This window comes from Subtercola vilae, from assembly GCF_004923255.1.
In the GTDB taxonomy this organism is placed as follows: Bacteria; Actinomycetota; Actinomycetes; order Actinomycetales; family Microbacteriaceae; genus Subtercola; species Subtercola vilae.
The window spans coordinates 1-57,671 of sequence record NZ_QYRT01000003.1 but is presented as its reverse complement, the minus strand read 5'-3'; the positions used below and the strand labels follow the sequence as shown (position 1 = coordinate 57,671).

At 67.3% G+C, this 57,671-nt stretch carries 45 protein-coding genes (1 of these 45 running past the window's edge); 17 read left to right on the top strand and 28 right to left on the bottom strand.

Annotation, left to right across the window (positions count from 1 at the left end):
• Window positions 1-240: the 5' end (the start) of a galactokinase gene (galK, locus tag D4765_RS02075; RefSeq protein ID WP_136640569.1), read on the bottom strand. The gene continues 996 nt to the left of window position 1, outside the view; the window shows 240 of its 1,236 coding nt (coding positions 1-240); its start codon is at window positions 238-240; its stop codon lies beyond the left edge, outside the window.
• Window positions 237-1,400, bottom strand: coding sequence for a galactose-1-phosphate uridylyltransferase (galT, locus tag D4765_RS02070; RefSeq protein ID WP_136640568.1), 1,164 nt, complete (start codon window positions 1,398-1,400; stop codon window positions 237-239). The genes galK and galT overlap by 4 nt, the downstream gene beginning before the upstream one ends.
• Window positions 1,401-1,546: 146 nt before the next feature.
• Between galT and D4765_RS02065 the strand changes: the two genes are divergently transcribed.
• Both D4765_RS02065 and D4765_RS02060 read left to right on the top strand, forming a co-directional pair.
• Entirely contained in the window at window positions 1,547-2,386 is an 840-nt protein-coding gene (locus D4765_RS02065; protein ID WP_136640567.1) for a DeoR/GlpR family DNA-binding transcription regulator, read from the top strand.
• A 53-nt stretch (window positions 2,387-2,439) separates the two neighbouring features.
• Entirely contained in the window at window positions 2,440-3,687 is a 1,248-nt protein-coding gene (locus D4765_RS02060; RefSeq protein WP_136640566.1) for an LCP family protein, read from the top strand.
• Between the two features lie 37 nt (window positions 3,688-3,724).
• On the opposite strand, the gene D4765_RS02055 is transcribed toward D4765_RS02060, so the two are convergent.
• From D4765_RS02055 to D4765_RS02035, 5 genes are read right to left on the bottom strand one after another with little or no spacing between them, the layout of a single operon-like run.
• Window positions 3,725-5,950, bottom strand: a complete 2,226-nt coding sequence (locus D4765_RS02055; RefSeq protein WP_161580319.1) for a putative bifunctional diguanylate cyclase/phosphodiesterase — start codon at window positions 5,948-5,950, stop codon at window positions 3,725-3,727.
• A 34-nt stretch (window positions 5,951-5,984) separates the two neighbouring features.
• A complete protein-coding gene (locus D4765_RS02050) occupies window positions 5,985-7,328 on the bottom strand; it encodes an aminotransferase class III-fold pyridoxal phosphate-dependent enzyme (protein WP_136640564.1) in 1,344 nt (447 codons plus the stop codon).
• Window positions 7,329-7,342: 14 nt separating this feature from the next.
• Window positions 7,343-7,990 (bottom strand): DedA family protein, encoded by a 648-nt coding sequence (locus tag D4765_RS02045; protein WP_136640669.1) that lies wholly within the window; start codon window positions 7,988-7,990, stop codon window positions 7,343-7,345.
• Entirely contained in the window at window positions 7,990-9,420 is a 1,431-nt protein-coding gene (locus D4765_RS02040; RefSeq protein ID WP_136640563.1) for a sensor histidine kinase, read from the bottom strand. The genes D4765_RS02045 and D4765_RS02040 overlap by 1 nt, the downstream gene beginning before the upstream one ends.
• Window positions 9,417-10,091: a response regulator transcription factor gene (locus tag D4765_RS02035; protein ID WP_136640562.1), complete on the bottom strand. Its 675-nt coding sequence runs from the start codon at window positions 10,089-10,091 to the stop codon at window positions 9,417-9,419. Before D4765_RS02035 ends, D4765_RS02040 begins: the two co-directional genes overlap by 4 nt.
• A gap of 616 nt (window positions 10,092-10,707) precedes the next feature.
• Here D4765_RS02035 and D4765_RS02030 point away from each other — a divergent pair.
• Window positions 10,708-12,516, top strand: coding sequence for a heavy metal translocating P-type ATPase (locus tag D4765_RS02030; RefSeq protein WP_420824520.1), 1,809 nt, complete (start codon window positions 10,708-10,710; stop codon window positions 12,514-12,516).
• 110 nt (window positions 12,517-12,626) lie between these two features.
• Here D4765_RS02030 and D4765_RS02025 read toward each other — a convergent pair whose 3' ends face one another.
• Together D4765_RS02025 and D4765_RS02020 are read right to left on the bottom strand one after the other, a co-directional pair.
• A complete protein-coding gene (locus D4765_RS02025) occupies window positions 12,627-13,187 on the bottom strand; it encodes a hypothetical protein (protein ID WP_136640561.1) in 561 nt (186 codons plus the stop codon).
• A gap of 40 nt (window positions 13,188-13,227) precedes the next feature.
• Window positions 13,228-13,458: a hypothetical protein gene (locus D4765_RS02020; RefSeq protein WP_136640560.1), complete on the bottom strand. Its 231-nt coding sequence runs from the start codon at window positions 13,456-13,458 to the stop codon at window positions 13,228-13,230.
• A 72-nt stretch (window positions 13,459-13,530) separates the two neighbouring features.
• Here D4765_RS02020 and D4765_RS02015 point away from each other — a divergent pair, with 72 nt between their 5' ends.
• A complete protein-coding gene (locus D4765_RS02015) occupies window positions 13,531-14,553 on the top strand; it encodes an EamA family transporter (RefSeq protein WP_136640559.1) in 1,023 nt (340 codons plus the stop codon).
• 70 nt (window positions 14,554-14,623) lie between these two features.
• Here the strand turns inward: D4765_RS02015 and D4765_RS02010 are convergent, their stop codons facing one another.
• Window positions 14,624-16,513, bottom strand: a complete 1,890-nt coding sequence (locus D4765_RS02010; protein WP_136640558.1) for an alpha-keto acid decarboxylase family protein — start codon at window positions 16,511-16,513, stop codon at window positions 14,624-14,626.
• Between the two features lie 124 nt (window positions 16,514-16,637).
• Here D4765_RS02010 and D4765_RS02005 point away from each other — a divergent pair, with 124 nt between their 5' ends.
• From D4765_RS02005 to D4765_RS01980, 6 genes are all read left to right on the top strand, one after another.
• Window positions 16,638-17,792: an ROK family transcriptional regulator gene (locus tag D4765_RS02005; protein ID WP_136640557.1), complete on the top strand. Its 1,155-nt coding sequence runs from the start codon at window positions 16,638-16,640 to the stop codon at window positions 17,790-17,792.
• A gap of 49 nt (window positions 17,793-17,841) precedes the next feature.
• Window positions 17,842-19,116, top strand: a complete 1,275-nt coding sequence (locus D4765_RS02000; RefSeq protein WP_136640556.1) for an extracellular solute-binding protein — start codon at window positions 17,842-17,844, stop codon at window positions 19,114-19,116.
• A gap of 112 nt (window positions 19,117-19,228) precedes the next feature.
• Window positions 19,229-20,164 (top strand): carbohydrate ABC transporter permease, encoded by a 936-nt coding sequence (locus D4765_RS01995; protein ID WP_237280213.1) that lies wholly within the window; start codon window positions 19,229-19,231, stop codon window positions 20,162-20,164.
• Window positions 20,161-21,126: a carbohydrate ABC transporter permease gene (locus D4765_RS01990; protein ID WP_237280212.1), complete on the top strand. Its 966-nt coding sequence runs from the start codon at window positions 20,161-20,163 to the stop codon at window positions 21,124-21,126. Before D4765_RS01995 ends, D4765_RS01990 begins: the two co-directional genes overlap by 4 nt.
• Window positions 21,123-22,754 (top strand): glycoside hydrolase family 3 protein, encoded by a 1,632-nt coding sequence (locus tag D4765_RS01985; RefSeq protein WP_237280211.1) that lies wholly within the window; start codon window positions 21,123-21,125, stop codon window positions 22,752-22,754. The genes D4765_RS01990 and D4765_RS01985 overlap by 4 nt, the downstream gene beginning before the upstream one ends.
• On the top strand, window positions 22,751-23,779 hold the full coding sequence (locus D4765_RS01980) for an ROK family protein (protein WP_136640554.1): 1,029 nt from the start codon (window positions 22,751-22,753) through the stop codon (window positions 23,777-23,779). Before D4765_RS01985 ends, D4765_RS01980 begins: the two co-directional genes overlap by 4 nt.
• 25 nt (window positions 23,780-23,804) lie before the next feature.
• On the opposite strand, the gene D4765_RS01975 is transcribed toward D4765_RS01980, so the two are convergent.
• On the bottom strand, window positions 23,805-24,404 hold the full coding sequence (locus tag D4765_RS01975) for a TetR/AcrR family transcriptional regulator (protein ID WP_136640553.1): 600 nt from the start codon (window positions 24,402-24,404) through the stop codon (window positions 23,805-23,807).
• Window positions 24,405-24,507: 103 nt separating this feature from the next.
• Between D4765_RS01975 and D4765_RS01970 the strand changes: the two genes are divergently transcribed.
• Window positions 24,508-26,031, top strand: coding sequence for an MFS transporter (locus D4765_RS01970; RefSeq protein ID WP_136640552.1), 1,524 nt, complete (start codon window positions 24,508-24,510; stop codon window positions 26,029-26,031).
• On the opposite strand, the gene pip is transcribed toward D4765_RS01970, so the two are convergent.
• Complete coding sequence (gene pip / locus D4765_RS01965; protein ID WP_136640551.1) at window positions 26,006-26,980, bottom strand: prolyl aminopeptidase; 975 nt, start codon at window positions 26,978-26,980, stop codon at window positions 26,006-26,008. The genes D4765_RS01970 and pip overlap by 26 nt on opposite strands.
• 108 nt (window positions 26,981-27,088) lie before the next feature.
• Between pip and D4765_RS19060 the strand changes: the two genes are divergently transcribed.
• A complete protein-coding gene (locus D4765_RS19060) occupies window positions 27,089-27,244 on the top strand; it encodes a hypothetical protein (protein ID WP_161580318.1) in 156 nt (51 codons plus the stop codon).
• 124 nt (window positions 27,245-27,368) lie between these two features.
• Window positions 27,369-28,613, top strand: coding sequence for a D-alanyl-D-alanine carboxypeptidase family protein (locus D4765_RS01960; protein ID WP_136640550.1), 1,245 nt, complete (start codon window positions 27,369-27,371; stop codon window positions 28,611-28,613).
• Here the strand turns inward: D4765_RS01960 and D4765_RS20010 are convergent.
• On the bottom strand, window positions 28,589-30,910 hold the full coding sequence (locus D4765_RS20010; RefSeq protein WP_338054613.1) for an alcohol dehydrogenase catalytic domain-containing protein: 2,322 nt from the start codon (window positions 30,908-30,910) through the stop codon (window positions 28,589-28,591). The two genes, D4765_RS01960 and D4765_RS20010, sit on opposite strands and share 25 nt — an antisense overlap.
• Window positions 30,911-31,027: 117 nt before the next feature.
• Here D4765_RS20010 and D4765_RS01945 point away from each other — a divergent pair, with 117 nt between their 5' ends.
• On the top strand, window positions 31,028-31,609 hold the full coding sequence (locus D4765_RS01945) for a TetR/AcrR family transcriptional regulator (protein WP_136640549.1): 582 nt from the start codon (window positions 31,028-31,030) through the stop codon (window positions 31,607-31,609).
• 43 nt (window positions 31,610-31,652) lie between these two features.
• On the opposite strand, the gene D4765_RS01940 is transcribed toward D4765_RS01945, so the two are convergent.
• The 9 genes from D4765_RS01940 to recQ form a co-directional block, all read right to left on the bottom strand.
• Window positions 31,653-31,994 (bottom strand): hypothetical protein, encoded by a 342-nt coding sequence (locus D4765_RS01940; RefSeq protein ID WP_136640548.1) that lies wholly within the window; start codon window positions 31,992-31,994, stop codon window positions 31,653-31,655.
• Window positions 31,995-32,075: 81 nt separating this feature from the next.
• Window positions 32,076-33,029 (bottom strand): bacteriorhodopsin, encoded by a 954-nt coding sequence (locus tag D4765_RS01935; protein WP_136640547.1) that lies wholly within the window; start codon window positions 33,027-33,029, stop codon window positions 32,076-32,078.
• Window positions 33,030-33,032: 3 nt separating this feature from the next.
• Window positions 33,033-33,344 (bottom strand): DUF7882 family protein, encoded by a 312-nt coding sequence (locus D4765_RS01930; protein WP_136640546.1) that lies wholly within the window; start codon window positions 33,342-33,344, stop codon window positions 33,033-33,035.
• 26 nt (window positions 33,345-33,370) lie between these two features.
• Entirely contained in the window at window positions 33,371-34,090 is a 720-nt protein-coding gene (locus tag D4765_RS01925; protein ID WP_136640545.1) for a response regulator, read from the bottom strand.
• Window positions 34,087-35,451 (bottom strand): sensor histidine kinase, encoded by a 1,365-nt coding sequence (locus D4765_RS01920; protein ID WP_161580317.1) that lies wholly within the window; start codon window positions 35,449-35,451, stop codon window positions 34,087-34,089. The genes D4765_RS01925 and D4765_RS01920 overlap by 4 nt, the downstream gene beginning before the upstream one ends.
• A 2-nt stretch (window positions 35,452-35,453) precedes the next feature.
• Entirely contained in the window at window positions 35,454-36,281 is an 828-nt protein-coding gene (locus tag D4765_RS01915) for an ABC transporter permease (protein ID WP_136640543.1), read from the bottom strand.
• The gene (locus tag D4765_RS01910; protein WP_136640542.1) at window positions 36,278-37,261 is read right to left on the bottom strand and encodes an ABC transporter ATP-binding protein; all 984 of its coding nucleotides are present in this window, start codon (window positions 37,259-37,261) and stop codon (window positions 36,278-36,280) included. The genes D4765_RS01915 and D4765_RS01910 overlap by 4 nt, the downstream gene beginning before the upstream one ends.
• A gap of 160 nt (window positions 37,262-37,421) precedes the next feature.
• Window positions 37,422-39,554: an acyl-CoA dehydrogenase family protein gene (locus D4765_RS01905; RefSeq protein ID WP_136640541.1), complete on the bottom strand. Its 2,133-nt coding sequence runs from the start codon at window positions 39,552-39,554 to the stop codon at window positions 37,422-37,424.
• 178 nt (window positions 39,555-39,732) lie between these two features.
• Window positions 39,733-41,601, bottom strand: coding sequence for a DNA helicase RecQ (gene recQ, locus D4765_RS01900; RefSeq protein WP_136640540.1), 1,869 nt, complete (start codon window positions 41,599-41,601; stop codon window positions 39,733-39,735).
• A 121-nt stretch (window positions 41,602-41,722) separates the two neighbouring features.
• On the opposite strand from recQ, the gene D4765_RS01895 reads away from it, so the two are divergent.
• Window positions 41,723-42,388 (top strand): TMEM175 family protein, encoded by a 666-nt coding sequence (locus D4765_RS01895; protein ID WP_136640539.1) that lies wholly within the window; start codon window positions 41,723-41,725, stop codon window positions 42,386-42,388.
• 112 nt (window positions 42,389-42,500) lie between these two features.
• On the opposite strand, the gene D4765_RS19565 is transcribed toward D4765_RS01895, so the two are convergent.
• The 6 genes from D4765_RS19565 to D4765_RS01865 all read right to left on the bottom strand — a co-directional run bounded on the left by D4765_RS19565 (window position 42,501) and on the right by D4765_RS01865 (window position 55,501).
• Complete coding sequence (locus D4765_RS19565; protein ID WP_162849195.1) at window positions 42,501-45,047, bottom strand: DEAD/DEAH box helicase; 2,547 nt, start codon at window positions 45,045-45,047, stop codon at window positions 42,501-42,503.
• Between the two features lie 320 nt (window positions 45,048-45,367).
• Window positions 45,368-46,393: a hypothetical protein gene (locus D4765_RS01885; RefSeq protein ID WP_136640538.1), complete on the bottom strand. Its 1,026-nt coding sequence runs from the start codon at window positions 46,391-46,393 to the stop codon at window positions 45,368-45,370.
• 72 nt (window positions 46,394-46,465) lie between these two features.
• The gene (locus tag D4765_RS01880) at window positions 46,466-48,472 is read right to left on the bottom strand and encodes a YhgE/Pip domain-containing protein (RefSeq protein WP_136640537.1); all 2,007 of its coding nucleotides are present in this window, start codon (window positions 48,470-48,472) and stop codon (window positions 46,466-46,468) included.
• The gene (locus tag D4765_RS01875; protein WP_136640536.1) at window positions 48,469-51,516 is read right to left on the bottom strand and encodes an MMPL family transporter; all 3,048 of its coding nucleotides are present in this window, start codon (window positions 51,514-51,516) and stop codon (window positions 48,469-48,471) included. The genes D4765_RS01880 and D4765_RS01875 overlap by 4 nt, the downstream gene beginning before the upstream one ends.
• A gap of 11 nt (window positions 51,517-51,527) precedes the next feature.
• The gene (locus tag D4765_RS01870) at window positions 51,528-52,172 is read right to left on the bottom strand and encodes a TetR/AcrR family transcriptional regulator (RefSeq protein WP_136640535.1); all 645 of its coding nucleotides are present in this window, start codon (window positions 52,170-52,172) and stop codon (window positions 51,528-51,530) included.
• A gap of 68 nt (window positions 52,173-52,240) precedes the next feature.
• On the bottom strand, window positions 52,241-55,501 hold the full coding sequence (locus D4765_RS01865; protein WP_136640534.1) for an efflux RND transporter permease subunit: 3,261 nt from the start codon (window positions 55,499-55,501) through the stop codon (window positions 52,241-52,243).
• Between the two features lie 122 nt (window positions 55,502-55,623).
• Here D4765_RS01865 and D4765_RS01860 point away from each other — a divergent pair, with 122 nt between their 5' ends.
• Together D4765_RS01860 and D4765_RS01855 are read left to right on the top strand one after the other, a co-directional pair.
• Window positions 55,624-56,568 (top strand): aldo/keto reductase, encoded by a 945-nt coding sequence (locus D4765_RS01860; protein ID WP_136640533.1) that lies wholly within the window; start codon window positions 55,624-55,626, stop codon window positions 56,566-56,568.
• 71 nt (window positions 56,569-56,639) lie between these two features.
• Window positions 56,640-57,584, top strand: coding sequence for an alpha/beta hydrolase (locus D4765_RS01855; protein ID WP_161580316.1), 945 nt, complete (start codon window positions 56,640-56,642; stop codon window positions 57,582-57,584).
• The last annotated feature ends 87 nt before the right edge of the window (window positions 57,585-57,671 follow it).

Genomic DNA, 57,671 nt, shown 5'->3' with positions numbered 1-57,671 from the left:
TGCGAGCTGGTCGTCGCGGCCCGCCAACGCCACCCACGCGCGCCGGTCGATGGCGAAGGGCAGCACGAAACCGGCGTTGTAGTCGGTGTGCTCGCCGATCAGGTTGACCCGGCCCGGCGCCGACCAGAGCCCGTCGGGCGCCTGACCGTGGCGCTTCTCGAACTCGGTAGCGAGCGCCGTGCGCACGTCGCTCTGGCCCGCAGCCGCGTCGAACGTGGTGTCAGTGTGTTTCGCGCTCATCGTTCGCGCCCTTCGGCCTCGGCGTAGCTGGTTCTGAGTGCTTCGGCCGTGCGTTCGGGCGGTACGTCGCCGATGAAGGCGCCCATGGCCGACTCCGAGCCGGCCAGAAACTTCAACCGGTCGGCCGCGCGGCGGGGCGACGTGATCTGCAGCATCAGCCTGATCTCGTCGCGGTGCGAATTGACCGGCGCCTGGTGCCAGCCCGCGATATACGGCGTCGGCGTGGGGTACAACCCATCGATGGCGCGCAGAACCCGGGGGTAGAGCACGGCGAGCTCGTCACGCTCGGCCGACGACGTAGCCGCCAGATCGGGCAGCTGACGGTGCGGCAGAATGTGCACTTCGATGGGCCAGCGCCCGGCGAACGGAACGAACGCGCTCCAGTGCTCGCCCTGAACAATGAGACGCTCGCCCTGCTGCTCGCTCGCCAGAATGTCGGCGAACAGCGTGGGTCCATAAGCATCGATCGACGCGATCAGGCGCTCAGTGCGCGGTGAAACGAACGGGTATGAGTAGATCTGCCCGTGCGGGTGGTGCAGCGTCACACCCACCTGCTCACCACGGTTCTCGAACGGAAACACCTGCTCGATACCGGGCATCGCCGAGAGCACCTTCGTGCGGTCGGCCCACGCTTCGATCACCGTACGCGCACGCGAGGTGGGCAGCGTGCCGAACGAGCCTTCGCGCTCGGGGCTGAAGCACACCACTTCGCACCGGCCGATGGATGCCCGCACCCGCCCGAGCCCCACCGAGTGGTCACCGGCGACAGACGCCACCCCCGGTGTCGCGAGCTCAGGCCCGAACGACGGCGAGCGGTTCTCGAACACGGCCACGTCGTACAGGCTCGGAACCTCGGAGGGGTTGTCGGGGGCCTGCGGCGCGAGCGGGTCGAGGTTCGCCGGCGGCAGGAAGACGCGGTTGTTGCGCGCGGCCGCGATGGAGATCCATTCGCCGGTGAGTGCGTCTTGGCGCATCTCCGCGGTGGGCGGCCTCGGGTCAAGCTCTCGCTCGTCGGCGGCGCGAAAGGCCGGCAGCGTGGTGTCGGCGTCGTCGTAGTAGATGAGTTCGCGGCCATCGGCGAGAACGTAAGGGCGTTTGACGATGGGCCTGCCCCCGACGAGCGACAGCGCTTCAGCGGGTTCAGAGGGCAGGGAACTCATATCAGTACTTTCGCTTTCACAACACAGGCGACCGAGACGGCTTTCACAATCCAAAGTATCGTACGTCGACCACGGGCGCACCCGCGGTGATGACTTTCTTTTCTTTGTCAATTGACAATAAACCGCAAGCCAGCGACCATGAAGACATGACCGATCCCGGCCCTGACGACCAGCTGCCCCCCGCCGTTCGCCGCGAACGCATGCTGGCCGTCATCGACGAGCGCGGTTTTGCGCGCGTGGGCGAACTCGGCGACACCTTCGGCGTCTCTGGCGTCACCATTCGGGCCGACCTCGATCTGCTCGACCGCCAACACCTCATTCGCCGGGTGCACGGCGGCGCGGTCATCCGGAGCCCACGCCTCGAACACGAACCCACGTTCGAGCAGTCGCTCGAAGCGTCGACCGCCGAGAAGCGCCTCATCGGGCAGCTCGCGGCGAGCCTGGTACGCCCCGGCCAGAGCGTTCTGCTCGACGTGGGCTCGACCGCGTTGGCGGTAGCTGAGGCGCTCGTGGCCCGCGACGACCTGAGCGACGTCGTGGTGGTGACGAACGGCCTCAGCATTGCACTGGCGCTCGAGCCGGGCATCCCGAGGCTGAGCGTGATCGTCACAGGCGGCACCCTGCGCCCGCTGCAGCACTCGCTGGTCGAGCCGCTCGCGTCGTCGATGCTGCAGGGCCTGCACGCCGACATCGCCTTCATCGGCTGCAACGGAGTCGACCTCGCCCACGGCGTGACCAACCTGAACCTGCCAGAGGCCGACATCAAGCGCCTCATGCTCGCGTCGGCCAGCCGGGCGGTCGTGATCGCCGACACCGGCAAACTGGGCCAGGTGCACCTCGGAACCATCGGCCAGCTCAGCGACTTCGACGCCCTCATCACGGGCACGCCCGAGACGGCCGACCCGGCTCTGGATGACCTCACCGCGTCACTCGAATCGGCCGGTCTGCTCGTCATCACCTCACCGGCCACCGCCGCCACCTTCTGACAGACCCCTGATCGTTCTCGCCGGCCTTCGCAGCCGATGAGTAAACTCGTCGGATGGATTCGATGAGACAGGTGGATTCGATGAGACACGCCAAGCGCCCGCCAGCCCCCGGGGCCTCGCGAGTGCTGAAGGTCGTCGCCATCGCGTTGGCCGTGGTGCTCGTCAGCGGCGTCTCGGTCGCCGCCATCGCCGTGACCAGCATCGCGTCGAAGATCAGCGCGAACGCCGTCGACATCTCGGGCGGCACCGGCGAAGGCGGCAGCCAGCCGCACGTGGGCGCGTTCGTGGGCGGGTTCAACGTGCTCATCGTGGGCACCGACAACGACGCGAAACAGGGCGACTCGTTCGGCAAGCGCGACGCGACACTCAACGACGTGAACATCATGCTGCACGTGTCAGCAGACCAGAAGAGCGGCGTGGTCGTGAGCTTTCCGCGCGACCTGATCGTCAATCATCCGGCCTGCACCGACCCGACGACGAAGGTCGCGTACGACGCCACCCGCAATGAGCCGCTGAACACCGGGTACGAACGGGGCGGGCTGGCCTGCATCAAGACCACGATCGAGAAACTGACCGGGCTGACGATTCCGTACGCCGGGCTCATCTCGTTCAACGGTGTGATCGAGATGACGAACGCCGTCGGCGGCGTGCCGGTGTGCGTGAACAACGCCATCTTCGACAAGGACTCGGGGCTCGACCTGCCCAAGGGCACCACCGTCGTGTCGGGCGCCGACGCCCTCGCGTTTCTCCGCACCCGCGAGAGCGTGGGCGACGGCAGCGACCTTTCGCGCATCTCGTCCCAGCAGCAGTACCTGTCGTCACTGGTGCGCACACTGAAGAGCGCCAACACCCTCACCGACGTGACAAAGCTCTACGGCCTGGCGAGCGCGGCGGCGAACAACATCAGCCTGTCGACGTCGCTCGCGAGCCCGGATGCGATGGTGTCGCTCGCCCTCGCGCTGAAAGACATCGACCTCACGAAACTGGTCTTCGTGCAGTACCCGGGCACCACCGGCAACGCGAACTACCCCGGCAAGGTGATTCCCACTGTCGATGTGGCCGACGAGCTCTTCGCGAAGATCTCGAGCGACCAGCCCTTCACTCTCGACAGCGACTCGACGGGCATCGGGTCGGCGGTGGTCACTCCCACGCCTTCACCCAGCTCCAGCTCCACCCCCAGCTCCACCGACGCGGCCACGCCGGCCGCGACACCCGCTCCCTCCCCCTCCTCCACCTCAGCAGTCATCGCCGGTGTCACCGGCCAGACTGCCGACGAGCAGACCTGCGCCGTGGCCAACTAGCCAGCCAGCTTTTCGCTAAACGAAGACCGTGGGTGGGTCAGGTGAGCTGGGGGAAGAAGGTGGCGAGGGGGGCCGGGCGCCCGATGTGGTAGCCCTGAGCACCGTCGACGCCGAGCTCACGCAGGAGGTCGAGTGAGGCCTCGTCTTCGACGAACTCGGCAATGGTGAACTTGCCGAGACCTTTGCCGATCGACACCAGCGACGACATCACCAGGCGATCGAGCGGGTCGCGGTCGCTGCCGGAGACGAATTCGCCGTCGAGCTTCATGATGCCGAAAGGCAGGTGTTTGAGGTAGTAGAACGAACCGTATCCGACACCGAAGTCGTCGAGTGCGAAGACGCAGCCGAGGGCGGTCAGGCGCGACATGAACGCCTGCGCGCTGTCGAGGCTCGAGACGGCAGCGGTTTCAGTGAGCTCGAGCACCAGGCCCGTGGCATCCACCCCCGTCTCGTCGATACGCCGTTCGATGAACGCCGCGAATTCGAGGTCTCCCACCGAACGGCCCGAAAGGTTGACGTGCACCTTGATGGCGGGAGCGATCTGCTGCAGTTGCGTGAGACTCTCAAGTGCGTGGCTCACGACCCATTCGTCGAGCATCACGGCGAGGCCGGTCTGCTCGGCGACCGCGATGAACTCGCCGGGGGCGATGAGCCCGCCGTCGGCGTCGATCATGCGAACGAGCAGCTCGAGCGAAGAGATGGTGTCGGTGTTGAGGTCGAGAATGGGCTGGGCGTGCAGCACCAGGTTGTCGTTCTCGATGGCCGCGAGAATCTTCTCTTTCCAGTTGAACTGGTTCGACACCCTGGCGGCGAGCACCTGCGAGCTGTCGAAGAAGCTGTAGCCGTTGCGACCCGACGTCTTCGCGTCGTACATCGCGAGGTCGGCGTCAGAGAGCAACTCAGCCGAGCTGGTGCCCTCGCTGGTCACCGCGACGGCACCCACGCTTGCCGTCACGCGACGGGTGAGGCTCGCCTCTTCGTACGCCGGGAAGTTCTGAAATCCGTCTCGCACCAGCGTGACCAGCATTCGTACGGCGGTCTCAATGTGCTCCCGGTCGCCCGCTGTGAGCAGCACCGCGAATTCGTCGCCGCCGATGCGCGCCACGACATCGGTCGAGCGGATCCAGCGGGACAGCAACGCCGCCATGGCCACGATGAAGTCGTCACCGGCCCCGTGGCCCAGACTGTCGTTGATCTCCCTGAAGTTGTCGAGGTCGAGAACCAGAACCGCACCCGCGTCGGAGCCCCAGCGGCAGTTGTCGAGGTGTTCGTCGAGCAGCCGTTCGAATTCGGTGCGGTTGGGCAGCCCGGTGAGCGCGTCGTGCGCGGCGAGGTAGGCGAGATGCTCCTGGTAGCGGTGCTGCTCCGAGGTGTCGTACGCATTGATGAGAACGGAGGTGGGCTCACCCGACACGTCGCGGAGCACCACTGCCGTGACGTCGGCGCGCTTCTCGACGAGCCCCGCCGTCAGCAGGATCTGGCGATTCACCCGCTCGGCGCCAGAGTCGATCAGGGCGGCAACCCAGTTGGCGTCGTGGAGGCCAGAGTCGTGGGGGCCAGCCCCGCCGGCGGGCTCTGGGTGCATCATCGGCAGCAGCTCGGCAGCCGAGGTGTCGACGAGCTCGCGGCTCGGGCGGCCGAACAGCACACAGAACGCGTCGTTCACCAGCGCGATGCGGCCCTCGGTATCGGCCAGCGCGATGCCGGTGGGCGACTCCTGAACCAGCTGCTCGAACTGCTGGGTGACCAGGCGCAGTGCCATTTCGCGCCCGCGCGTGTCGGTGGCATCGCGAACCACGATCAGAGCCTGGCGCTTGCCCCCGACAACAAAGGGAACGCTCGTGACCTCTGACTCGCGACCCGACAATGTGGCAGTGACACTCACCGTCGACCGCGTGCCTGCCAAGGCATCGCGAAAGGCCTTCTCGAGAATGGCCACATTCTCGGAATTCGACACCTCGAACAGGGTTTTGCCCTGCCAACTGCGTTCGCGCGCGAAGACGTCACCGGCACCACTGATGCGCTGGTACCGCAACTCGTCGTCGACCACCAACATCAGTACGTCTGGCAGCTGCTCGAGCAGCAGGCGCAGACGCAGTTCGCTCTCGAGAACGCTCTGAAAACGAGCCTCGGCAACCGCTTCGGCTGACGCCGACAGTGCAGCTGCTCGAGCGCTGCCCTGCCGCTTCGCCCGCTCACTACCCTGGCGCAGGTTCTTCGCCCTCAACCGCGGCCGAGGGCGACCACCGTGCTCGTTCGGCATCGCTGCCTCTCTTTCAAACTGGCGCTCTCGTCTCTCAGACCGAGAGCTTCGCCAGCGCCTCTTCGATGACTGTCGCCGCATCGTCGATGAGCTCGTCACTGATGACGACGCTCGGCAAGAACCGCAACACGCTGTCCCAGCTGCCGGCATCGAGCACGATGACACCGTTGATGGTGGCGTGCGTGATCACGGCGGTGAGGGCCTCGGGGTTGGGCTTCCTGGTTCCCGGATGCACGAGCTCGACCCCGAACATCGCGCCCTTGCCGCGCACCTCACCGACCACCGAGAACTTCTCGGCCCAGTCGCCGATGCGGGCGAAGAACGCCTTCTCGACGCGCTGCGCCTCACCGATCAGGTTCTCGTCTTCGATCAGCTTGAACACGGCAAGCGCCGCGGCCGTCGACACCGGGTTGCCGCCGAAGGTGCCGCCGATGCCGCCGGGCTGAACCGAATCCATGACGTCGGCGCGACCGGTCACGGCAGCGAGCGGAAAACCGCCGGCGATGCCCTTGGCGCTCGTGATCATGTCGGGCACGACGCCCGAGTGCTCGATGGAGTACCACGCACCCGAGCGGGCAATACCGGCCTGGATCTCGTCTGCCACGAACATGATGCCGTTCGCCGTGCAGAACGCGCTGAGCGTCTCGAAGAAGCCCTCGGCCGGAATCACGATGCCACCGTCGCCCTGGATGGGCTCGACGAACAACGCCGCGAGCTCAGTGGCCCCGATGTGCGTGTTGATGTAGTCGATGGTGCGCTCGGCCGCCTCGACGCCGGTCATGCCCTCGGGGTCGCGGAAGGGGTAGCTCGTGGGCACGCTGTAGATCTCGCCCGGGAACGGCCCCATGCCGGCGCGTTCGGGGAACGGGCGGTAGGTCATGGCCATGGTGAGGTTGGTGCGACCGTGGAAGGCGTGGTCGAGTGCGGCGATGGCGCGACGGCCGGTGAATTTGCGGGCGATCTTCACCGCGTTCTCCACCGCCTCGGCTCCTGAGTTCACCAGGATGGAGTGCTTCTCGAAGTCGCCGGGGGTGTGCTCGGCGAGCTTCTCGGCCACTCGCAGGTAGTTCTCGTACGGGGTCACCGTGAACAATGTGTGGGTGAGCTTCGACGCCTGCGCGCTGGCCGCGGCGGCGACGGCGGGATGCGCGTGACCGATGGTGGTCACACCGATACCGCAGCCGAGGTCGATGATCTGGTTGCCGTCGACGTCAACCAGAATGGCGCCTGAACCGTGATCCATGTAGATGTCGACGAGGGTGCCGGCGCCGCGCGAGACGGTCTTCAACCGACGGGCATGCAGCTCTTTCGACTTCGGGCCGGGCAGCTCGGTGACGATCTTGCGTTCTTGGGAGACAGTGAAGGGTGAAGAAGCCATAGGTCGAGCTTAGATTAGTCGCCCGCTTTGGCGGCCTTCCGACGCGTGCGCAGGTACTGCACAAGGGCCGACACAATGGTGATCAGCACGATGCCGCCGATCACCACGTCGATGTAACGGGTCACCACATCGGCCACGCCCGGAATATGGCCGAGAAAGTAGCCCAGCAGCACCACCAGCAAGGTCCAGAGCACTCCGCCGATGGCGTTGTAGAGCAGGAACTTCGCGTAGTGCATCTTGCCGACGCCCGCCGCGACAGGGGCGAAGGTGCGCACCACCGCGATGAAGCGAGCCACGATCACGGCCGCTCCACCGAACCGGGTGAAAAAGCCCTGAGTACGTTCGACGTTCTTCGTGCTGAAGAAACCCGAGTCTTTGCGCTCGAAGATGCGCGGCCCTGCCCGGTACCCGATCAGATATCCCAGTTGGTCGCCGAGTACCGCCGCGAACGCGATCGACAGCAGCACCAGCCAGAGCGGAGCCTGGATCACCCCGGTGAACGTCAGCAACCCGGTGAAGAAGAGCAGGGTGTCACCGGGCAGAATGAACCCGATCAGCAGCCCCGTCTCGGCGAAGACGATGGCGCACACCACCACCAGCGCCCACGGCCCGGTGGCCGAGATGACCTGCTCGGGGCTGATGGGATTCAGGGCTTCGAACATCACGGGGCGGCCCTCTCTGTTCGGGCGACACTGACAATGGTGGGAATGCTGGCCGCCACCCTGAGGCCGCCCGATGACCTGTTCGCGAGGGTCACCGTGCCTCCGGCCGACGATACCAGCGCCCAGACGATCGAGAGCCCGAGACCGGCATTTCCTTTGACGCCCCGGGTGCCGACGACGGCGTTCGCAGGGCCGGCCGAACCGGTGCGCGACTGGTCTTCACGAGAGAAGCGGTCGAACGCGAGCGGAATGAAGGCGGCAGACATACCCGGGCCCGAGTCGGTGATGTCAAGGCACAGGCGGGAGTCGAGCATCCGGAGCTCGGCGCGAACAGTGCCAGAACTGCCGATCGCCGCAATGGCATTGCCCAGCAGGTTGTCGACGATGCGCCCGAAGTTGTGTCTCGACAGGGCGACAGACGCGCCAGAGAGCTCGGCGACCTCGTAGTCGACGAGAACGGCTGAGCCGGTGCTGAGCATGCGCGCCCGGTCGATGGCGTCGACCAACTCGTCGGCCATCTGCGATACCGGCGACGACTCGTTGGGCTGCATGCCCTCGATGCGGGTGAGTTCGAGCAGGCTGGCCGCCAGAACCGTGAGCCGCTTCACGTGCCTCTCAGCCGACTCGATCTCGGCGAGCAGTGCCGTCGAGTCTCCCGCGCTCAGGTGCGCCAGCTCGAGCTGGGTCTGCAGAATCGCCAGCGGTGTGCGCAACTCGTGGCTCGCGTCGGAGACCAGCTGTTTCTCGCGGTCGGCCGAGGCCCTCAGATCGATGATGAGCTCGTTCAGCGTGACCGCGAGCGCTGAGAGTTCGTCGCGGGCCGGGCCCACCGGCAGCAACTCGGTCGTTGTTCGCTCGCGCAGCATCACGGCCGTGCGGCGCATCGACGACACCGGGGCGATTGCCGCGGAGGCAAGCAGCCAGGCTCCGCCGGCGAACAGAAGGGTGAGGATGACCAACCCCACCACCAGCGCGGTGGTGAGGTTCGCCAGCGACAGCTCCGCCGCCTGCTCGTTGCGTGCGGTGACCACGTGCCAGACACCGTCGTTCGCCTTCACGGCCCGCGATACGACCAGGTACTCGGCGTTCGGGGTCGTGATGCTCTGGGTGGCAGCGCCGGCCGTGACGATGTCAGGCAGCTGCGGCGTCAACTCTGGGGGCAACGACGACTTGACCGCGACACCGGCGGGGTTCAGCACAGTGAGCAGCTGGCCCTGCGCCGGCGCCTCGAGCGAGGCCCCCTTGTTGTCTGCGATGGCCTGCACGTACGGGTCGGCGTCACTCTGCAGCAGCATCACCGTGGAGTTCGCGAGAATATGCTCGACCTGCAGGCGCACGACGAAGGCGGTTCCGGCGAAGAACACTCCGGCAATCACGAGAGCGCCAAGCGTCAGCCGAAGGCGAATCGAGAGCTGCCGGAACGGCCTCACGCAGTGACCTCGAGCCCGTACCCGATTCCCCGCCGAGTGGCGATCGACACGTCAGACCCGAGAGGGTCGATTTTACGGCGCAGGTAGCTCACGTACTGGTCGACGACGTTCGCGTCGATGTGCTCGGTGCGACCCCATACATCGTCGAGAATCTCGGTACGGCTGAGCACCGAGCCCGATTTGTCGGCCAGCAGTCGCAGCAGGTCGAACTCTTTCGGGCTGAGGCTGAGCGGCTGGCCGCCGACCGACGCCTTGCGGTTGTGGCTGTCTATGGTGAGCGAGCCGATCGAGAGCGCGATGTGGGGCCCGACCGTCTCACGACGAAGCAGGGCCCGGATGCGCGCGGTCAGCTCAGCGAAAGCGAACGGCTTGGTGAGGTAGTCGTCGGCGCCGGCGTCGAGACCCTTCACACGGTCGTCGACAGCATCGCGGGCGGTGAGCAGCAGAATGGGCACAGCCGCGTTCTGGGCTCGCATGCGGCGGCAGAACTCGAAACCGCTCATGCCCGGCAGCATCACGTCGACGATCGCCGCCGAGTAGTGCGTGTTGCCAGCCGAAATGAGCCCGTCGATGCCATTCGCCACCCGGTCGACCTCGTACCCTTCGGCGATGAGGCCCTTGGCGAGAAGGGCCCCCATTTCATCCTCATCTTCAACGACCAGCAGTTTCACACGAATCCTTCCCGCTTTGATTATGGGCGCACGAGAGCGCACCGCACAGCCTGTGGAAGGCGGATGTCTGTGAAAACTCACAGCGACGGGGTTGAGAGATACCCCCCTGGGGTATATATTCGGCGGTGGGAGGCATTATGACGACGCCGAATGCAGAGCACGACGATCACGGCCACGCAGGGCATGGGCACGGGCACGGGCACGGGCACGACCACACTGGTCAGGGGCATGGCGGGCACGGCGGGCACGGCGACCATGCGGCGCAGTTTCGGCGCAAATTCTGGCTGACGCTGGTGCTGGCGGTGCCGACGGTGTTCTTCAGTTCCATGTTCGCGAGCATCATCGGGTACAGCGTGCCCGACTTTCCGGGCGCCGGCCTCATCTCCCCCGTACTCGGCACGATCATCTTCGTCTACGGCGGCTGGCCCTTCCTGACGGGCGGGCTCTCCGAGATCCGCTCGCGCCAGCCCGGAATGATGCTGCTCATCGCCATGGCGATCAGCGTGGCCTTCATCGCCTCCTGGGTCACCACGCTGCGCATCGGCACGTTCGACCTCGACTTCTGGTGGGAGCTCGCTCTGCTCGTGGCGATCATGCTGCTGGGCACTGGGTGGAGATGCGGGCGCTCGGCGCGGCATCCGGAGCCCTCGACGCCCTCGCGGCCCTGCTGCCCGACACCGCCGAGCGCGTCACTGACACCGACAACGGCAATGGCACCGACACCGGCGTCGAAGAGGTTGCGGTCGGCGAGCTGACGGTCGGCGACGTGGTGCTGGTGCGGTCGGGGGCACGCATACCGGCCGACGGCACGATTGTGGAGGGTGCGGCGGCGGTCGATGAATCCATGGTGACGGGCGAATCGGTGGCGGTACGACGCGAACCGGGCGACCGGGTCGTGGCCGGAACCGCGGCCACCGACAACGCGTTGCGCGTTCGCGTCACAGCCATCGGAGACGACACCGCGCTGGCGGGCATCCGGCGCCTGGTCGCCGACGCACAGAACTCGAGTTCGCGCGCGCAGGCCCTGGCCGACCGGGCTGCGGCGTGGCTGTTCTACTACGCGGCCGGCGCCGGTGTGCTCACGTTCGTGGTGTGGATGCTCGTCGGCACTCCCGACGACGCCGTGACCCGCACGGTGACGGTGTTGGTCATTGCGTGCCCCCATGCGTTGGGGCTGGCGATTCCGCTGGTGATCGCCATCTCGACCGAGCGGGCGGCCCGGGCGGGGGTGCTGGTGAAGAGCCGGCTCGCGCTCGAACGCATGCGGAGCATCGACGTGGTGCTGTTCGACAAGACCGGCACGCTCACGCGGGGTGAGCCGGCCGTGACGGATGCCCGGTCGGGCGACGCGCGGTACGACACCGCGGCTCTGCTCGCGTTGGCGGCGGCGGTCGAAGCCGACAGCGAGCACCCTGTGGCGCGGGCCCTGGTGCGGGCGGCGGCGGTTTCTGTTGCGGCTGCTGTTTCTGCGGCCCCGGCGGCTCGCATCGGCGTCGAGTCGGCGGAGTTTGCGGGTGTCGGCGCTGTCGACCCGCAAACTTCGCCGACTGGAATGGTTGGCGGGGTGGTTGGCGGGGGGAACGGCGGAATGCGGGCACGTGAGTTCCGGTCGCTGACGGGGCGGGGGGTGCAGGCAGTGGTCGATGGAGTGCTGGTGAGCGTGGGTGGGCCGGCGCTGCTGCGGGCGAGCGGGGCGGCAGTGCCCGGCGATCTGGCTGAGGCCGCGGCCGAGTGGGCTGGGCGCGGGGCATCCGTGCTGTACGTGATCAGTGGCGGTGCGGCGGACGACGGTGGCGCGGCGGTTCCTGCGACTGTGCTCGGCGCGTTTGCGCTCGAAGATGGTGTGCGGCCCGAGTCGCGCGAGGCGGTCGACGCGCTGCATGCGCGGGGAATCCGGGTCGCGATGATCACGGGCGATTCGCACACGGTGGCGAACGCCGTGGCCGCCCAGCTCGGAATCGACGAAGTCTTCTCCGAGGTGCTGCCCGAAGACAAAGACTCGAAGGTCGCGGAGCTACAGGCGCGGGGGCAGAAGGTCGCGATGGTGGGTGACGGGGTGAATGATGCTCCGGCGCTGGCTCGGGCCGATGTGGGCATCGCGATCGGCGGCGGAACAGATGTCGCCATCGAGTCGGCCGGGGTGGTGCTAGTGGGCAATGACCCGCGGGCAGTGCTGTCGGTCATCCAGCTTTCGAAGGCCAGCTACCGCACGATGGTGCAGAACCTGGTGTGGGGTGCCGGGTACAACGCACTGTCGGTGCCGTTGGCCGCCGGCGTGTTGGCGCCGGTGGGTTTCGTGCTGTCACCCGCGGTCGGGGCCATTCTCATGTCGGCGTCGACCATCATCGTGGCGGCCAACGCGCAACTGCTGCGCCGGGTCGACCTCGACCCTGCTCGCTTGGCGGCTGGCGCGCGACGCGGCTGAACGGTGCAGTCGAGCTTCCCCAGACTGTCGGTTCAGCCGGGCCAGAACGACGGACTGGGGAAACTCGACGGCCCGCGGAGGTGGGAGGCGGGCATCCGGAGGCCCGCCGGTCAGCCGAGGAGCACTCGGTAGGGGTTGGCGCGCGAGCCGTCGCCGAGCACGGTGGCCGAGACGATGACCTGGCAGGCATCGAGGGCATACGGCCGGATGCGTGCGGCCCAGCCGGCGGTGAAGGCAGGGGGCACGTATCCGGCTTTGTGCGATCCGTAGAACAGCAGCAGATCGACGCGCACGGCGTTCGGGTCGAACGGGTTGTTCGGTTCGAGCTCGAGGGCCGCGAACAGCGGCTCAGCGGGGTCGGAGAGTGCCTGGCGAGCCTCGATGACGGCCGAGATTCCTTCTTGGTGCTGGGCGGTGGCGGTGGCCTCGAATGGATGCTCGACCTCGAGTTCGATCGTCGTCACCGGGTCGTTCAGCGGCACGGCCAGTAGTTCGGCCCGCAACAGCGAGTCGCTCGCTGCGACCGCCGCGCTCGTGCGGAACGAGATCAACGCCGCGCCGCCCAACACAAGGGCGGTGAGAATTCCGACGTGGGGCACGAACAGTGCGCAGAACGCTGCGGCCAGCAGTGCACCCCTGACCCAGCCCGGCCAGGTCGACGGGGTCAGCATGACGGGCGCCCCGTGGCCATGACTGTGCTGGGCGCCGGGGTCAGACGCGTGGAGCTGCGGTGATCTCGTGGGCGTGCCGGGTGATCGCGACGTCGTCGATCTCCACCTCAGCCTGCTCGAACCGTTCACGAAGGTGTTCGAGAACCTCGGCGTGGGGCTTACCCGAGTGGTCTTGGCGAGCCTGCGCGAGAATACCCGCCACCTTCTCTTCGGCGGAAGCATCGGTGCTCCCCGCCATCACGGGTTCGTTCTGTGCGCCATTTTCAGCCATAGTCAATCTTCGCACTGATCGCGTAAACGGTTTGGTCGGGGACGAGCGCGGCGATGTGCCAGAATCGGCGGCATGGCCGGGGAGACGGGAAACGGGCGCGCGGGTGCGGGCTGGGCGCCGACGTTCTTCGTGGTGGCTGCCGCCGTCTGCTTCGGAACAACCGGGACCGCCCAGGCCCTCGGCGCCGACAGCGCGTCGGCACTGTCGCTCGGAGCCGCGCGCATCGTGTTCGGCGGGGCACTGCTTGCGATCATGGCGGCGGCCGGGCTGGTGTGGGGCCATCGCAGAGGCGCGGTGGCTCGCGCGTACGCCCCCGCCAGCGCGGGCTGGGCCTCGCTCGGGCTCGTCGCCGTGGGCGCGGTCGGAGCGGCGGCGTACCAACCCACATTCTTCACGGGCACAAGCCAGAACGGGGTCGCCGTCGGAACCCTGGTGGCGCTCGGATCGGCGCCGGTGCTGACGGGGCTGCTCGACTGGGGCGTGCGGCGGAGGGCGCCGGGGTGGCGGTGGGCGGTGTCCACTGCGGTAGCTGCACTGGGTGTTGCGGCACTGACCGGGGTGTTCGGCGGCGGCGCAGGTTCTGCCGGGGCTGGGGCGGCGCTCGCGGGGGGCGGGGGTGGGGCATCCATCACTCCAGTGGGGCTTCTGGCCTCACTCGGCGCCGGCCTGTCGTACGCGGTGTACGCGCTCAGCAGCAAGGCGCTGCTCGAGCGCGGATGGAGCCCGACCGCGACGATGGGCGCCACGTTCGGGGCGGCGGCGGTGATCATGCTTCCGGTGCTGCTCGGCTCGAATCTCGCGTGGCTCGGCACGGCACGCGGCATTTCCACGGCGGTGTGGCTGGCCGTCATCACGACGGGGCTCGCGTACACGCTGTTCGCCCGGGGTCTCAGCCAGCTGCCCGCGTCGCGCGCGGCCACGCTGACCCTCGTCGAGCCGCTCACCGCGACGGTGCTGGGCGTACTGGTGCTGCACGAGCAGTTCACGGCGGCGATCGTGGCGGGGCTGGTGCTGTTGGTGATCGGGTTGGCCGTGCTGACTTCTGGATGGCGTCGCCCGCGCGGCACGGGGGCTCCCCCGCTCTCCCCACGGTAGCCGCGCTCGCCCCGGATGTGCGCTGCCCACGGGTGCGCGCTGCCCCGGGTGTGCCCTGCCCGCGGGTGCGTCAGGGGGCAGGCGGGGCGGGAGCGTTCGCGCGGGCGGCAGCCGCCGCGATGGCAGCGAGCAGGGGCGGCACGTCGAGGCGCGGCACGACCGCCTCGACGAGCGAGAGCGCGGAGTCGGCGGCACGGGCATCCTCGAGCGCCGCCCGCAGTTCGCCCACCGTCGAAGCGCGGGTGGTGAAGAGGTCGCCGGCGTCACGGGCGAGGGCTGCGGGCAGGGCGGTCCAGTTCCAGGGCGCGATGTCGTTGTACCGCGCGGTCGGGCCGTGGATCGCACGCTCGACGGTGTACCCGTCGTTGTTCACGATCACCACGATGGGGGCGAGGCCGAGGCGCATCATGGTGCCGAGTTCGACCGCCGTCAGCTGGGCAGCCCCGTCGCCGATGAGCAGAATGGGGCGGCGTTCGGGCGCGGCGAGCGCGGCACCGATGAGGGCCGGCAGCGTGTAGCCGATGGATGCCCAGAGCGGCTGCCCCACGAACACCACCCCGTGTGGCAGCCGCTCGGCGCCCATTCCGTAAAACGAGGTGCCCTGATCGGCCAGCACCAGATCGCCCGGACGAAGCGCCGCCGCCACCTCGCTCCACAGCGCGGCCTGGCTGAGTGGGGTGCCGCTGGCCACGGTGGTCGACGCGACCTCTGCGCCGGCCACAGCAGACGCGGCCATCGCAGCCACCTCGTTCGCCGCGTTCGCAGCGTTCGCCGCGTTGGCCGCATTCGCAGCGAGCGAGCGCAGGATGCCCGACAGCACCCCCAGCGCATCGGGCAGGTCGACGGGGCCGAACTCGATGCCGGCCACCGACGCCCGGTGCGGGTCGAGCCTGATGACGCGGCTGTCGTCGAAGTGCTGGCTGAAGAACCCGCTGGTGAGGTCGGTGAACTGTACGCCCGCGAGGATGAGGGCATCGGCATCCTCGATTCCGTGGCGAACTGCCGGGGCGCTGGCCGAGCCCTCGTAGGCTCCGAGGTAGCCCGGCGCGCTCTCATCGACCACACGGCGACCCCAGAGCAGGGTTGCATGGGCGAGCGGCCGCCCGTCGGGCTGCGCCGTGGCGAGCAGCTCGTGCAGCTCGGCTTCAGCGCCCAGACGGTGCACGAGCAGGTCGGCCAGCACGGCGACCCGGCCCACGCCGGCCCGCCGTACGCCGACACCGGCACCGACACCCGCGCCCGCCTCAACGGTGCCGCCGACCCCCACGCCCAACGCACCCACCAGCAACCCCCGGGCCGCCTCGGCGAACCCCGCGAGGGCCCCGGGCGACGTGAGATCGCGATGCGCCGGCAGGGGCGCGGCCGGCGGCTGGGCATCCACCTCGCCCACATCGGTGGCGAGCAGCAGGTACCCCGGCAGGTGCTGCTCGCGAATGGCCAGCAGCACACGGTCGATCTCGGCGGCGTAGTTCGTGGCCGTGAGCACGGCCTGCGCCACGGTGATCTCAGCGCTCATGCGGTAGAAGTGACGAAAGTCGCCGTCCCCGAGCGAGTGGTGCAGCGCTCGGCCCGCTGCCTGCGCCGCCTGCGAGGGAGCCCCGACGAGGTGCAGCACTCCCACATGCTCGGCATAGCTGCCGGCGACCGCGTTGACGGCGCTGAGCTCGCCGACGCCGAACGTGGTGCAGAGCGCTCCGATGCCGCGGAGGCGCGCGTACCCGTCGGCCGCGTAGCCCGCGCCGAGCTCGTTCGCGGTGCCCACCCATGACACCACGGAGTGCGCCTCGATGTGGTCGAGAAGGCCGAGGGTGAAGTCGCCCGGAACCCCGAAGACCCGGTCGACCCCCAGTTCTGCCAACCGGTCGAGCAGGTAGTCGGTGACGGTGTACCCGGCGGTTGGCGGATGCCCGGCCGACAGCTCAGCAGAAGCAGAAGTGGGGGCTGGTCGGCGCTCTGGCATGGCCCCATCGAATCACACCGTCACCTCGGCCGAATGCCAACCGAATGTTACGAACCGGTAAATTGCGGGCAACCGCAGGAGAAAAGTCTTGCGTCGAGTTTGTTCGTAAGGTTTACTAACAAACATGACAGCATCGGCGCTTCCCGGTTTCGCACCCGGCCGCACGCTTCGGCCCAGCGCGAAAGTTCTGCCAGAGCACGCCCGCAACCACAACCGTGCCCTCGTGCTGCAGACGCTGTACCGCACCGGCCGCCAGAGCCGCGCCGACATCGCCAGGGAGACCGGCCTCACGCGGGTCACCGTCTCAGACCTCGTGAACGACCTCATCGCCGAGAACCTCATCATCGAGATGGGCCCACGCGAAGATGCCCGACCCGGCAAACCGGCCACCATTCTCGACATCGACCGTACCGCCTTTCAGATCGTGGGCATCGACCTGTCGGAGCACGCGCTGTTCACGGGCGCGGTGCTCGACCTCGACGGCACCATTCTGAGCCGCGCCGAGGTGGCCCTCGCGGGAAGCACCGGCGAAGACGCGGTGGCGAAGGTCATCGCGCTCACCGACACCCTGATCAGCGCCACCACGGCACCGATTCTCGGCATCGGCATCGGCTCCCCCGGCGTGGTCGACCTCGGCGGCGTGGTGCTCAGCGCACCCAATCTCGGCTGGAAGAACCTCGACCTGCGGTCGCGGCTCGCCGAGCGGTTCGGGCACCCGATCGTGGTCGCGAACGACGCCAACGCTGCGGCCCTGGCCGAGCACAGTTTCGGCGGTGCCGACGGCGACCTCATGGTGGTCAAGGTGGGGCACGGCGTGGGCGCGGGCCTGCTGCTCGGCGGCTCGCCGCTGTTCGGCAGCCGGTTCGCGGCGGGCGAGATCGGGCACGTCGTCGTGGGCACTGACGGCGGCGCCCTGTGCGTCTGCGGCAAACGGGGCTGCCTCGAGACGTGGCTCTCGACGCCGAACCTCGAGCTGGCGATCGGGCTCGGCCGGGCATCCGGAACCCACACCGACCGTGTTCTCACCGAAGCCGGCCAGCGGCTCGGCATTGCCCTCGCCCCCATCGTTGGCGCCCTCAACCTGCCGGAGATCGTTCTGAGCGGGCCCACCGAACTTCTCGACGGAACGCTGATCGCGGCGACCGTCGAGACCCTCCGAAGCCGCACGATGGCCGAGTTCCACGGCGATCTCACGCTTCGGATGACCACGCTCGGGCAAGACATCGTCTTGCGCGGCGCGGCCGTCATGGTGCTCTCCGGCCAGCTCGGGGTGTCATGACACGGCACGACCCTGCACCATCAATGCCCTAGGAAAGGTAGCAACAACAATGAGGAAACTCTCTCTGGTAGCACTCGGTGCCGCCACCATGCTCGCCCTGGCGGGCTGCGCGTCGGGCGGGTCAGCCGCTTCGGGCAGCAGCACTCCGGAGGCCGGCAGTATTCGCGTCTGGCTGAACGGCACAGACACCCCCCAGGCCGCACGCGACTACCTGAAGACCACCTTCGAGAAGCAGAACCCCGGCTCCACGCTCACCGTCGAAGAGCAGTCGTGGACAGGCCTGGTCGACAAGCTCACCACCAGCCTCTCCGGCAGCGACAGCCCCGACGTGGTGGAGGTGGGCAACACGCAGGCCGCCGCCTTCACCTCGGCGGGCGCGTTCGAAGACCTCACCTCGAAGCTGCAGGAGCTCGGCGGGTCAGACCTGCTGCCCGGCTTCGTGGCGGCGGGCACGTACGACGGCAAGTTCTACGCGGCCCCCTACTACTCGGGCGCGCGACTGGTGTTCTACAAGAAAGACCTGCTGGCGGCATCCGGGCTCTCGGTACCCACCACGCTCGACCAGTACGTCTCGAACGGCGTCACCCTCGCAGCGGCGAACCCGGGTGTCTCCGGAATCTACTTTCCCGGTCAGGACTGGTACAACGCCCTGCCCTACATCTGGGAGAACGGTGGCGAGATCGCAACCGATGACAACGGCACCTGGAAGGCGGGATTCGAGTCGGCCGGCGCTATCGCTGGGCTGAAGCAGGTTCAGCAGGTCATGGAGAAGGCCTCGGTTGCCCCGAAAGACGGCAACGAGACCGACCCGCAGGTGCCGTTCTGTGCTGGCACCGTGGCGCAGGTCTCGGCGCCCAGCTGGGTGAAGGGCTCCATTCTGGCCGCGGCCGACGCGAAAGCACCTGGCTGCCCCGACCAGACGGCGAACCTCGGCGTCTACGCGCTGCCGGGCAAGAACGGTGGTGCCGCGCAGGTCTTCGCCGGTGGATCGAACATTGCCATCGCGGCCAAGTCGGCCCACCCCGACCTCGCGTACAGCGCCCTGAAGATCATGCTGGGCACCGACTACCAGACCATTCTCGGCAAGACCGGCCTGGTTCCGGCCCTCAAGTCGCTCTCGTCGACGCTCGGCACCGACGACGTGGCGAAGGCTACAGCCGAAGCCGCTGCGAACGCGAAGCTCACCCCGGCCTCACCGAAATGGGCCGACGTCGAAGCGGCCGGCATCCTGCAGGACTTCTTCGTGAAGATCGGCCAGGGCGGCGACGTCACAGCGCTGGCGACCGACGTCGACAGCAAGATCAACGCCATTCTGAACGGCTGAGCCCCGTGAAATGGATGTTCGGGGCCGGTCGTACCCGGCCCCGAACATCCACCCGAGTGCCTCGCCCTAGGAAGGTGAAGACACGTTCGTAAATCTTATGTGGAAGCGGTTCATGACTACTCTTCTCGGCTCCGTCAGTTCCCGGCTGCGGCGACCCGTGGGTCGCAAGGGCCTGGCCCCCGCACTGCTCCTCGTGCCGGCCACCCTCATTCTCATCGCCATCATCGGCTGGCCGCTGCTGCAGCTCGTCATCGTGTCGTTCCAGCAGTTCGGCCGCGCCCAGGTCTTCGGGCAGGCAGCGCCGTTCGTGGGCTTCGACAACTACACCCGTGTTCTCGGCGACCCGCAGTTCTGGCAGGTTCTCGCCCGCAGTTTTCTGTTCTGCATCGTGAACGTCGTGGTGACCATGAGCCTCGGCACGCTGGTCGCGCTCCTCATGACGCGCCTCAATAAATTCTTTCGCACCCTCGTCTCAGTGGGGTTGCTGCTGGCCTGGGCCATGCCGGCGCTCACCGCCGTCATCATCTGGGGCTGGCTGTTCGATACCCAGTTCGGTGTTGTGAACTACCTGCTCAGCCAGGTCACCGGCATCGACTTCACCGGCCACTCGTGGCTCATCGACCCCATCAGCTTCTTCGCCGTGGCCGGCGTGATCATCACGTGGCAGTCGGTTCCGTTCGTCGCGTTCACCATCTACGCCGGGCTGACGCAGGTTCCCGACGAGGTGATGGAGGCCGCCCAGCTCGACGGCGCCGGCGCAGTGCAGCGCTTTCGCCTCATCGTGTTCCCGTACCTCAAGTCGATCTTTCTCGTCGTCACGATTCTGCAGGTCATCTGGGACCTACGGGTCTTCACGCAGATCTTTGCTCTGCAGGGCATCGGCGGCATTCGTGAACAGACCTCCACGCTCGGCGTGTACATCTACCAGACCTCGCTCGGCACCGGTGACTACGGGGCAGGCGGCGCCATCGCCGTGATCATGGTCATCATCATGCTGGCCATCTCGATCTTCTACGTTCGCCAGACCATCAAGGAGGAGGCCCTGTGAGCACCGTGACCAAGAACGCCGATCTGGCGGTGCTCGACTCGGCCGTGGCAGCCATGATCGTGCCGCCGTCGCCCCGCCGGGCATCCGGTCGCCCGCCGCGTCGCCCCGTCTCGGGCCATCGCGTCAAACGCCGCGCCGCCAGCGTGGTCTTCAGCGTCATCGCGGTCATCATCTTTCTCTGCTCGGTGTTTCCGGTGTATTGGATGATCAATACCTCCCTGCAGCCGAACAATGAGATTCGCGGGCCCATCCCCAACTTCTTCCCCAAAGACTTCACGCTCGGCAACTATTCGACCGTGCTGTTCGAGCCGTCACGGTCGCCGTTTCTGCCGGCGCTGGCCAACTCGCTGGCCGTCACCCTGCTCACCGTGGTCATTGCGCTGGTGTTCGCGTTTCTGGCCTCGCTCGCCGTCACCCGGTTTCGATTCAAGGGGCGCAAGGCGTTCATCCTGTCGATCCTGATCATTCAGATGATTCCCGCCGAGGCCATGATCGTGTCGACCTACCGCGTGCTCGACAGCTGGTCGCTGCTGAACACCATCGGCGGCCTGACGCTCGTGTACGTGGCCACCGTGCTGCCGTTCACCATCTGGACTTTGCGCGGCTTCGTGAACGGGGTGCCGATCGAGCTCGAGGAGGCCGCCATGATCGACGGGCTCTCGCGCACGGGCGCGTTCTGGAAGATCACCTTTCCCCTGCTCGCGCCGGGGCTGGTGGCGACGGGCGTGTTCGGCTTCATCCAGGCCTGGAACGAGTTCGTGCTCGCCCTTGTCGTCATGTCGCGGCCCGCGTCGCAGACGCTGCCCGTGTGGCTGCGCACATTCCAGCAGGCTAACACCACCACCGACTGGGCCGCCATCATGGCCGGGTCGACGCTGATGGCCATCCCCGTGGTCGTGTTCTTCCTCATTGTGCAGGGTCGAATGACGAGCGGGCTGATGAGCGGGGCGGTGAAGGGATGACCGGCGGGGGCATGGCGGGCAGCCGGGTGTCGGCTGACGCGTGTTCTGACGAGGCTCTGCGCCGCCAGGTTCTGGCCACGCTGATGCCCGGGTTCGCGGGCACGGTGCTGCCCGAGTGGCTGCGCCGCAGGTTGGCCGAGGGCCTCGGCGGAGTGTGCGTGTTCGGGCCGAACATCCGGTCACTCACGCAGCTGAGGGAGCTCACCGATGCCATTCGCGAGGCGAACCCGCACGCGCTGATCTCGATCGATGAAGAGGGCGGCGACGTCACGCGGCTGTTCTACGACGTGGGTTCGCCCTACGTCGGCCACGCGGTGCTGGGCCGGCTCGACTCGCTCGAGGCGACCACGGCGACGGCTCGAGCGGTCGGCCGTGCGCTTCACGATGCTGGCGTGAACCTCGACTTTGCTCCCGACGCAGACATCAACTCGAACCCCGACAATCCGGTGATCGGTGTGCGGAGCTTTGGCGCCGACACCGCACTGGTTGCGCGCCACACCGCGGCGTGGGTGCGCGGGCTGCAGGCGACCGGTGTCGCGGCCAGCGCGAAACACTTTCCCGGGCACGGCGACACGGCAACCGACTCGCATCGTGCGCTGCCTGTGGTCACGGCCTCGGCCGTCGAGTTGGCCGCGCGCGAACTCGAACCATTCCGCGCGGCGATCGCCGCCGGGGTGCGCACTATCATGACGTCGCATATTCTCCTTCCGGCATATGACTCGGTGAACCCCGCGACACTCTCGCCGGCCATCCTGCAGGGGCTGCTGCGCGGGCATCTCGGGTTCACCGGGCTGATCGTGAGCGACGCCCTCGACATGGCGGGCGCGAGCGCACTCAGCGGCATACCCGAGGCCGCCGTCGGCGCTATTGCCGCCGGCTGCGACCTGCTCTGCGTCGGCACCGAGAACACGGATGCCCAGCTCACGGCCATCGGAACGGCGGTTCTGGCAGCTGTCGCAGCGGGCCGCATGCCCGCCTCCCGCCTCGCCTCAGCCGCCGCCGCGGTGCGCGCGCTCGGGGCCGACCTCGCGGGTGAGTCCGCCTCCGTGCCGGCACTGGCATCGGCATCGGCATCGGCATCGGCATCGGCATCGGCATCGGCATCGGCATCGGCATCGGCACATACTCCTACAGCGAACGATGTCGTCTCGACGTTCGATGTCTCCCCCGCAGCCACGGCGTGGCTGGCCGGCGGCCCGGTCGACTACCTCATTCGTTTCGAGACGACGCCCAACGAGGCCGTCGGCGACGCACCGTGGTGGCCGTGGCCCACGGCCGTCGCAGCGACGACAGCGACGGTGCTCGTCGTCGGTGACGTCGAGTCGGGGCGGGCGGCCGTTGACGTCATCGGCGCGGGCACGGGTACGGGTAGGGGTAGGGGTAGGGGTAGGGGTCGAGACACAGCCGGGGGCACTGGCACTGGCGTGCGGTTACTCGTGGTGGGCAAGGCGAACCATCTCACGCCGTGGGTGGTCGAGACGATTGGCATGTTGCGGGCATCCGGAACCGTCGTTGTCGTCGACATGGGATGGCCGTCGCTCGACCGACAGTTCGCCGACATCGCCACGTTCGGCGCATCGGCCGCCGTGGGTGGCGCCCTTCGGGCTCTGCTCGGGGATGCGGTATGAGAATCGGCATCGACATCGGCGGCACGAAGACCGACGCGGTGGCCATCGACGATGGTGGCGTCATCGTGGACCGGCTGCGGCTGGCCACCGGCTTCGGTGCGGCAGAAGTTGTCAACACAGCGGTGGCGGCCGTGACGCAGCTGCTTGCCCTGCCCGGCGTCGCAGGCACGGCGAGCGACGACTCCACCAGTAGCATCGCGTCGATCGGCATCGGCATTCCCGGCACGGTCGACAGCGCCACCGGGCACGTCTCGCACGCCGTCAATCTGGGCCTCGACGAGCTCGACCTGGGCGACGCCCTCGAACGCCGCCTCGGCGTGCGGGTGCGAGTCGAAAACGATGTGAAGGCAGCCGCCCTCGGAGCGTACTCCCTGCTCGAGCACACCCCCGCCCACGCCGCGGCGCACACAATGGCATACCTCAACCTCGGTACCGGGCTTGCCGCGGGCCTCGTTCTGGGGGGCGAGCTCTGGCGGGGGTCGTGGGGGGCGGCTGGCGAGATCGGTCACATTCCCATCGATCCAGCGGGGGCGCTCTGCCCGTGCGGCCAGCGCGGCTGCCTCGAAACGGTGGCATCGGGCTCGGCTATCGCGCGCCAGTGGTCGACCGACGACCAGCGACCCGCGCAGTCACTGTTCGCGGCCGCTGACGCTGGTGATCTCTACGCGGTGGATGTTCGCCAGCGCTTCATCGAAGGCATCGCCTCGGCCGTGCGCGTGCTGGTGCTCACGGTCGACGTCGATGTCGTGGTCATCGGCGGCGGACTCAGCAACCTCGGCACCCCACTGCTCGACGCGGTGCACGGCGTGCTCGCCGGGTGGGCGCTGGCCTCGCCGTTCATCGCCTCGCTCGACCTCGGGCGCCGTGTCGAGCTGCTGCCCGAAGGCTTCCCCGCCGCGGCTGTCGGCGCCGCCCTCGTGGGCATCGACCCGGCAACCAGCCCCACCCCACCCCATCGACTCGGCGATGTTTGCGGGTGCGAGGCCTCAGCAGGCGCAAACTCTGCCGACTCGACGAGCGGCTGAGCGGCTGCGCTACTGCGCTACTGCGCTACTGCGCGAGGCTCCGCACGAGGTCGATTTTGGTCGGAAACGCGCACTCGAGCAGTTCGCGCACCTCGGGGTCGCCGTCGAATTCGTCGGTCATGCGCAGCCCGATCATCGTGTTGATCAGCATGCCTTCGGCCAGGAACCCCTGCGCCTCCGCAGCGCCGAAACCGGCCTCGTCGCGGAGAAACCGGTACACCTGCATGAACCCGCCGCGGCCGGCCGGGCCGATGACCGGGTCTTTGCCCAGCACGAAGGCGTGCATCAGCGAGAGCAGCAGCCCGCGGTCGCGCAGCTGGTTCACGTAGGCAGAACCGAGCCGCTGAGTGAGGGGTTCGGCCGACGCCGTGTCGGCGACCGCCTGCCGAAACGACGTGAGCAGACGCTCGAGTGCGCGAGTGATGACGTCGAGGAACAATTGTTCTTTCGTACCGAACATGCGCACGACGTACGGTTGACTCACGCCTGCCGCGCGCGCCACCTGCGCGGTGGTCGAGCCCACGTATCCATAGTCTCCGAACACCTGCATGGCAGCGTCGAGCACAAGTTCTCGCCGTTCTGCGGCACGCATTCGCGTCGCCGGGTGGTCGTCTGTCTGCGTCACCTTGACATGGTATCAGCCGATAACTACTGTTTAGGTAATCGTATGATGCCTTAGCGGGTCGGCGGTTCTCACTGCACAACCCCTTCGAACGAAACGAGACGGCATGTCTGCCACCACGCCTGCTGCCACCGCAGCGGGTTCGCCCACTGCAGCGCGGCGGCGCATTCCCATTTGGCTTGCCATCGTGGCGGCATCGCTGCCCATGTTCATGGCCACGCTCGACAACCTCATCATGACCAGTGCACTGCCGGTCATCCGGGTCGATCTGAACGCCTCCATCGGCGAGCTGCAGTGGTTCGTCAACGCGTACACGCTCTCGTTCGCCACCTTCATGCTGATGGCCGTCGCGGTGGGTGACCGGCTCGGCCGGCGCAGCGTGTTCGTGTTCGGCATCGCACTGTTCACCGTGGCGTCGGCATTCTCTGCGCTCAGCACCGAGTCGTGGATGCTCATCGTCGGCCGCGCCTTCCAGGGCGTCGGGGCGGCTGCCCTCATGCCGCTCTCGCTCACCCTGCTGGTCGGGTCAGTCAGTACTCGGCTCCGACCCCTCGCCATCGGAATCTGGGGCGGCGTCTCGGGCCTCGGCGTGGCCCTCGGGCCCCTCATCGGCGGCGCGGTCATCGAAGGCTTCGACTGGCAGGCGATCTTCTGGCTGAACGTGCCCGTAGGCATCGTGTCAGTGCCACTCGCTCTGCTGGCCCTGCCCAACACCTTCGGCGCAAAACTGCGGGCCGACGTGGTGGGCCTTCTCCTGGTGGGCGTCGGCATTCTCGCCGTGGTCTACGGCATCGTACGCGGCAACGACGCGGGCTGGGGCAGTTTCGAGGTGCTCGGCTCCCTCATTCTCGGTGCCGTTCTGCTGGTGTCGTTCGTGGCGTGGGAGTCGAAGAGTGCCGCGCCGCTCCTCCCACTGCGGCTCTTTCGTGACCGCAGCTTCAGCGTCGCCAACCTCATCGGTATCGCGTTCAGTTTCGGCATCTTCGGCTCGATCTTCATTCTCATCCAGTTTCTGCAGATCGTTCAGGGGCACTCCCCGCTCGAGGCCGGCGTCATGACCATGCCGTGGACCCTCGCGCCCCTCATCGTCGCCCCCCTGACCGGCCTCATCACACCCCGGGTCGGCACCCGCGCGCTCATCGTCGCCGGCCTCGCGTTTCAGACCGCCGGCATCTTCTGGCTCGCGCTCATTCTGAAAGCCGATGCCTCATACAGCTCGATGATCGGCCCGTTTTTGCTCGCCGGAATCGGCATGGGGCTGGTGTTCGCCCCCTCATCGTCGGCCGTGCTCGCGAACATGGCGCCGACCGACCAGGCGAAAGCATCGGGTACGAACAGCACCCTCAGAGAGATCGGCGTCGCTCTCGGCATCGCGGTGCTCACCGCGGTGTTCACCGGTCACGGCGGTCAGTTGACGCCGACGGGGTACGTGGATGCCGCGATTCCCGCCGTACTCGTCGGCGCTGGCGCACTGGCGCTGTCGACGGTGCTCGCGCTGTTGCTCCCGTCGGGGCGGGTGTCCACGCTGCCGACGCCCGGGCCGGGCGCTCGAGCGACAGCGACAGCGACAGCGACAGCGACCGTGCCCGCAACGCCCACCCCCGCTACGGCCGCGCGAACCGGTCGGTAGCGTCGAGCAGCGCATCGAGAATGCCGGGCTCGTCGAACGCGTGCCCGGCATCGGGCACCATGGTGAACTCGGCCTCCGGCCACGCTTGGTGCAGATCCCAGGCGGTGAGCGCGGGCGTGCAGAGGTCGTACCGCCCCTGAATGATGGCGCCTGGGATGCCCTTGAGCGCCGAGGCGCCGGCGATCAGCTGGCCCTCTTCGAGCCATCCGCCGTTCAGAAAGTAGTGATTCTCGATGCGAGCGAAGGCCAGCGCGTACCCGGGCTCTGAGTAGTTCTCGAGCAGATCCGGCCGGGGCAGCAGCGTGATCGCCTGCGACTCCCACGCCGACCACGCCACCGCAGCCGGCCCGTGGATGCCCGGGTCGGGGTTCGTCAGCAGCCGATGGTACGCGCGAATGAAGTGCCCCCGGTCATCCAGAGTCTCGTCACTGGCAAGAACCGGTTCGAGAAATTTCTGCCACAGATCGGGCAGAATGAGCCTCGCCGCGCCTTCGTAGAACCAGTCGAGCTCGACCTTTCGCAGCGTGAAGATGCCCCGCAGCACCAGTTCGCTGACCCGTTCGGGGTGTGTCTGGGCGTAGGCGAGGCCGAGCGTGCTGCCCCACGAGCCGCCGAACACTTGCCAGCGCTCGATACCGAGATGCTCGCGCAGGGTCTCGATGTCGGCGACGAGGTGCCAGGTCGTGTTCGTGGCGAGGTGCTCGGGCGACGTGCTCGCGTGCGGCAGGCTCAGCCCGCAGCCGCGCTGGTCGAACAGAATGATGCGGTAGAGCGCCGGGTCGAAGAGTCGCCGATGCGCTGGGCTGCTGCCGGCCCCCGGCCCGCCATGCAGAAAAACCACCGGTTTACCGTGGGGGTTGCCCGAGGCCTCCCAGTACAGCTCGTGGCCGTCGCCCACAGGCAGAAAGCCGATCTCATAGGGGTCGATCTCGGGGTAAGCGGTTCGCATGCGTCGAGCCTACGGGCAGAAGTCCCCCTATAAGAGGACTGCGACGGTCGACGCCCACCCCTACTGTCAGAAGCAGAGACCCAGCACCCTCTGCGGAAGTTGACTGACGTGACCGAGACCGAATCCCATACCCAGCCCGAAACCGGGCCACTGGCTGTCTCTGCGCCCGACCGCGAAGGTTACTGGCCCCAGGCCATCACAATCGCCCTGTTCGTGGTCATCGGCGCCGCTGGGCTGCTGCTCCTGCTGTTCGCGCGGCACTGACGCGCGCGACACCAACCCGCGCGGTACTGACCCGCCCGGCACTGACTCGCTCTGCACTGGCCCCACCGAACCGGCCCCCACTCCACTCAGCTTCGTCGAGCGCAGTGATTTGTAGGATGGTCGGGTGCCCGTCTCCCGCCGAACCCTCCTGACACGGCGCTCGGTCGTGCTTGTCGTCGCGCTTGTCGTCATCGCGGGGGGCATCTACGTTCCTGTCGTGCTCACGGCCGCCGCGCCCGCCGCCTCCGCGACCCTCGCTGTTCCGGCCGTCGCCCCCGCCGCAGAGGCGGTCGTGAGCACACCAGCGGCAGGCTCGAGCGCCATCGCCCTCACCGGCTCGAGCACCATTCTCGCCTCGAGCGGCAGCACGACGCCCGTACCCATCGCCAGCGTCACAAAGATTCTGACCACGTTGGTCGTGCTCGAGGCGAAGCCGCTCACACTGACCGACAACGGCCCGAACATCACGCTGACCGAAGCCGACCTCGCCATTCTCGGCCAGACCCAGGCCGAAGGCGGCTCATATGTGCTCGTCAATGTGGGGCAGGTGCTCACCGAACGGCAGATCCTTGACATCATGCTGCTCGAATCAGCGAACAACTACAGCGAGACCATCGCCATCTGGGCCTTCGGATCGCTCGACAACTACCTCACCGCCGCTCGCGCGTTCATCGCGGCACACAACCTCAGCGGCACCACCGTCGTCGATTCGAGCGGCCTGAACCCGGCCAGCCGCAGCACCACCACCGATCTGCTCACCCTTGCATCGCTCGCCGAGGCGAATCCCGTACTGAAGGCCATCGTCTCGACCGCGAACGAGACCGTGCCCGGGCTCTCGCCACTCACCAACACCAACACTCTGCTCGGCTCCGACGGCATCGACGGAATGAAGACCGGCACCACCGACGAAGCCGGCTCGTGCCTGCTGTTCTCCGCCGACTTCACGGTGGGTGGCACAACCCTGAGCGTCGTCGGCGTGGTGCTCGGTGCGGCCAGCTCGGCGGATGCCCGGGCATCCGTCACCGCACTGCTCGACACGGCCAAGAAGGGCTTCACCGTGGTGCAGCTGGCCACTGCCGGAGAGGTGGTGGGCAGTTACTCAACGGTCTGGGGCAGCACCGCGCCCATCGTGGCGAGCGAGAGCGCCAGCACGGTCGTCTGGTCGAACTCGGCCGTGTCGGTGCGCAGCGCCGTGACCCCACTCAGCGAAACTGACCCCGCCGCCGCAACTCCCGCCGGTACGCTCACGTACACCGTCGCCGGGCCGGTCGAGAGTACCGTCGTCACCGTTCCGCTGGCGCTCGGTGCCGCTCTTCCCGGCCCCGACGGTGCCTGGCGACTCGCTCACCCGGGCGAGCTGCTCGGCTGACGAGCCGGCAGCGAGACCACGAGCTTCGTCGCCGAGACGCCGCCTCGCAGCCGCTCGAGGGCAACCTGCACCTGACCGAGCCCCGAACCCACGACCCGCGGCGCAGGTGCCGGCACAAACCGCCCCTCGGCGAGCGCGGCGGGCAGAAACCGCTGCCAGAGCATGGGCCCCACCTCGTTGTTCATCAGCGAACTGCCCCACACGAATCGCACCCGGATGCCCCGCGAACGCGCCCGCGCCTGCAACAGGGCAGTACCGCCGACCATCCGCGCGCCGAGCCGAACCAGCGCAAGCGAAACTCCCGTGCGGGGCGGCAGCGCGCCGAACGATACCGATGGGCTCGCCAGTGCCACCCGTTTGCATCCACTGCCGATCGCGATCTGCACGCTCGGCTCGGCCGAGCCGGTGCCCACCGCGAACACGCCGGCCACCGTGGTGCCTCGCACTGCCCCGACCGCATCGCGCACCACCGTCGGGCTTGCATAGTCGAAGACCCGGTTCGCTCCGAGTTCGCGGAGCCGCTCGTGGTTCTGTGGCGACGCCGTCGCCACCACGGTGTAGCCCGCCGCGACGGCCAGCTGAATCGCGTTGCTGCCGACACTCGTCGACCCACCCCACACCACGACGGTCTCACCGCCCTGCCGCGGCGCGGTCGGATGCCGCAGCCCCAGCTGATCCTTCTGGAACAGCGCCGACGCCGCCGTCGACACCCCGAGCGGAAGCACGGCTGCCTCCTCGTACGTCATGCCCTCGGGAATCGGTGCGGCCAGCATCGCCCGCACCACCGTGTACTCCTGAAAACCGCCCTCTGCCGCGTGCTTTCGCCCCTTCTCCATGCCGAGCGCGTATGCCAGCACACGATCGCCCACGCTGAAGCGGGTGACGAACGGGCCCACCTCCACCACGTCTCCCGCCACGTCTTCGCCGAGTACCGACGGGTAGGGCAGCCAGCGGAACATGAGGTTGCCAGTGGTCTGCTTGATGACATCGAGCGGGTTCACCGCAACGGCACGGTTGCGAATCACGATCTCGCCCGGGCCCGGAGCCGTGTACGAGGCCGGGCGCACGATCATCTGGCCGAACGGCGCGTCGAGCCAGGCCGCGGCGTTGGCAGCGCCTGCCGTCTCGGTGCCTGCAATCGCTATGCCTGCAGTTGCAGTGCCTGCCGTAGCGGCAACGGTGACCGCGGTGCTCAGGGTCGCCCCCACCGCCTCCGCGAGTTCAGCCCCGAACAGCGCACCCGGGGTGTACGCGCCCGGCCGGCCCTCGCCGTTCAGCAGGCGCCGCGCCACCTCGGCCATCACGTCTGCAGTGAAGGTGCTGGCGTCGCCGGCCTGCAGCCACCCCTCTCGCACCTCGCCCGATGCCCACTCCACCCGGGCGTGCGCCCACGTCGACGACCGCTTCATCGGCGCGGCCGTGAACCTGATGCGCGCAACGCGGTTGCCAACGAAGCGGCTCGCCCCGGGCATCCGGATGACCGCCCCCAGCACCGGCAGAACCACGCGCCTCAGCAGCACACCCGACGGCGCGGCCATCGAGGCGGCCACCACCTCGTCAGCGCCACTCGCTCGCCACGCCGCGAGCAGCTCACCGCTCGCGCCGCCGCCCGTGTGCACTGCATCGCCGTCGGGCGTCACAACCGTGAGCGGATGCGCCCCCGTCGCCGACCGCACGAGACGGCCGCCCCGCACCTCGCGGCCTCCGAATTCGAGCACCTCGATGATGCTCCCGGCCAACGCCGAGCCGAGCAGGCCGCTCTCCATGGCGAGGGCCGGCAGCGCGTCGACACGGACGCTCGCCGGACGCGGCAGGCCGGCGCACACCCGCAGCAGCACACTCTCGGTGCCGAGAACGCCGAACCCAGCTCCCGTGACGAACACCTGGCCGGCCGCGGTCGCTTGCTCGTCGAGCTGAAGAATGCCCTCGACGGCCGAGAACTCATTGGCGAGGTCGACGTAGTGGGTTCCGGGAGGGCATGCCCGGGCAACCATCAGGCTGGTGGTCGCAAACGGACCCACCGTGTTCACGACGACCCCCGGGCCCTCATCTCGCACCGCCTGCCCGGCACTCCGACCGGCCCCGGCGCTCCGACCGGCCTCAGCGAGTCCGGCGAGGTTCTCGTCGAGCGTGCCCACCACCAGTCGGTGCCCACCACCGAGCTCAGCAGACAGTGCCGCAAGACGCTCGCGCGACCGCCCTGCCAACACCACATCGATACCTTCGCCCACCAGTCGTGCAGCAACCTCGCGGCCGCTGCGCCCGGTTGCCCCGAGGATCCATACCTGCTTCGTCATTCGATCTTCTTTCGCCAGCTCGTCGGTTGTGCATCCACGCCCGCATTGATGACATGGCGTGCCATCACTCTACACATGACGACACTCGATGTCATCACGCGTCACTAGAATGGACGCATGAGCAGATGGCAGCCCGACGCGCGTGAGCGCCTCGAGCGTGCCGCGTTAGAGCTGTTCGCCGATCAGGGCTTCGGCGAGACCACAGTTCCCCAGATCACCGCGCGCGCTGGGCTCACCACCCGTACGTTCTTTCGCCACTTCGCTGACAAAAAAGAAGTTCTCTTCGCAAATGAAATCGACGTACCCGCCCTCGCCGCTCAAATGATCGCAGCGGCCCCCGCCGAACTGACCCCCATGCAGATCATCTCGGGCGGACTCGAGGCAGTGGCCGCGGCCCAGTTCTCCAGCGGGGTCGACTACGTCGTGGCGAGAAAGGCCGTGATCGAATCCGACGAGGGCCTTCGCGAGCGGGAACTGCACAAGCAGTCGGCACTTGCCAGCGCCATCGCCCAGAGCTTCGTGGCGCGAGGTGTAGACGAACTCGAGGCCACCCTCACCGCGCACCTCACGGTGACGGTCTTCAGCGTGTCGATCGGTCGCTGGCTCGATCAGAATGGGGCAGTGCCGCTGCCCGAGCTGCTGCACGAGACCCTGGCGGCACTGCGCGGCATCATGGTCGACGCCAGCTGGAGCAGCTGACCCCTGAATGTCGACGACGCCTGGTTTCGGCGCCGGCCGTGGGTCAGAGTTCGACGTCGAAGTCGTAGCCGTGCGCGGTGGCGTCGGCTTGCGACGAAGGCACTGGCTTCGGTCCGACGAGCGCCTCCGTGAGCCGGTGCAGCCGTGCTTCGGCTTCAGCCGAGTCTGGCTCCGGCATCGTGGTGTTCTCCGACGCGCTCACCAGTTCGCTCGCTGGCCCGATCACCAGCTGAACAGTGTCGGTCTGACCGTCGTCGCGCACGATCGGTATGTCGACAGCTTCGGCCCGGTGACTCGACCCGAGGGCGGCCACAAAGTGCAGCAAGGCGTCGGCAACGCCGTCTGTGGTGAGAAAAGACCCGCCGCTATATGAAATACGTCTCATGCATCAACCATTGCCACGTTTGCCCGACGATTCAAGGGGGTCGACAGACAGAGCAATGTCAGAGCCGAACGGGTGTATTCTTCAGTTTTCTCGATCGTCTGGCAGTGGCGAGGCCACGGCCGAACCGGTCGGCGGCCTCACCCGTCGCTCGTGAATCGAAGCCCCGGCGGCCAGGTAGACCTCCCGCGGCACTCCTGCATCAGACTGCTTGACCGACGAGATCCAGATCGACTCCGGATGCACGTCGTCACCTGCCCGTACATCTTCAGCCGTGCGCAGCTTCGCCACCCGGTGGATCAGCGTGCCGAACCCGATCTTGATCGTGACGTCGGCCACGCAGAGCGCTATCTGCATGGTCGCCGCCCAACCGCCACCGTCGCCGAAGATCTGGATGAGGTAGACCACGGGGTACACCACCCACCCCGATAGCAACAGGGTCGCCGCCCGCCGCAGAAGCCGGTTCGCCTCTGGCGTGAGCCCCTCGCGGGAGGCGAGAACTCCCCGAACGAGAACCACGATGGTGACGAACCAGAAGACGCAGCTCACGGCGCCCCAGACAATGAGCTGGGCCGTGTCTGTTCCGCCGCCGATGATGAAGGCGCCGAGAAAGCCCGTGAAGATCATCAGAAACGCGCTGGCGGCCGCCACGAGCCGCGCCTGACGCGCAACAGCGCCCACCGCCGCACACACGGCCAGCAGTTCTACCGAGAGCAGTGGCACGTTCAGCGACCAGTCCATATACCGGGCAGCGAAACCGAAGATCGCGCCGTCATTCGGCACGTATCCGGCAGGCGTCTTGTCGTACCCGGTGACGAAGCTCACCACCAGCGCGATGTACGACACCGTGGCAATCGCCGTGATGCAGATGCGCGCGATGACGGCCGGCCGATACCGCGACCCCACTTCACCGCGGGTCAGCCACGCTCGAACGAAGCCGGCGAACAGCGCGAGCGCTGCCACGGCCAGAAAGTAGAGCGTCAGAAGATATTCTGACGACGTCAGGGTGGCCGACCACGGCGCTACAGCAGTTATCACGTACTACGACCGACCCGTCACTGGTTCTGGAGTGAAGAAGAGACCTCCACCGCTGTTCGCCGAGTCCATCAGCACGTCGATCCATTCGCGATTAATCGATGGAACACGACTCCCGTAGAACCGGTAGTAGAGCGTGCTGCTCGGGTCGAGCCAGATAGAACTGCGCCCACTGCCGATATCGGCAGAGTCTGCCCACGAGAAAACAAAACTCTCACGGCGTCGAAGCTTCGCCGTGATGACGATCTGAAGGTGGGTGAGAGCACGGTCATCGAAGCTGACTTCGATACTGGGGCTGCCATAGAGCAAAATACCCATCGGTGTGCTCCTCGGTTAAGATCACCCTAGCCCTGTTTGGGCAGAACCAAACCCGTTTCGTACGCGACGATGACCGCCTGCACCCGATCGCGCACTCCGAGCTTCATCAGCACACGCCCGACGTGGGTCTTGACTGTCGATTCCGAGACCACGAACTGCTCTGCGATCTCGCTGTTCGACAGCCCCTCCGCAATGGCGACGAGCACTTCCCGCTCGCGCTCGGTGAGCGGCTCGAGGCGTGCCCCGAGAGCGCTCGAGGCATCGGCGACGGCTCCTGCAGCGGCACTGGGGGGCGCACCCTCGTGTGTCGCGGGCAACCGGGAGCCGAACAGGTCGAGCAATTGTTTCGTCACACGCGGCGACACCACGGCATCGCCCGCCGCCACGGCCCTGATGGCGGTGATGAGTTCGGCCGGGCGAGCGTCTTTCAGCAGAAATCCGCTGGCACCGGCGCGCAGAGCAGCGAACGCGTATTCATCGAGATCGAACGTGGTCAGAATGAGGATCTTGCTCTCGGGAACCGTGCGAACGATGGCCGCCGTGGCATCGATGCCGTTCATGCCGGGCATCCGAACATCCATCAAGATGACATCGGGTTTCTCGGCCTGGGCTGCGACGACACCGGATGCCCCATCTGCCGCTTCACCGACGACCTCGAACCCGGGCTCGGCCTCGAGCACCATTCGAAAGCCCATGCGGAGCAGCGACTGATCGTCGACCAGCAGAATGCGTATCGAAGTCGTCATGACCGCTCTTTCGTATCGGGTGTCGAGAGTGTGGCCCGAACGCGCCAGCCGCCGGCGTTGGTGTGGCCGGCCTCCACGGTGCCGCCGTAGGCCGCCGCGCGTTCGCGCATGCCGATGAGACCCTTGCCGGTGCCGATCGATGGTGCGCCTGTCTCAGACTGGCCCTCGTCGTCGACGACGATACTCACGCCGCCGGAGCTGTAGACGATGCTCACGGCGGCGTGCTTCGGGTCGGGAGCGTAGCGCAGACTGTTGGTGAGGGCCTCCTGCACAATGCGGAAAACGGTGAGCTCGAGCCCCGCGTCGAGCGGAACCGCACCGGAGACAGAGAACCGGATGACCATTCCCGCCGACCGGTAGGCGTTCACTAATGCGGCGAGGTCGTTGTGCGAGGGTTGCGGGCCGGTGAGCACGGGCTCCACAGCTGCTACGGGCCCGCCGTGAGGCTCGGCCAACACACCCAGTACAACGCGCATGTCGGCCAGGGCGGTACGACCGGTCTCCGCCACCTGACGAATGGCGTCGCGTGCGCGTTCGGGGCTGCGCTCGACGCTCACGTCGGCCCCGTCGGCGAGCGCCACCATCACGGTCAGACTGTGCGCGACGATGTCGTGCATCTCGCGGGCGATGCGGGCACGTTCGTTCGCGGCGGCGAGAAGGGCCTGCTGGTCGCGCTCCCGAACCAGCTGGGTGGCACGGTCGAGCAGCGCTTCGACGTAACGCTTGCGGTTGCCCACGTTCACGCCGATGAGCAGAAACACGAGCATGAGAAAACCGAACGTCAACGACATACCGGTGGTCTCGGCGAGGTCTACCCCCGTCGAGATGAGCGTCACCGTCGCAAGAATGAGGGCAAGCGCACCGAACGAGATCCACGCGGCGCGCACCGAGGCGTACACCGCGGCACCGTAGAGGCCGAAGAGCGCGGCCGGCAACAGGCTTCCCCCGAAGGTCGAACCCATGGCGACAAAGCTGAGACCAACCGCGGCCACGAGAACGAGCGGATGCGCCCGGCGAAACCTGAGCGCGACTGTGACCACGATGAGCGCAAGAGCGGCCACCGATGCCGCCACCAGCGCCGCGACATCGTTACGGCCTGTGACGAACGCTCCAACGAGATAGCCCGCTGCCGGCAGCGCGAAGACGGCCACGACGGCCCAGTCGAGAATCCAGAGGTGCCGCGCGAAGAAGAGCCGAAAGACCCCGGGTGGCCGGGGCAGGCGCAGGGCGTCGTTCGAGGCGGCTGCGGTCTGGGCATCCATTCGCTCGGTACTCGAACGCCACAGCGCCGCCCAGACGGCCAAACGCCCGGCCGTCTTCGACGGTGACGTCGAGCTGGCCGGGCGTTCGGTGGAGGTCATGCTCAGGCATCCCTCCGGCGCATCAGGGTGGCGGCGGTGGCCAGTGCGACCACAATCCATCCGAGCAGGATCAACAGACCCTGCCACCACTCGAAGATACCGGGCTGGTAGATGTTCGAGCCAGCGGCGCTCGGCAGCCAGTCAGAGAGGCTGTGCGCCCAGTCGGCGGGAATCAGCGAGAACACCACGGGAACCACCAGCAGCAGGCCCAGGGCACCGGCGATACCGCCGGCGGTGCTGCGGAGGATGGCGCCGATGGCCATCGAGAGGATGCCGATGAGGGCAAGGTAACCGGCCGCGCCGACAAAGGTGAGCAGCAGGTTGCCTTCGAAGAGATTCGATGTCACACCGGCACCCGAGAGAATGGGCGCCGTGACGAGGTAGGTCAGCAGAATGCTGACAAGCGACACCACAAAAGTCACAACGCCGAACACGGCGACCTTGGCCCAGAGCACGGGCAGGCGCTTCGGAACAGCGGCGAAGCTCGAACGGATCTGGCCCGTCGTGTACTCACCGCTGATGACGAGAACACCCAAGACCGAGACCACGAGTTGCCCGAAGGCCACCCCGGCGATCGGCCCGAACGTGGCAAGCGACGCAAGAGTGATACCTCGCTCAGGGCCTCGGCTGATTCCGCCGTCGTTCACCGAGATAGCAACGATGAGCAGGCCGAACGCTATCTGGATGACCAGAATGACGGCGTACGCCCACACGGTGGAGCGCAGAGTTCGGAGCTTGATCCACTCCGACCGCAGAATGCCTGCGGCGCTGAGACGGATGGGCGAGGCCGGCTGGGTGGTGCTGCGCCGGGCAGGGGTTGTGGTTGTCATCGGGAGACCTCCGAGTGTGACGGGTCAGTGGCGAGAGGGGCACCGGCGTTGCCGCCGGAAGCCGCTCCGGCAGAGGCCGCGGTCGTGCGGTACTCCACCGAATCGGCGGTGAGGTTCATGTAGGCGTCTTCGAGCGAACCCTTCAACGGGGTGAGCTCGTGCAGGGTGAGGCCGGCGCGCGCCGCCGCTTCGCCGACCACGGCCGAGGTGAGGCCGACGATCTCGAGGGTCTGGGCATCCACACTCGTGATGGTGGCATCGGGTGAGTTCAGCAGGCGGGCGAGTTCGCCAGCCTGCGGGCTCACGGCGCGAACCGACGAGACCGTGGCGCCGCTGATGAGGTCGGCGACAGGTGCGTCGGCGATGACCCGGCCGCGGCCGAGAACGATGATGCGGTCGGCGGTCTGCGCCATCTCGCTCATGAGGTGCGACGAGAGCAGAACCGTACGGCCCTCCGAGGCGAGAAAACGTACGAGCTCGCGAACCCACACCACGCCCTCGGGGTCGAGGCCGTTGACCGGCTCGTCGAGAATGAGCGTCGACGGATCGCCGAGCATGGCGGCGGCGATACCGAGCCGCTGTCCCATACCGAGCGAGAAGCCGCCCACCCGCTTCTTGGCGACAGAGTCGAGGCCGGTCATCTCGATGACCTCTTTGACCCTGGATGCCCCGATGCCGTGTGTCGCGCCGAGTGCCAACAGGTGGCTGTACGCCGAGCGGCCCTGGTGTACCGCTTTCGCGTCGAGCAGCACGCCCACCTCGTGAAGCGGAGCCGCGTGGTCGCTGTACACCTTGCCGTTCACGGTGACGCTGCCGCTCGTGGGCCGGTCAAGGCCGACAATCATGCGCATGGTGGTCGATTTGCCGGCGCCGTTGGGGCCGAGAAAGCCCGTGACGAGGCCGGGACGAACGGTGAAACTCACCTGGTCGACGGCCGTCTTGGGGCCGTACCTCTTGGTGAGTGAGTGAGCTTCGATCACGGTGATCTCCCTGCGTTGAGCTGATGTGTGCAGCAGAACAACTGCACAACACTCACACTACGAACGCTCAGCCGACTCGGCATCGGCCTGCAGGGCCATCTTTACGCCATCGTTCTGGTGCTCCATCACCGGGGGGTAGTACCCAGGTACCACCTCCCGATCAGCGCTTGCTCTTCTTGACCGCTTTCTCCTCGACCGGGGCGGTGCCGCTGGCACGCTGCGCCGCGTAGTAGTCGCGGGCTTCGTTCTGCCGCTCGGCTTCGGCGCCCGACGCGATAGGAGCCCGCACATGCTCAGGGCCATAGCCGAACGCCGTCACGAGGTCGAGGGCGTGCGGCCGCAACCGGCTCGTGAGGCGCTCGATGTACGCGCTCACGGCCTGTGCCCTGGTGGGCGACAAGCGCCCATTGATGAGGTACCAGGCAGCATGCTTCTCGATCAGGCCGAGGCCGAACAGGTCACGCAGCCACGTCATCACGGTCTTGGTGCCAGGGTCTGCGATGTCGCCGAGCGCGTCGGTGAATGCCTCCCACTGCAGCAGCTCGGCGTGTGCGCGCGCCGCGTCGATCATCGCGTTCTGGTTCTGATTGAAGAGCTCGGCGGCGCGCTTCTTCGACGCCTTGTTCGCGGGGCGAAGGCGGCCGGCCACCTGGGCGACCATAGTCTCGACCCGATCGGTGAGCAGCGCACGCTGAACGGCGCTCGAACGCAGCTGCCCCACTGAGCGCGCGAGCGATCCGCGGTCGGAGACATTCTGGGCGAGGCGCCGAAGCCCCGCTCCGTCGACCGCACGGCCCGCCGCCTGCGTCACGGCGTACCGGGCGAGCACGCCCACGTCGGCTTTCGCGAACTTGCGGCTGTAGTCGGTCAGAAGCCGCTTCGCGACGAGCTGCAGCAACACATGGTTGTCGCCCTCGAAGGTGGCGTACACATCGAGGTCTGCGCGGAGGCTCGTCAGGCGGTTCTCGGCGAGAAAACCGGCCCCGCCGCAGGCCTCACGGGCCTCCTGCAGGGTGTCGAGAGCGTGCCAGGTCGAGAGTGGCTTCAGCGCTGCAGCGAGAGTCTCGAGATCTTGGCGGTCGGTGTCGCTGTCGTGCGCGCCCGAGAACACTCCGTCGAACGTGGTCAGCAGTACTTCGTGCGAGAAACTCGCCGCATACGTGGTGGCGAGCAGCGGCAGCAGACGGCTCTGGTGCTTCTGGTAGTCGAGCAGCACCTCTTCGTTGGTCTCGCTCGCTGCGGTGAACTGTCGGCGCTGGCTGCCATAGGTGATGGCGATGGTCAACGCGATCTTCGCTGCGGCAGTGGATGCCCCGTCAAGCGACACTCGACCCTGAACCAGTGTGCCGAGCATCGTGAAGAACCGGCGCCCGGGGCTCTCGATGGGCGACGAGTACTCCCCGGCAGGCGTGACATCGCCGTACCGGTTCAGCAGGTTGCGCCTCGGAACGCGCACGTCGGTGAAGTGCAGTCGCCCGTTGTCGATGCCGTTCAGGCCGCCCTTGAGGCCATCGTCTTCGCCGCCCACGCCCGGTAGAAAGGCGCCGTCGACATCACGGATGGGCACGTAGAACGCGTGCACCCCGTGGTTGACGCCCTGGGTGATGAGCTGGGCGAACAGCACCGCTGCCGTACCGTGCACGGCCGCGTTGCCGAGGTAGTCCTTCCACGCCCCGCGAAAAGGAGTGTCGATGACGAACTGTTCGGTTTCGGGGTCATAGGTGGCCGTGGTGCCGATGGCGGCCACGTCGGAACCGTGCCCGGTCTCGGTCATGGCGAAGGCACCGGGAACCTCGAGGCTCATGATGGCCGGCAGAAACGTGTCATGGTGGTATTCGGTGCCGAGGTGCAGCACGGCCGCCCCGAACAGCCCCCACTGCACGCCCGACTTGATCTGCAGCGACGGGTCGGCGATGACGAGTTCTTCGAAGCCGGCGATGTTGCCGCCGTGGTCGTCGTGGCCGCCGAGGCGTTTCGGAAAGGCGCGGTTGACCGAGCCTTCTTCGACCAGCAGATGAAGCTGCTCGAACACGCGCTGGCGGTGATCGGCGAGGGTCTGGCCCTCGATGCGCTGCAACTCCGGGCGCGCCGTGGTGGCGCGGGCCTGCAGCCGGGCATCGGCCCAGGTGCCGAGCAGGTAGCGGCCCAGCCATTCGACGTCGACGCTGGCCGGGGCGGCAGGAGCGCTGGATGCACCGGGCGCGGTGGGTTCACCAGATGCGGCGGCAGCGACAGCGCGCTGTGCCGGCGTGTCGGAGTCGGGGGTGGCGGGTTTCACGGCGGTGTCGACCATGGGGATTCTCTTCTTTCGAATGAACTTTTCTTCGCTGATTCGAGCGTACGAGCGTCGGCCACGACCCCCTAACGGGCAGTGAACGAGCTACAACCGTCGGGTTCTGGGGTGGTCGGCTCGTTGCTGAAACCTACAGCCGTGAGGCTCTTTGGCATCAGGAGTGCGACAAGGCACCGCGTCAGCCTGCCTCGGCGACGACACCGATGAGATCTTCGCCGTACGTGTCGAGTTTCTTCTGCCCGAGCCCCGAGATTCCGTCGAGGTCACTGAGCGCCGCCGGCCGCCGCGTGGCCAGCTCGCGTAGCGTTGCGTCGTGGAAGATGACGTATGCGGGAACCCCCATCACCTTCGCGGTGGTCGAACGCCACACGCGCAGCGCCTCGAAGATACCCTGCGCCTCTTCGGGCAGGTCGGCCACGGCCCCCTTCGCCCGCTGTGAGCGGGAACCCGAGCTCGATCGTTCGGTGAGTGCCGTCGTGGTGTCGACGCGCATCGACACCGTGAGGGCGCCGCTCAGCACGTCGGCACTCGCCGGCGCCAGCACGATCGTGCCGAAGCCGTCGTCGTTGACCGCCAGCAGCCCCTTCGCGAGCAACTGTCGCACGACCCCGCGCCACTGCTGCTCGCTGAGGTCTGACCCGATGCCCCACACCGCGAGTTCGTCGTGGCCGTACTGGTCGACCCGCGGGGTCTTCTTGCCGCGCAGAATGTCGATGAGGTGGCCGGCCCCGAACTTCTGGTTGCGCTCGCGCTGCAGCCGAACCACGGTGGAGAGCAGCTTCTGCGCGGGAATCGTGCCATCCCACGCCTCGGGCGGGCTGAGGCACGTGTCGCAGTTGCCACACGGCGTGCTGGCCTGCCCGAAGTAGCCGAGCAGATTCACCCGTCGGCAGTCGACGGTCTCGCACAGAGCGAGCATGGCGTCGAGGTGCGACGAGAGTTTTCGCCGGTGCGCGAGGTCGCCCGGCGACTGTTCGATCATGCGGCGCTGCTGCACCACGTCTTGCAGACCGTAGGCCAGCCATGCGGTCGACGGCTGGCCGTCACGCCCGGCACGCCCCGTCTCCTGGTAGTACCCCTCGACCGATTTCGGCAGGTCGATGTGGGCCACGAACCGCACGTCGGGCTTGTCGATCCCCATGCCGAACGCGATGGTGGCCACGATGACCACACCGTCTTCGCGAAGAAACCGTGACTGGGTGCGCGAGCGCAGCCCCGCGTCGAGCCCCGCGTGGTACGGCAGCGCGTTCACTCCGTTGGTGGCCAGGAACTGCGCGGTCTGCTCGACCGTCTTGCGCGAGAGGCAGTACACGATGCCGGCATCACCCGCGTGCTCACGGCGAATCAGCGAGAGCAACTGCTGGCGCACCTCGCCCTTGCCCTCGATACGGTACTGGATGTTCGGCCGGTCGAAGCTCGCCACGAAGTGCTTCGCACGCCCGAGCTTGAGCCGCTCGGTGATCTCGATGTGCGTGGCGTCGGTTGCCGTGGCAGTGAGCGCGAGCCTCGGAATGTCGGGCCACCGGTCGGCGAGCTCTGACAGCCCGAGGTAGTCGGGCCGAAAGTCGTGGCCCCACTGCGACACACAGTGTGCCTCGTCGATGGCGAAGAGAGCGACGGCGCCGTTCTCGAGAAAACGTTTGGTGCTCTCGCTGGCGAGACGCTCTGGCGCCACATAGAGCAGGTCGAGCTCGCCGGCCAGGTAGGCGTTCTCGACACGGGCACGTTCGATGCCGTCTTGCGTCGAGTTGAGGTAGGCCGCGCGCACGCCGACGGCCAGCAGGGCATCGACCTGGTCTTGCATGAGGGCGATGAGCGGAGACACCACCACACCCGTGCCCTCACGCAGCAGCGCGGGAATCTGGTAGCAGAGCGATTTTCCGCCGCCGGTGGGCATGAGCACCACCGCGTCGCCACCCGCAGCGACCTGCTCGATGACGGCCGCCTGGTCGCCCCGAAAATCGTCGTACCCGAAGACGCGCTTCAGTATCTCGCGTGCCGCAGCCCCGGCAGCCGGGCGGGCCTCGGCCTCCAGGTTGAATGTCATGAAGCCAGTTTACGGAGGTGCTCCGACACCGGCCCACCGATCATCCGGAGCTGTGCAGAACTACGCCAGCACGGTGCCTGTGAGCGAGCGCACCGACGAGAAGGGCTTGTAACGTAGCCGCATGGCCAAAGCTGTAGAGCACAGAGGATTCGACCGGCTCGTCAACCTGAGTGACGCTGTGGTGGCGATCGCGATCACCCTGCTCGTACTGCCGCTCGTCGATGCGGCCGGTGCCATCGGAGACACTCCGGTGCCGCAGTTCATGGCCGACAACGGCGTGAAGTTCTTCGTCTTCGCGCTCAGTTTCGTGGTGATCGCGAGGTTCTGGGTCATTCACCATGCCATGTACCGCAACCTCGAGGCGTACAACCGGCCGCTGATCTATGCCAACTTCCTCTGGCTGATCAGTATCGTCTTCCTGCCGTTTCCCACCGAACTGCTCGCCTCAGGCAGCGAATCGAACCACGCTACGTCGATTCTCTACATCGGTACGCTGGCGCTCACGACCGTCGCCGGTCTGGCGCAACAAATTGTCATCGTGCGAGACCCCGAGCTGCAACGCGTGGAGGTACGCAAAACCCTGCACATGAGGGTCGCCATCATCGCGGCCTCGATCATGCTGGTGGCCCTCGCGGTGACCATTATCGTTCCCACCGTGAACCAGTGGCCGCTTCTGCTTCTGCTGCTCACCGGTCCCATCGAGCACTTTCTGCTGCCGCGGCGCGGAGCTTCCGCGCCCGCACGCGCGACTGCGCCCCTTTCACCGAACGCTCCGCCCGAAAAGTAGCCCGCCACGCACGAACGGGCCGGCGGATGCCCACCCGGAGGTGGGGCATCCATCGGCCCGTTCGTGGTGAAGCCTGCTGTGGCTTACGCGGAATGGAGCAGTGAAACTGTGACTACACGCCTGCGCTCTGCAGATCGTCGATGATCTGGTCACCGGGTGCTGCGGGCACCATGGTGGCTTCGATGTCGGCACGACCGAGCAGTTCGTCCATGCGGCGACGACGCGACTTCGAAATGAGCGTCACAACCGTGCCCTGCTTGCCGGCGCGGCCCGTACGGCCCGAGCGGTGCAGGTAGGTCTTGTACTCGTCGGGCGCATCGGCCTGAATCACCAGGTTGATGTCGTCGACGTGGATGCCGCGCGCGGCGACGTCAGTTGCGACGAGCACGTTGACCCGGCCGCTGGTGAGCAGCTGGAGGTTACGCGTACGGCGTGACTGGTTGAGGTCACCGTGCAGCGACGTGGCGGGAATGCCGGCGTCGTCGAGCTGGTCGGCCAGCTCTTCGGCGAACGCACGGGTGCGGGCGAAGATCAGCGTCTTGCCCTCACCGCTCGCGAGCTGCTCGATGATCGCACGCTTGTCGCGCTGCTCGATGAGCAGCACGCGGTGGTCGATCGTCGAGGAGGCCTGGTCTTCACCGGCGACCTCGTGAACGGCCGGCTCGACGAGGAACTCGTTGACGAGCTGGGCGACGCCCTTGTCGAGCGTGGCCGAGAAGAGCAGTTTCTGGCTCTTGTCGGCGGTCAGGCGCAGGATGCGCTGAACCGGCTCGAGAAAGCCGAGGTCGCACATGTGGTCGGCTTCGTCGAGAACGACCATCGTGACCTGCGACAGGTCCAGGCGACCCTGCTCGACGAGGTCTTCGAGGCGACCGGGGGTCGCGATAATGATGTCGGTGCCGCGCTGAAGCGCTGAGACCTGCTTGAACTGCGGCACTCCGCCGAAGATCGGCGTGGTGAACAGGCCCACCGAGCGGGCGATGGGCTGCACGGTGCGGTCGATCTGCATCGCGAGCTCACGGGTCGGGGCGAGGATCAAGGCGCGAGGGAGGCGGCCGGGCTTGCGACCCTTGGCTCCGTCGTTCTCCATGAGGCGCTCGACGAGAGGAGCGCCGAAGGCGATCGTCTTGCCGGAGCCGGTCTTGCCGCGACCGAGAACATCTTTGCCGGCGAGAACGTCGGGGATGGTCGCAGCCTGGATGGGGAACGGGGTGGGCGCACCCATGGCGGCGAGCTGCCGCGTGATGTTGTCGCCGAGGCCCAGGTCGCCGAACGTGGTGTTCACCACGTCAGACGCGGTGGTCACTTCGGCTTCGAGGCGCTCGAGCACAACGTCGTCCTGCGCACCGAAGCGGCCCGCGGGTGTTGCGGTGCCGGCTCCGTCGCTGTAGCCGTTGTTCTCGCGCTTCGGGTAGAAGTCGCTGCCGCGGTTCGCGCGATCGGTGTTCGAGTCGCGACGGTCGTCGAACGAACGCGCGGCGCGGTCGCTCGAGGCGCCGCGCTCGGGGCGGTCGCCGTAGCTCGGGCGCTCGGTGCGGCCGGCGGATGCTCCGCGGTCGCCATACGAGGGGCGCTCGGTGCGAGCGGGGCGGTCGTTGTAGCTCGGGCGCTCGGTGCGTGCCGGGCGGTCGGCGTACGACGGACGCTCGCTCGACGCGCCGCGCTCGGGACGATCGCCGTATGACGGGCGCTCGGTGCGAGCGGGGCGGTCACCGTACGAGGGGCGCTCGCTGCGGCCAGCGGATGCTCCGCGGTCGCCGTACGAAGGGCGTTCGGCGCGACCGGCGGATGCACCACGGTCACCATACGAAGGGCGCTCGGTGCGACCAGCAGACGCACCACGGTCACCGTAGGAGGGACGATCGCTCGACGCGTTGCGGTCACCATACGAGGGGCGCTCGCTACGACCCGCGGATGCACCGCGGTCGCCATACGACGGGCGCTCGGTACGACCGGCAGAAGATCCACGGTCACCATACGAGGGACGCTCGGTGCGACCAGCAGACGCACCACGGTCACCGTAGGAGGGACGATCGCTCGACGCGTTGCGGTCACCGTACGAAGGACGCTCGCCGCGGCCAGCGGATGCACCGCGGTCGCCATACGAGGGACGCTCGGTACGACCAGCAGACGCACCACGGTCACCGTACGACGGGCGGTCTGAACGACCCGCGCCCGACGCGTTGCGGTCACCATAGGAGGGACGCTCGGTACGACCGGCGGATGCACCGCGATCGCCGTAGGAGGGGCGCTCTGAGCGGCCCGCACCTGAAGCACTGCGGTCACCGTACGACGGGCGGCCGGTCGAAGCACCGCGGTCGCTGCCACGGTCATTGCGGTCACCATATGAGGGGCGGCCGGTCGAGGCGCCACGGTCGTTGCGGTCGCCGTACGAGGGGCGCTCTGAACGGGCGCCACGGTCGCTGTAGTTCGACTCGCGAGTGGGGGTTGCGGCGCGGGGCTCCCAGTTGGGGCGCTCTGCGCGGTTCGTGGGGGCGGCACCGCGTGAGGCGCGCTCATCGGCGTTCCAGCGGGCCTTCTTCGGGGCGTCGGCCTCGGCCGGCTTGTAGCCGCGGTGACCGGCGCTACGCGCTCCGGGTGCACCCTTGGGAGAGAAGTTGTTGCCGCCGGTGGCGGATTTCTTCGAGTAATCAGGCATGGTACTTTCCGGGTTATTTAGATTGCATGGCAAAGCGGTCAATACATTTGTGATTGACATTTGCTGAACCCGGGCAGTCTTTGGCCGGGACCGTTTCACATACGTGATATTCCCGCCCCGCGCCTTCGCACCCCTGCACACGTTCGTGCGGTGCTCTTGCGCTTGTGCACTCTTTGCGCGACGCATCCATATTGCGTCGTGCCCATCGCACGAAACGAGAAACCGGCCCACCTGACTTACAAACCCATCCGCACATACTTCGCGGTGTCAAGAGCCGACCTCGCAACATTACACGAAGCCGGCCCAAAAAGCACTACCCGTCAGCCGATCACCGGCATCGGGGTGACGTCACCTGTCGCATCGACCACGTCGCTCTTCACTGACAGCGCATTCAGCACTGGGGATGTCTCAGCGTAAGCACGCAGCGTGGCCGTCGAGTCGATCGTCGGCCGAGCCTTCACGAGAAACACGAATGTGCCCGTAGCGCCCGCCGGAAGCGAATCGACCACACACTGTTCAGCGAAGGTAGCTGCCGTCTGACAACTACCGCCCGCCGGTGACGAAAGCACACTCTCGACCGTGAATGCCTGCAGGTCTAGACCGACGTTCGCGTACGCACTCACGTATCTGGCATTTGTGACATTCACCCGATACAGGAATTCGTTGTCGCCCGCCGGCAACGGCGTAAGCACGCTCGACGCGTTCTCCGACGGCGTGGGCGGTGTGCCCCCACCTGGTAGCAAGTCTCCCGTGCCCGCGAAGCTGATGAAGGTGGCCTGATAGTCGTAGCTGCTCATGCAGTCGAACTCGTAGGAGACCTGGAGTGGCCACTGGGAGTCATCGATGAACTGTGCGTGCGTCGCACCCAATCCACTTTTATCGAGGTCACTCACATACAGGCTCGCTGCGTATCGCCCATTGCGAGCGTAGGTAGTCCACGAGTTTCCCGTCGACGAGAAATGGTCAGTAGTCGAGGTGATCGTTCCCCGTGTAAAAAAGGTCGAAGGGAGCGCCGGAAGAGAGTACTTGCACAGTGGCGACATCACGGATGGTGAACCTCCGCCGGGCGCACCCGCGGTTCCCAGCGAACTGCTCCCGCCACCGACGTACCCGCCAGCTCCGCCGCCTGTCGTGCCCGACATGCACTTGATGCCGTCGCGCCCCGCGCCGACCCACGTCGACATGCCGGGCGTGTAACTGCAGTCGACTTCCATCGCCGACGACGAGAGCGCCGGAACGAGCACCAGCGCCCCGATCGTCGCGACGAGCGCCAGGCCCGCAGCGAACCGCCCGCCGCGTCGCCGTGCTTTCTGAGTCCCCCGTGTAACAGTGAAGAACTCGCGCACGAGCCCGCCTTTCTCTAAGTGATGATTGCTCACTATAGAGGGAGGTGGCCTCGATGTAAAGTCACACCAGCGTCACGCGATCCCTGACGCCGGCGATCCGGCGGCCGAGGCGTCGTCGGTCACAGCCACGGCCGGAGCCGAACCCCGCACGCGCCCGTCGCCTCGGGGCGACGTCGGCCGGGCATCCGCACCCACCAGTACCCACCCCGTGCGCACCGGGTTTCGCCGACGCGCGAGCGCCACACCCGAGGCGAGCATGCTGACGAGCAGCAGAATGGCCAGCACCACGACGCTCGACCACACGGGGCCCGCCGCACCGCCGGTCAGAATGCCCTGGATGCCCGACACCGCATATGCGAGCGGTGAGATCGAACTGATGAACTGGAACGGCCCGCTCAGAATCTGTACCGGATAGACGCCGGCCGTGGTGGCGAACTGCACCGCGAACAGAATGATCGACACCACCGCGCCGATGCGCCCGAACGCCGCGCTCAAGAACTGGTGAAAAGCGGTGAAGGCGAGCGCGATCAGCAGCGCGAAACCGAGCGTGGCGGGCAACGAGCTCCAGGCCGCTCCAAGACTGAGGTGCAGGTAGCCGACGACGAGCAGCGCCTGCAGCACAGCGAACGCCGATGCTCGCCCGAACACCCGCCCCACGAGCCGCGCCGTCGACGCCGAACTCGCCAGCAACGACGCCGTGAGCGGCCTGAGCAGCAGGAACACCGCGAGCGCCCCCACCCAGAGCCCCGCCGGGATGAGCAGAATCGCGATGACCTGCCCGATGCTGCCGCCGCCGTTCTCGGTGGCCACGTTCACGGCGATCGGGTCGGCCGCCACCTTTGCCGCCGCCGCCGGGTCGGTGGCCGTGTTCTTCGTCAGCGCTGCGGCGCCGCTCTGCAGCCCGGTCTGCAAAGTGGTGGCCCCGGTGGTGAGCTGGGAGGCTCCGGCGGCCGACTGTTGGGTGCCGGAGGCGAGGGTCGCCAGGCCGCCGGAGAGGTCTGAGGCACCCGAACGCAGCTGCGACGAACCGGCCGAGAGCTGGGCGGCGCCAGAGTTCAGCTGCCCGATGCCCGACTGCAGAGCATCCACCCCCGACGCCGTCGACGACGACAGCGTCGAACCACCCGCGGCCGCCTGGCTGAGGCCACCGCTGAGCTGAGAATACGAGCCGAGCAGGGTCTGCTTCGTGGCCTCGTCGAGGTTCGGGTTCGTCGAGATGGCCGCTCGGATGCCCGGCGCGAGCTGATCGAACCCACCCGCCAGCGTCGAAACGCCTGACGTGTATTTCGCGACACCGTCAGACAACGCCGAGAGGCCGGCCGTCTTCGAGTCGAGCGTCGCGACTCCGCCCGCGAGCGAATCGACCCCGTCGGTGTACTGGGTGACGCCCGAGCTCAGCTGCGACGCCCCCGTGGCCGCGCTGCCCGCTCCGGTGGCGAGCTGGTTGAGCCCGTCGGTGAGCGTGCCAGCGCCTGAGGCGAGCTGCCCGGCCCCTGTGGCGGCCGAGGAGAGCTGGGCGCCGATGGTTCCGAAACTGGAGTAGACGCCATTGACGACCTGCGCCGTGACGGTCTGGCCGAAACCGGCCTTCAGCGCACTGCCGACGGTGCTCGCCACGACGCCCGCGAGGTAGCCGTGCGAGTTGTCGGTTGTGATGTTGATGGCGCCCTGCTGCGGAGTGGGGGTGGCGAGCGTGTTGATCTGGGCCGAGAAGTCTTCGGGAATCGTCAGTACGGCGTAGTAGGTGCCGTCGGCGAGGCCCTTGGCCGCGTCGGCGCTGTTGGTCACGTTCCAGTCGAAGCCGGTCTGCCCCGAGCCGGTGAGCTGTGTGACGAGCCCCCGACCGGCGAACACCGTGGACTTCGTGCCGTCGGCAGCCGTCGTGGTGATGAGCTTGTCGTTGTTCACCAGGGCGGCCGGCACCTTGTTGAGGTTGTCGCCCACGTTCGAGAAGGCGCTCGAAAAGAGCCCATTGGCGGCGAGCGGCACCACTACCACCGCGAGCGCAGCGAGGGTGAGCCACCACGCGCGCCGACGGCGGTGCGAGCGAACAGGGGCTGATGCTGCGTGGGAACTCATCGCAGTGTTCCTTCCGGGCGTGCAGGCACAAGACCTGCGGGGTGTGACAGTTCGAGCACGGTGACCGAGCGGCCGAGGGCGCCGGAGGCAAGACCCGCGGGAGCCGCCGGCAGGCCCAGTACGAGAGTGGTCGCCGCTGGTACGAGAGTGCTGACGGCCCGCACGAAGACGGCCGCGTCGATGCTGCCGGCACCAGCGTCGCCGGTGTCGAGCACCAGCAGGGCCGAGCCGTCAGCCATGCCGGCCGCCGTGAGAACCAGGGCCGCAGCGAGCGGCGACAGCTCGCCGAGAGCCGTGGTCTCGCCGAGGCGGGGCTCACCGGGCACGGCCGCGAGCGCCCGGTTCACGGCCTCAACGCGGGTGTCGATGTCGTCTGGTGAAACCCACGGCCGGTACCACGACCGCGCGATACTGAGTCGTTCACGCAGGGCCGCCCCCACCGTGGTGTCGACGTCGGGCCGGGCCGACGACAGGTCGACGAGGGTCACGAGGCGGCTGATGGCACCCGCCTCAGAGGGCAGGCACCGCCCGAGCACCTGCAGCCCACCCGACTCGGGCGAGAGCCGCCCGGCCAGCGCGGCACCGAGGAGGCGACGCGACGCGGTGTCACCGGTGATCACCAGCAGCGCGCCCTCGTCGAGCGCGAGATCGACCGGCAGCCCGACACCCGCGATCACCAGCGCTTCTGCGGTGACGGCATCGTCAAGGTGACCGGATGCCCAGGCGGTGGCCGCGATGTGCTCGCGTAGCCCTTCACCTTCGACATCCACGTTCGGCAGCAGCCGGGCCAGCCCCTTCGGCAGGCTCCACGCGGTGTCGCCCAGCAGAGTCATCACGGCCGGAACGAGTGTCATGCGCACGAGGAACGCGTCGACGAACACCCCCACGGCCAACGCGAGGGCGATCTGTTTGATCGCCCCGGTTCCTTCGGGAACGAACGCGAAGAACACGAAGAACATGATGAGAGCCGCCGCGGTCACCACGCGGGCACCGTTGACGAAGCCCACCCGCACCGCACGCCGGGCGTCTCTGGTTTTGACATACTCCTCACGCATGCCAGAGACGAGGAACACTTCGTAGTCCATGGCGAGCCCGAACAGAATGGCCATCAGAAGAATGGGCAGGAAGCTCAACAGAGGCCCTGTCGCGCTGATGTTCAGCAGGTTCGAGAGCCACCCCCACTGGAACACCGCCACCGAGACACCGAAGCTCGCCCCCACCGAGAACAAGAATCCCACGGCCGCCTTGATCGGCACCGCGATCGAGCGGAAGACCATCGCCAACAGAACGATCGAGAGCCCCACCACCAGCACTCCGAACGGAAGCAGCGCCTGCGTGAGCAGGTTCGAGATGTCGACGGCCACCGCGGTCTGGCCGGTCACCGCGATCGGCGTGCCGAGGTCGGCGGTGATCTTCGGGTTGAGCGCGCGCAGGTCGTGCACCAGCGTCTTGGTCTCGGGCGAGTCGGGCGCGGTCGTCGGAATCACGCGAAAGATCGCGGTGTCAAGTGTGCTGTCGGGAACACCCTGGCCCACGAATGACACCCCGGGAACGGTCTTCAGTTCGTCGCCGATCTTCGTGAGAATGCCGGCGATGTCGGTCGACTGGGTAATGTCGGCCGCAACGATGAGCGGGCCGTTGTAGCCGGGCCCGAACCCTTTGGCGAGCAGGTCGTACGCCTGCCGGTTTGTGGTGTCGGTGGGCTGCTGGCCCGAGGTGGGCAGGTTCAGGTCGAGGCTGAACGCGGGAATGGATGCGACGCCCACGAGACCGACGACGGCGACGATGAACACGATGGGGGCCTTCATGACGAGGGCGACCCATCTGCCGCCGAGAGAAGTCGCAGCGCGCTTGGGGCGCTGGGCGCCGCCTCTGCCGGGAGCAGCGGGGGTCGCGGAAGACGCGCGGGTGCCTGCTGGTGCCGGGATGCCTTCGGGGGCGGAACGGGCATCCGGAGCCTGTGCTGCAGCCTGTGCCTCGCTCTCGTGCAGGGCGCCGGCGAGGGCCCGCCGCTCGACGCGCGAACCCTTCTTCGGGCGCAGCCGGTACTTTGCCACACCCATGATGGCCGGCAGCAAGGTCATGGCGATGCTCACCGAGACGAACACGGCGAACGCCGCCGCCACGCCCATGACGCTCAAGAACGGGATGCCCACGACCAGCAGGCCGAGCAGGGCGATGATGACGGTTGTTCCGGCGAAGACCACGGCGCTGCCCGCGGTGGCGACCGACTGGGCCGCCGACTCCTCGGCATCGAGGCCGTGAGCGAGCTGGGTTCGGTGCCGCGACAAGATGAACAGGGCGTAGTCGATACCCACGGCGAGCCCGATCATGACCGCCAGCAGTGGTGCGGTGCTCGACACTGTAATGAGGGCCGATGAGGCGACGACCGCACCGATCGAGATGCCGACGCCGATGATGGCCGACAGAAGCGGCAGCCCGGCCGCCAATAGCGAACCGAACGTCACGAACAGCACGACGGCCGCGAACAGCACCCCGAGACCCTCTGACGGGCTGACACCCACGGTGTTCTTCTGAAAGACCTCACCGCCGAATTCGACCCGGATGCCCGACGAACCCAGTTCGGACTTCGTCGCCTGCACAGCGTCGATGGTCGCCGCTTCGATGGTCGAGGTGGGCCCGTCGAACTGAACGGTGGCGTACGCGATGGTGCCGTCTTTCGAGATCGCGTCGCCGGCGTACTGCGAGAACGGGGTGATTACCGACGAGACATGGGGCACCTTCGTGATGGCATCGGTGACGGCAGTGATGGCGGCGGTGTCGCTGGCATCGTTCACGCTCTGGCCGTCGGGCACCTGGAAGACCACCTGGGCGCTCGAACCGGCCACCGCGGGGAACACCGCGGCGAGCTTGTCGAGGGTCTGCTGCGACTCGGTGCCCGGGATGCTGAAGCTCTCAGAGAAAGTGCCGTTCAGCGCCAGGCCTCCCCCGAGCACAGCGGCCAGGATGAGAAACCACCCCACGATGATCTGCCAGGAGTGGCGAAACGAGAATCGCCCGATGCGGTAGAGAAGGGTTGCCATGTCAGTGATTCCTAGTCGGCGGGAGTGAAGGAAGCGGGGGGAACGGGACCAGAGGAGCCAGAGTCAGCCGCGGCAGCAGTGCCCAGCGGCAGCAGCAGCTCTGTCATCACATCGATGAGCGCCTGCCTGACCTCGCCGATGGGTTCGGTGTTACTGCCGGCCTTGTCGGCGGCGGTCGTGGCCAGAACGTATGCAGCCCCGGCGAGCGCGACACCGAGGCGGATGCGCTGCTTTGTCGAGGGCAGTTCATTCAGGAACGCGTCTCCGAGGTGCCAGATCGATTCACGCGCCCGATCGATCGTCTCGATGCCGGCGAGCGACTGGCCCTGGTTGATGATGATGTGCGCCTCGAAGCGGTACTCGAGCAGAAAGTCGATGAACTCGTCGATGAAGTCAGCGCGCAGGGCGTCGTCTGCAATACGCCCGATGGTGTTTGTCAGTAGCGCGTGGAGTTTCGAGACGGCCGGGGCCAGCGCCGACTCGAGCAGCGCCTCCTTCGACGAGAAGTGGTAGAGCACGCTCGACTTCGAGTAGCCGGCCTCGTCGGCGATCTGCTGCAGCGATGCTCCCGCGTAGCTGGTCATAACGAACAGACGGAGAGCCGTTGCGCGCAGTTCTTCTGCCGGATCAGAGCGCGCATTCGAGAGTGGAGGCACCTGAGAACTGTATCCTGACCGTTCGGTCAGTGTCTGCACGATCGGTCAGCTGGGCGGTCGACTCCCAGCTAGACCGACACCTCCTGTGAGGCTGCGAAGCGCTCTGCCCGGCGGATCGATCGGCGCTCCCGCCAACCCTCGACCAGGTTGTAGAGCACCGGCAGCACAATCAGCGTGAGCAGGGTCGACGAGACGAGCCCGCCGATCACCACGATGGCCAGCGGCTGAGAGATGAACCCGCCGTGCCCGGTGAGCCCGATGGCCATCGGCAGCAGGGCGAAGATGGTGGCCAGCGCCGTCATGAGAATCGGGCGCAGACGCCTGCTGGCGCCCTGCACGAGCGCTTCACGCACGGTCGACCCTCTGCTTCTGTACTGGTTCACCAGGTCGACCAGAACGATGGCGTTCGTCACTACGATACCGATCAGCATGAGTACGCCGATGATCGAGGGCACCCCCAGCGGAATGTTCGAGATGATCTGCAGGGCAATGGCCCCGGTCGCCGCGAACGGCACGGAGACCAGCAGCAGAATCGGCTGCAGCAGGCTCTTGAACGTGGCGACCATCACCACATACACGATGAGAATCGCCACCAGCAGCGCGATGCCGAGCTGCCCGAACGCATCGCTCTGGCTCGACGTCGCGCCACCCAGGGTGGCTTTCGCGCCAGCGGGCAGCGCGGTCTCATCGACAGCCTTCTGCACCTCTGAGCTCGCCGAACCGAGGTTGTCGCTCGAGGGCGTGGCAGTGATCGTCGCCGTTCGAAGCCCCCGACTCGTCGTGATGGTGTCGGGGCCGTTCACTTGTGAGACGCTCGCCAGCGAGTCGAGCCGCACGGGCCCGCGCGCGGTCGGAATCGTCAGTGCCGCGAGGTCGGCCTGGGTGGCGGGGGTGGATGCACTCGCGATGTAGATCGTGTACTGAGTGTTCTTGATCACGACGCTGCCCACGGTCTGCGGCTGCATGGCATTCGCCACGAGGCTGCCCACCGCGACCTCACTGAGTCCGGCGGTGGTCGCCTTCGCTCGGTCGACGGCCACGGCGATGTAGGGCCTCGTCGCTGCGAGATTGCTCGAGCTCTGCGTGATGGCGTCGAGTTTCGAGACACGGGCCAGCAGGGCATCCGATGCCGTCTGCAGGTCAGCCTGGTTCGAGGCAGTGATGTCGACCGAGATATCAGAAGATGCCCCGAATCCGCTCGACGCCGCCACCGAGATCTGGCCCACGTTCGGTATGGCCTCGACGTCGCGGCGAACAGTGCTCTGCAGCGCGTCCTGGTTGACGCTGTCGTCTGTGGTGATCGAATACGTGATCGCATTGGCCCCGCCCCCGGCGAAGGCGTCGCGCAGGCTGCTGCCGCTCGAGCCGATCGACAGCTGCACGGTCTGGATGCCCGCCACCCCCTTCAGCGCGGACTCGACCTTCTGCGCCAGCGCATCTTGCGTCTCGAGGCTCGCGCCCACCGGAACGGTCTGCGTCACGGTCAGCGTGTTCTGGCCGCTCGAACCCAGAAAGTTGGTCTTCATGAACGGGATGAGCGCGATCGTGCCGCCCAGAATCAGCACGGCGACGATGATGGTGACGAACGAATGCTTCAGCGTCCACGCGATGATCGGCAGGTACCGGCGCTGCAGCGCGTTCGGCTTCTCGTCGTCGATGTCGCTGCCCGAGCGGCGCGCGCGGCGACCGGGCAGCGCGGCGGTGGCGACGGCCACGGTGTTGCGCACGGGGTGCGCGTCGGCCTGGGCGGCACCCGCGTGGGCGTGTTCGTGAGCCGGGGCATCCGGTACCGCCGTCGCAGCACCCGCGGCACTTTTCGGCCGCCGGTGCGAACTGCCGAGGAACCAGTACGCCAGCACCGGAACAATGGTGAGCGCAACGAACAGCGACGCGAGCAGCGCGATGGTCACGGTGAGGGCGAACGGCCGGAACAGCTCACCCGTCGTGCCCTGAACGAATGAAATCGGTAAGAACACCGCAACGGTGGTGATGGTCGAGGCCGTGATCGCGGTGGCGACCTCGCGCACCGCCTCGACGATGACCTCGGCACGCCCCGCCCCGTCGAGCGGGCGCTCGAGCTCCGCCGCCGTGAGATGCCTCTTGATGTTCTCGATGACCACGATCGAGTCGTCGACCACCCGCCCGATGGCAATCGTCAGCGCACCGAGGGTCAGGATGTTCAGCGAATAGTTCGCCGCCTGCAACCCGATGAACGTGATCAGCACCGAGGTGGGAATCGAGATGGCCGTCACGATGGTCGACCGCACCGACATCAAGAAGATGAGAATGATGACCACCGCGAAGAACAGCCCCAGCAGCCCCTCGGTGGCGAGCGATTCGATGGACTGCTGGATGAACGGAGCCTGGTCGAAGACCACCGTGAACGTCGCTCCCGGCAGTGCCGCCTGCAGCTGCGGAATGAGCGCCCGTAAACCCTTCGACACGTCGACCGTGTTCGCGGCCGGCAGCTTCGTGACGGCGATCGTGAGTGCCGGCTGCCCGTTCACCCGGGAGATCGACGTCACCGGGTTGTCGACGAGTTCGACGGTAGCCACGCTGCCGACGGTGGCCACACCACTGCCGTCGGTCTTCTGCGCCGGCAGCGGCAGCGCTGCGATGTCGGCGAGGGTGCCGAGCTTCGAGCCCGTCTGCACCGAGAGCGTTGAACCATTCTCGGTGAGCGCACCCGCCGGGATGAGTTGTCCGTTGGCGGTCAGCGCCGTCTTGATCGACGCATCCGTGAGACCGAGCGAGGCCAGTGTCTTCTCGTTGGGCGTGATGGTGACCCGCTGGCCCACGTCACCGACGAGCTGCGCCGCACGCACACCGGCCACCTGCTCGATGTCGCTCAGAGTGCTGGCGTGGATCTGGGCCGCGAGGGCCTTCGTATCAGAGCCGGTGACCGCCACCTGGATGACGGGAAGGTCGCCGATGCTGCCGCTCAGCACCTGCGGGTCGACCCCGTCGGGCAGGGTCGATTTGATGCGGCTGATGGCTTGGTTGATCTTCTGCTCGGCCGTCGCCAGGTTCGTGCCGTAGACGAAGGTGGCGTTCACGATCGAGAGGTTCGTGCTCGAGGTGGCCGACGTGGTGTCGATGCCCTCGACCCCCTGCACGGCCTGCTCGATGGGGGTACTCACGTCGCCGTTCACGACCTCAGGCGCGGCGCCCGGGTAGTTCGTCAGAACGACCAGCTGCGGAAAGTCGATCGAGGGGATGAGTTCCTGCTTCAGGCTCGTCAGTGCCAGGCCACCGAACACCGCCACCACAATCGTGACGAGGGCGATGAGCGCCCGGTTCTTCATACTCAACACGGCGAGAAAATGCACGAGTCTCTTTCTTGACTTCTTGGCGCACTCCCCGGGAGCACTGGTGTCACGATCAGTTCCAGTGTCTCATTTCCCGCCTGGCTTGCGGCGTACGCTGGCAGTCTCGACCCGAAAGGATGAGCATGCCCCACATCGGCACCAGCGACCTCGACGTTTTCCCCCTCTCCCTCGGTGGCAATGTGTTCGGCTGGACAGCCGACAGCGCCGCCTCGTTCGACATTCTCGACGCGTATGCCGCGGCTGGCGGCAACTTCATCGACACATCAGACTCCTACTCGGCGTTCGCACCCGGCAACCACGGCGGCGAATCCGAGAGCATCATCGGTGAGTGGCTGGCCAGCCGAGCGAACCGCGCCGACATCGTGGTGGCGACGAAGGTGAGCCAGCACCCCGAGTTTCGCGGGCTGAAGGCGGCGAACATCCGCGCCGCTGCAGACGCGTCGCTCGGGCGGCTCGGTGTTGACACGATCGACTTGTACTACGCGCACTACGACGACCAGGAGACCCCGCTCGAAGAGTCGGCCGAGGCCTTCGATGCGCTCGTGAAGGCCGGCACGGTGCGCTACACGGCCCTGTCGAACTACACGCCAGGGCGCATTCAGCAGTGGCTCGACATCTGCGATGCGAACGGCTTCGTTCGGCCCGTGGCCCTGCAGCCGCACTACAACCTTGTGCATCGCAACGACGTCGAAGAGCACCTCGTGCCGCTGGCCGAGCGCGAGAACCTGTCGATCGTGCCGTACTACGCGCTCGCCAGCGGCTTTCTCACGGGAAAGTACCGCTCGAAGACCGACAACGCAGGTACGGCCCGCAGCGGCGGCGCCTCGAAGTACGTCTCTGCCCAGGGCCTTGCCATCATCGACGCGCTCGAGGAGATCGGCCGGGCTCACGGCGCCAGCATCACAACCACCGCGCTCGCCTGGCTGCTCGCCAAGCCCACGGTGGCGGCGCCCATCGCCAGCGCGAGCAAGCTCTCGCAGGTGGCCGATCTGGTCGCCGTGGCGAACGTGCAGCTGACCTCCGACGAGGTGGCGCGGCTCGACGAGGTGTCGGCCTGGCAGGGCTGACCCACCGACTGGCAGAGGTGACCCACCGAATCGGCCGGGCGCTTCGAATTCTCTGAAACGAAAGGATGCCCGTGGCGAGCTTTCTGAGCCGGCTGATGCCGGCGGTCATCACCCTGCGTGGCACGAAACGCACCTTCTCGTCGGCGCGCCGCACAGCGAAACGGGTGGCGTACCTCACGGATCATCCCGCCCGGTTCGCCCCGCCGAAGTCGATCGGCCGCCGCGTCTCGGTGGCGCTCACCGTCGACGACGGCTGGCCGCTGTACGTACTGTCGCCTCGCGGCGGCGCTCCGGGCGCACCCGGCACCGGCGGTACCGCTGATTCTGCGGGCTCTGCTGGCTCGCAGCAGGTTCTGTATTTGCACGGTGGCTCGTGGATCGGCGAGATCGGCGCCACCCAGTGGTCATTCGCGGCGGCCCTCGTCGAGCAGAGCGGCGCCACCGTTACAGTGCCGATCTATCCGGTGGCCCCGGTCGGCACCGCCACCGAGGTGACGGCCCGCGTGGCCGACCTCGTAGAGCGACTGCACGCCGAGCCCACGCGCGTCAGTCTCGTGGGCGACTCGGCCGGCGGCACGGTCGTACTCGCGACCGCCCTTGAGCTGCTGCGCCGCGGAGTGCGCCCGCTCGCCGTGCTGGTGCTGGTGGCGCCGGGGCTCGACCTGACGTTCTCCGACCCGCGCGCCGCCGACCTCGAAAGCGCTGACCCGTTTCTCGCGGCCCCGGGGTTGCGGTACGCCGCGAGCCTCTGGGCGGGGGGCCTGTCGCTTGACGATGCACGGGTCAGCCCGCTGTTCGCCTCGCCCGCCGACCTCTCCGGCCTCGGCCCGGTCACGGTCTTCACGGGCACCCGAGATATCCTGAACCCCGACGCGCACCGTTTCACCGAACGTGCGCGTGCGGCCGGGGTGCCGGTCACTCTGCACGAGGCGGAGGGAATGCTGCACAACTACCCCGTCTTTCCCATCCCAGAGGGCCGCGCCGCGCTCGCGCAGATCGCAGCCCTGCTGCGCTGACGTCGAGTTTCCCCAGAACGTCGGCCTGGCCGCTGCCGGGCGACATTCTGGGGAAACTCGGCCGCGGATCGGGACGGGGGGCGGGGG

Bases quoted from the DNA above. Each gene is read 5' to 3' on its own strand.
- D4765_RS01860 (WP_136640533.1), top strand. From the start codon at position 55,624: ATGCCCCACATCGGCACCAGCGACCTCGACGTTTTCCCCCTCTCCCTC.
- D4765_RS01915 (WP_136640543.1), bottom strand. From the start codon at position 36,281: ATGACAACCACAACCCCTGCCCGGCGCAGCACCACCCAGCCGGCCTCG.
- D4765_RS02010 (WP_136640558.1), bottom strand. From the start codon at position 16,513: ATGCCAGAGCGCCGACCAGCCCCCACTTCTGCTTCTGCTGAGCTGTCG.
- pip (WP_136640551.1), bottom strand. From the start codon at position 26,980: ATGCGAACCGCTTACCCCGAGATCGACCCCTATGAGATCGGCTTTCTG.
- D4765_RS19565 (WP_162849195.1), bottom strand. From the start codon at position 45,047: ATGCCTGATTACTCGAAGAAATCCGCCACCGGCGGCAACAACTTCTCT.
- D4765_RS02025 (WP_136640561.1), bottom strand. From the start codon at position 13,187: ATGCTGACCCCGTCGACCTGGCCGGGCTGGGTCAGGGGTGCACTGCTG.
- D4765_RS02030 (WP_420824520.1), top strand. From the start codon at position 10,708: ATGCGGGCGCTCGGCGCGGCATCCGGAGCCCTCGACGCCCTCGCGGCC.
- recQ (WP_136640540.1), bottom strand. From the start codon at position 41,601: ATGACATTCAACCTGGAGGCCGAGGCCCGCCCGGCTGCCGGGGCTGCG.
- D4765_RS02050 (WP_136640564.1), bottom strand. From the start codon at position 7,328: ATGGCTTCTTCACCCTTCACTGTCTCCCAAGAACGCAAGATCGTCACC.
- D4765_RS02015 (WP_136640559.1), top strand. From the start codon at position 13,531: ATGGCCGGGGAGACGGGAAACGGGCGCGCGGGTGCGGGCTGGGCGCCG.
- D4765_RS01920 (WP_161580317.1), bottom strand. From the start codon at position 35,451: ATGACCTCCACCGAACGCCCGGCCAGCTCGACGTCACCGTCGAAGACG.
- D4765_RS02055 (WP_161580319.1), bottom strand. From the start codon at position 5,950: ATGCCGAACGAGCACGGTGGTCGCCCTCGGCCGCGGTTGAGGGCGAAG.
- D4765_RS01980 (WP_136640554.1), top strand. From the start codon at position 22,751: ATGAGAATCGGCATCGACATCGGCGGCACGAAGACCGACGCGGTGGCC.
- D4765_RS01970 (WP_136640552.1), top strand. From the start codon at position 24,508: ATGTCTGCCACCACGCCTGCTGCCACCGCAGCGGGTTCGCCCACTGCA.
- D4765_RS01895 (WP_136640539.1), top strand. From the start codon at position 41,723: ATGGCCAAAGCTGTAGAGCACAGAGGATTCGACCGGCTCGTCAACCTG.
- D4765_RS02060 (WP_136640566.1), top strand. From the start codon at position 2,440: ATGGATTCGATGAGACAGGTGGATTCGATGAGACACGCCAAGCGCCCG.
- D4765_RS20010 (WP_338054613.1), bottom strand. From the start codon at position 30,910: ATGACGAAGCAGGTATGGATCCTCGGGGCAACCGGGCGCAGCGGCCGC.
- galT (WP_136640568.1), bottom strand. From the start codon at position 1,400: ATGAGTTCCCTGCCCTCTGAACCCGCTGAAGCGCTGTCGCTCGTCGGG.
- D4765_RS01925 (WP_136640545.1), bottom strand. From the start codon at position 34,090: ATGACGACTTCGATACGCATTCTGCTGGTCGACGATCAGTCGCTGCTC.
- D4765_RS02045 (WP_136640669.1), bottom strand. From the start codon at position 7,990: ATGTTCGAAGCCCTGAATCCCATCAGCCCCGAGCAGGTCATCTCGGCC.
- D4765_RS02020 (WP_136640560.1), bottom strand. From the start codon at position 13,458: ATGGCTGAAAATGGCGCACAGAACGAACCCGTGATGGCGGGGAGCACC.
- D4765_RS01945 (WP_136640549.1), top strand. From the start codon at position 31,028: ATGAGCAGATGGCAGCCCGACGCGCGTGAGCGCCTCGAGCGTGCCGCG.
- D4765_RS01905 (WP_136640541.1), bottom strand. From the start codon at position 39,554: ATGGTCGACACCGCCGTGAAACCCGCCACCCCCGACTCCGACACGCCG.
- D4765_RS02065 (WP_136640567.1), top strand. From the start codon at position 1,547: ATGACCGATCCCGGCCCTGACGACCAGCTGCCCCCCGCCGTTCGCCGC.
- D4765_RS02005 (WP_136640557.1), top strand. From the start codon at position 16,638: ATGACAGCATCGGCGCTTCCCGGTTTCGCACCCGGCCGCACGCTTCGG.
- D4765_RS01995 (WP_237280213.1), top strand. From the start codon at position 19,229: ATGACTACTCTTCTCGGCTCCGTCAGTTCCCGGCTGCGGCGACCCGTG.
- D4765_RS02000 (WP_136640556.1), top strand. From the start codon at position 17,842: ATGAGGAAACTCTCTCTGGTAGCACTCGGTGCCGCCACCATGCTCGCC.
- D4765_RS01880 (WP_136640537.1), bottom strand. From the start codon at position 48,472: ATGAGTTCCCACGCAGCATCAGCCCCTGTTCGCTCGCACCGCCGTCGG.
- D4765_RS01985 (WP_237280211.1), top strand. From the start codon at position 21,123: ATGACCGGCGGGGGCATGGCGGGCAGCCGGGTGTCGGCTGACGCGTGT.
- D4765_RS01930 (WP_136640546.1), bottom strand. From the start codon at position 33,344: ATGGGTATTTTGCTCTATGGCAGCCCCAGTATCGAAGTCAGCTTCGAT.
- D4765_RS01875 (WP_136640536.1), bottom strand. From the start codon at position 51,516: ATGGCAACCCTTCTCTACCGCATCGGGCGATTCTCGTTTCGCCACTCC.
- D4765_RS01940 (WP_136640548.1), bottom strand. From the start codon at position 31,994: ATGAGACGTATTTCATATAGCGGCGGGTCTTTTCTCACCACAGACGGC.